The following is a 57,073-nucleotide window of genomic DNA, read 5'->3' as shown; positions in this document are numbered from 1 at the left end:
TTACATAGCCGCAGGCTGAGAAGGCGCGGCGGGACCGGTTGCCAACGGCACAAAAAAAGTTCCCGGCGCGAGCGCCGGGACAGTGGGAGGGATCCAGAAAATTCCGTTGGCAATCAGGCCGCTGCGTCTTCCATCTTCTTCAGCCGCATCAGCAGGTCGTGATTGCGGCAATAGGCAGGCGCTTCGTCCGGGGCATCGCTGCGCTTCAGCCATTCCTCGCATGCATCGCCTTCGCTGCAAGAAAGGCAGCGGTTGGCGGCGCGCCGGTAGACTTCGGTAGCGTGCGGGAGACCGGACATGTGGTCTTCAAGCTCAAGCTTTTGGACCATGCCTTCGAAAAGATCACCGTGACGCAGGATCCTGGTGAATATTCCCTTGAGGCTCATGTGACGGTCTCCCATCGCCGTTGACGTGACCAATCTGCCATAGCCGGACCGGCCCGCCTTGATTTATGTCAACTGTTGCAAAACGCGGTGCGGTTTCCAAAAACCTTGCAACACCGGGCGGTTTGCTCTACCCGGAGAGCAACCTGAAAGCCGGCCTCCGTGCCGGTGAAATCCCGTGAAAAAACAGTCCTGCGAGCCATGACCATCATCGACACGCGCACGCCCGAGCCCAAACGCCTGATCCCCGGAGCAACGGGTGATTGGGAAGTCATCATCGGCATGGAGGTTCATGCCCAGGTGATCAGCCGGTCCAAGCTTTTTTCCGGTGCGTCCACGGCCTTTGGCGGCGCGCCGAACGATCATGTGTCACTGGTCGATGCGGCCATGCCGGGAATGCTGCCCGTCATCAACGAGGAATGCGTTCGCCAGGCCGTTCGCACGGGTCTCGGGCTCAAGGCGCAGATCAATCTGAAATCCGTCTTCGACCGCAAGAACTATTTCTATCCGGACCTGCCGCAGGGCTACCAGATTTCCCAGTTCAAGCAGCCAGTGGTCGGCGAGGGCATCGTGACCGTGTCGGTGGGACCGGACAAGCAGGGCAACTTCGAATCGATCGAGGTCGGCATCGAGCGTCTGCATCTGGAGCAGGATGCGGGCAAGTCGATGCATGACCAGCACCCGACCATGTCCTACGTCGATCTGAACCGCTCGGGCGTGGCGCTGATGGAAATCGTCTCCAAACCGGACATGCGTTCCGCCGACGAGGCCAGGGCCTACCTGACCAAGCTGCGCACGATCCTGCGCTACCTGGGCACCTGTGACGGCAATATGGACGAAGGCTCGATGCGCGCCGACGTGAATGTTTCAGTGCGCCGGCCCGGTGAGCCTTTCGGCACGCGCTGCGAGATCAAGAACGTCAATTCCATCCGCTTTGTCGGCCAGGCGATCGACTACGAGGCACGCCGCCAGATCGCGATTCTCGAGGATGGCGGTTCCATCGACCAGGAAACGCGCCTGTTCGATCCGGCAAAGGGCGAGACACGCTCCATGCGCTCCAAGGAAGAGGCGCACGATTACCGCTATTTCCCCGATCCCGATCTCCTGCCGCTGGAATTAACCCAGGCCTTCGTGGATGAACTGGCCGCCGACCTTCCCGAACTGCCCGACGAGAAGAAGGCCCGCTTCATGGCGCTCGGCCTTTCCGAATATGACGCTGCGATCCTTGTCTCGGAGAAGGCGATTGCCGACTATTTCGAACAGGTGGCCGAAGGGCGTGACGGCAAGGCGGCCGCCAACTGGGTCATCAACGACCTGCTCGGTGCGCTGAACAAGGCCGGCAGGGGCATCGAAGAGACGCCGGTCTCGCCCGCCCAGCTTGGCGCCGTGATTGACCTGATCAAGGATGGCACCATTTCCGGCAAGATTGCCAAGGACCTGTTTGAGATCGTCTGGAACGAGGGCGGCGATCCGAAGACCCTCGTGGAGGAGCGCGGGCTGAAACAGGTCACCGATACCGGCGCCATCGAAAAGGCGGTCGACGAGGTGCTGGCCGCCAATCCCGACAAGGTCGAACAGGTCAAGGCCAAGCCCACCATGGCCGGCTGGTTCGTTGGCCAGGTGATGAAGGCGACCGGCGGCAAGGCCAATCCCCAGGCCGTTCAGGCACTGGTCAAGGCAAAGCTCGGGATCGAGGAATGAGCCGCGCCTTTGCGGTCAGGCCGACCCGGGTGGACGACATCGAACCGCTGATGGTCTTGGTCAAGGCGAGTTGGGCACGCACATACGACCCGATCATCGGCGAGGCCGAACGCCAGCGCATTTCCGGCGCAAAGCATGTGCGCGCCCTGTTCGAATCGGAATATGCCAACTCTTCGGCCTTCGGTTTCGTCGCCTGCGACGAGACGGGGTGGCTGGTGGGGCAGGCCGCCGGCGAATGGCTGGACACCGGCGCGGCTTTCATCGACCGGATCCACGTGGAGCCAGAGTGGAAGGGCTCCGGCGTCGCCATGGCGCTGATCGAGGCGGTGGCGTCGCTTGCCGATGCGCGCGGCGCGCCGGTCGAACTGACCGTGCTGCGCGGCAATGACCGCGCCATTGCTTTCTACTTCAAGGCCGGGTTCCAGCGTATCGAGGAAGCACCGGGCCTCGGCGACACGCCGGCCGACCTGATGCGCCGTCCCGCCGGCATGGCGAAGCCTCAGGCTTGACGATCCGCTTGTAAAAAAGCCATCGTGCCATTGCGCATTGTGCGCATCAGCATGAGGCAGGTAGCTTGAGGCAAAAGCATCCATGTGGATCAGGACCGTCGATCGCGACGATTTGGAGAACATCCGCGACCTTCTCGTCAAAACCTGGCACGCCACCTACGACGATATCTATGGCGAGGATCGCGTGAACGCGATCAATGAGGACTGGCATTCGCTCAAGGCATTGCAGAAGCGGATGACGAAGCCCTATTCCGAATTCGTCATCGCCGACGACGGCACCGAGATCCTCGGCGTCGCCTATGCGTCGATGGGGGACGAGCGGGTGGCCTATCTTCATCAACTCTATGTGAATCCGCAGGCGCAGGGCAGGGGTGCCGGCAAGGCGCTGCTCATCGAGATGGAGAGTGCCTTCCCGATGGCCGCCAAGATGCGCCTGGAAGTGGAAGAGGCCAATGCGAAGGCCATCGCCTTCTACGAGAACCAGGGCTACCGCCAGGTGGACCGCACCGAGAATTGCGGCAGCCGCGATTCCGGCATCCCCGCGCTCATCCTCGAAAAGCAGATAGGCTGACGGGCGGCGGCCGGGCGGGTCCGCTGCGCATCGTCTCATGGGTGTTCAACCAAGGGGGGAAGACGTGGTCATGCGGAAGTTCATCATCATTGCGGTTCCGGTTTTCATTCTCGGATTTGCGGCCGGAAACGCATTCTGGTACCTGTTTTCACCCTTGTGGATCGACCGCGTCGTATCCGAGGAACTGCCTGCCGAACTGATGACGACGCCGGTGGCCGCAGGGCAGTTCCGCGATGCCGATACCGCCCACAAGGGCCGCGGCGAAGCCCGCATCCTGCGTACTGCCGGCGGTGCGAACCTGCTTCGGCTTTCGCAATTCGAGGTCACCAACGGGCCGGACCTTGAAATGTGGCTCGTCCAGAACCCGGATCCGAAATCCTCGGCTGACGTGAAGGCCAGCAAATGGCTTTCGCTCGGGCCTTTGAAGGGAAATGTGGGCGACCAGACCTACGTGATTCCCGGTGATGTCGATGTCGCCGCCTTCGGCTCGGCCGTGGTGTGGTGCCAACAGTTCGGCGTGCTGTTCTCGGCAGCCCCCCTGACCCGGCCATGACGGACGGGACGGCGGTCACGATCCGCCCCGCCACGCGTGCCGACGTTCCCGCCATCGTGGCGCTTTTCGCCGACGATGTGCTGGGCGGCCATGGCGACACGGCCGATCCCGCCGCCTTGCCGGACTATCTGGCCGCATTCGACCGGATTGCGGCAAGCCCCTGCGACACGCTCTTCGTGGCGGAACTGGACGGCCGGATCGTCGGCACGTTCCAGGTCACGCTGACAACGGCCATGACCGGGCGCGGCCGACCGGTCCTCACCATCGAGGCGGTACAGACCGCCGCCGCGATGCGTGGCCAGGGCATCGGTGCCGCCATGGTCCGCCACGCCGTCGGCGAGGGCCGCAAGGCCGGCGCCCGGCTGGTCCAGCTCATGAGCAACAAGACACGCGCCGATGCCCACCGCTTCTATGAACGCCTCGGTTTCGCCCGCAGTCATGAGGGCTTCAAGCTGAAGCTGTGAAAGGCGGGATGCGGCTGCAAATATCCGGGCTGCGCCCCTTGTTTTCCGGCGCTGCCCGCTTCATAAGGCAAGGCAATTGCGGATGCGCGGCATCGCCTGTGCATCCTTGCGCGTAGGACGAGGCCCGGCATGCTGAAGCTACTCACCAACATCTTCACCTGGTGGAATGGCGCAACCCTCAACACCAGGTTCTTTACCTGGCGCCACGGGACGAAAGTCGGCGAGGACCAGTTCGGCAACGTCTATTATGAAGGCACGAAGGATTCGGAAGGCCGCACCCGCCGTTGGGTGATCTATAACGGCTATGCCGAGGCCTCCGCCATTCCGCCCGGCTGGCACGGCTGGATGCATCACCGCGTTGCCACGCCGCCGACGAAGGAAAACTACGTCCGGCACGACTGGGAAAAGGAACATATCGCCAACCAGACCGGTACGCCGGGCGCCTACCGGCCGGATGGCTCGATCCTGACCCCGGCAAGCCGCCCCAAGGTGACCGGCGACTACGACGCCTGGACGCCGGGTTCCTGATCGCGACAGGCCGTTTACGGGCCTTGTCACGCCACAATTCGCGGTTAACGCATTCTTGAGGGCGTTGCGCTGAAAATGACGCTCCCTTGCCGTTCCGCCGCGAAATCCGGGAATCTCAGCCGGCCATGAAGATCAGAACCTGCAATCGTTTCATCGGGTTTTTTGCTGCGTCCGCGATGACGGGCCTTGCCATGGGCGTGGCCCATGCCGAGCGAATCACGAACCCGGTCGCCGAATTCACCGGCATCGACAAGATCACCGGCCGTATCATCAGCTTCGACGTCTATATCGACGAGACCGTGCAGTTCGGCGCGCTGCTTGTCACGCCGCGGGTTTGCTATTCACGCATCAACGAGGACGAGCCGAAGACCGACAGCTTCGTGGAGGTCGATGAAATGACGCTCGACCGCAAGGTCCGGCGCATATTTACCGGCTGGATGTTTGCAGAAAGCCCCGGCCTGAATGCCGTCGAGCATGCCGTCTACGATGTCTGGCTGAAGGGCTGCAAGCAGGAATCCGACGTTCCCCCGCCCAAGGACAGTTGATCCGTTTCAGGTCGACAGGAGGCCGCCCGTCTCCCGCTCGCCGGGCAGATTGAACGCCGCGTCGGCGGCAATGGCCTTGGCCAGTATCTTCTCGTAGGTCCGCCGCGGCACATCGACGGCGCCGAACCGCTTGAGATGGTCGGTGGTGAATTGCGTGTCCAGCAGCAGGAAGCGCTGCTGCCTCAGCCGCTCGACCAGATGCCAAAGGCATACCTTGGATGCATCGGTCTCGCGCGCGAACATACTTTCACCGAAAAAGGCAGCCCCCAGCGAGACACCGTAAAGACCGCCAACCAGCCGCCCGCCGCGCCATGCTTCAACCGTGTGGCAATAGCCGCGCCTGAACAGCGCGCCATAAGCGTCCCGGATCGTGCGGTTGATCCAGGTTGTCGGCCGGTCCTCGGTCGTTTCGGCACAGCCGTCGAGCACGCCCTCGAAATCACGGTCGAATGCGATCTCGAAACGGTTCTGCCGGATTGTCTTTTTCAGGCTGCGGGGGACATGAAAGGCGTCCAGGGGGATGATGCCGCGCACCTCCGGCCTGACCCAGAACACCTCCTTGTCGGCTGCATCCTCGGCCATCGGAAAGACGCCCGTAGCATAGGCGCGCAGCAGAAGGTCGGGCGGGATTGCCTGTCCTGGAGCGAGCGGCCGGCTCACGCGCTCACCCTTGGGCCTTGCGCCGTCTCAAGCCGCATCCGTCTTGGTCGCCAGATATTTCTCCAGCCAGTGAATGTCATAATCGCCGTTTGCGATGTCCCGGTTGGAGACGAGGTCTTGGAAGAGCGGCAGCGTGCTGTTGATCCCGTCCACGACGAACTCGTCCAGCGCCCGGCGAAGGCGCATCATGCATTCCACGCGGTTGCGGCCATGCACGATCAGCTTGCCGATCAGGCTGTCGTAGAAGGGCGGGATCTTGTAACCCGAATAGACGCCGGAATCGACGCGCACGCCGAGGCCGCCCGGCGTGTGGAAATGCGTGATGACACCGGGCGAGGGCGTGAAGGTGAGCGGGTCCTCGGCATTGATCCGGCATTCGATGGCATGGCCGGAGAAACGGATATCCTCCTGGCGCACCGACAACCCGCCGCCCGATGCCACACGGATCTGCTCATGCACGAGATCGATCCCGGTAATGGCTTCGGTCACCGGATGTTCCACCTGCAGCCGGGTGTTCATCTCGATGAAATAGAACTCGCCGTTCTCATAGAGGAACTCGATCGTTCCGGCACCCGAATAACCCATTTCGGCAATCGCATTGGCGCAGATGGAGCCTATCCGTTCGCGCGCTTCCTCGTTCAGCGCCGGCGAATTGGCCTCTTCCCACACCTTCTGGTGCCGGCGTTGCAGCGAACAGTCGCGCTCGCCAAGATGGACGCCCTGGCCCATGCCGTCGCCAACCACCTGAACCTCGATATGGCGGGGCTTCTCCAGGTATTTTTCGATATAGACGGCATCGTCGCCAAAGGCCGCGCCTGCTTCCGAGCGCGCCGTCTGCAGCGCCACGACGAGATCGTCTTCCGAGCGCGCCACCTTCATGCCGCGGCCGCCACCACCCGCGGAAGCCTTGATGATGACCGGATAGCCGATTTCACCGGCAATGCGCCGCGCGTCGGCCTCTTCCGTCACCGCGCCGTCGGAGCCGGGAACGACCGGAATGCCCAGCCGCCGGGCCGTGCGCTTTGCTTCGATCTTGTCGCCCATGATGCGGATGTGATCCGCCTTCGGGCCGATGAAGGTGATGTCGTGGGCCTCGAGGATGTCGGCGAATTTCGCGTTTTCCGAAAGGAAGCCGTAGCCCGGATGAATGGCGTCAGCCCCGGTGATCTCGCAGGCTGCAACGATCTGGTGGATGTTGAGATAGGAATCGCGCGATGGCGGCGGTCCGATGCACACGCTCTCGTCGGCAAGACGTACATGCATGGCGTCCGCGTCCGCTGTCGAGTGAACGGCCACCGTCGATATGCCCAGTTCCTTGGCCGCGCGCAGCACGCGAAGGGCGATTTCGCCGCGATTGGCAATGAGGATCTTGTTGAACATGGGCGCTTACTCGATGATGACGAGCGGCTCGCCGAACTCGACCGGCTGCGAATCTTCCACCAGGATGGCGGTGACGGTACCCGAGCGCGGCGAGGGGATCTGGTTCATCGTCTTCATCGCTTCCACGATGAGCAGGGTCTGCCCCTGTTTCACGGTCTGTCCAACCTCGATGAACGCCTTGGCTCCAGGGGCCGGCGCCATGTAGACGGTTCCGACCATCGGGGAAGGAACGGCGTTCTTGTTGTCTGCCGGCTTGTCCGGCGCTGCCGCCGCCGGGGCAGCCTGTGCCGGCGCCGCGGCAGGTGCCGGCGCGGGCACGTGAATGGCCGGCGCGGCGGCAATCTGGCGCGACACGCGCACGCGCAAATCGTCCTGCTCGACCTCGATCTCCGACAGGTTCGTGTCGTTCAGGATCTCTGCAAGATCGCGGATGAGCTGCTTGTCGATGCCGGAGGATTTGGAAGCCATGCGCTAGTGTCCTTCTTGAAACGTGTCAGCCAGCCGCGCGGCGCGCCAACTGTCTGCGTCCTGCCGCCGGCCGGCCATCGCGAATTCCCGGACGCCGGCGGAGGGCCGAGCGTCTCTATAAAGCGGATAGCCGCGCGCGAAAAGACCGCAAGCGGCAAGTTTTCTTCTCCACAGGCGTTTGGCCGAAGAGAGCCTGTCAGCACTCCGTGCTGTTGCAGGCGCGCAGGTTTTCCACCTTTGCCGACAGCACGTCGTGGCCAAGTGCGCCGAAGACCACCTCGTCGCCCACCACATAGGACGGTGTGCCGGTGATCGACAGCTTGTTGGCCAGATCGTAGGTCTTGCGGAAGGTGGCGATGATCTGCGGGTCCTTCATGGCCTTGCGCAGCGCCGCCTCGTCAACGCCCAGGCCGGTGGCGATCTCGATGGCCTTGTCTTCCGTGGCCCGCCCGCGCGATCCCAGGAGCTGCTGGTGAAATTCCGGGTACTTTTCCGGGGCGATGGTGATCAGCGCCTGCGACACGACATGCGCCTTCTGCGAATCCTCGCCGAGGATCGGGAATTCCTTGAGCACGAAGCGCAGGTCCTTGTCGGCCTCCACCATGGCCTGCATGTCGTCGAGCGCCCGTTTGCAATAGCCGCAATTGTAGTCGAAGAACTCCACGATCGTGACCGAGCCCTGGGGATTTCCCACCAGTCCGTCATGTTCGGAATCGAACAGGTCGCCGGATGCGGCGCCAATCACCGCGCGTTGCTGGTCGCGCTGTTCGGCCGCCTGCTTGTCCTCCAGGGCCTGCTGCGCCTCCAGCAGCACCTCAGGGTTTTCCAGCAGATAGGCGCGAATGATCGTTTCGATCTCCTTGCGGTTGGCATCCGAGATCGTCATCTCCTCGGCCACGGCCCGCACCGGAAGCGCGACGGAAAGGGCAACGCCGGCCACGGCAAGCGCGTGAACCAGGGTGCGGGGTAGGGCGGATGCGATCATGTCTTTCGTTTCCTTGTCCTGAATGGGCCTGGCAGGCCCGGATGTCTGTCAGTTCTTTTTGCCGCGCGGCATGTCAAGAATGTCCTGCGCACGCTGCCAGGCCGGCGAGCCCGGCTTCAACTTCTGCTGTGCGCGGGCGGCGAATATGCGCGCATCGCGGATGTTTCCCGCATGAAAGTTGCCTTCCGCGGACGCCAGTTCCGCCTCGCCGATCTCACCAAGCGCGCCATGCGCCTGGGCAAGGAAGCGGTAGGCGCCGGCATTGGCCGGATCGACAGCCAGTCCCTTTCGGATCATGTTGACCGCCTCGCGCATGGAATCGCGCCGGCCAGTGGCGATCAGCGCCTGTCCGCGCGCGATCAGCAGCAGCGGCGAATCGCCGCCGAGCCTGGCGGCCGTTCCATAGGCCGATGCGGCTTCCGACGGCCGGTTCGCTTTCATCAGGGCATCGCCGAGCAATTCGCGAAAATAGGCGTTGCGCGGCCTTTTCTGAACCAGCGCCTCGGCGCGCTGCACCGCCGTGCGCGGATTGCCGTTGAGATAGGTGTTGAGGGCCAGGCCGTATTCCGCGGCGATCTGCGCGCGCAGCGAGCGGGAAATGCGGGACACGGCACCGGGGCCTTCCGTGTATGCGGCGATCTTCACGCGCGCCATGTCGTGGCGCTCCTGAAGTTCAGCCGGATCCGCGCGATTCCAGTATTTGCTCTTTCTGGCCAGTTCTTCCAGCAGCGCAATACGGTCACGCGGCATGGGGTGGCTGGCAAGATAGGGGTCGATGCGCGAGCCGGTCAGCGAGAGGGCGCCGGCAAAACGCTCGAACGTCCTGATCATGCCCCTGGCCGACTGGCCCGTGGCATTGAGGTAGTCGATTGCCGACCGGTCTGCCGTGGCTTCCTCGCCGCGCTGATAGGCGAGCAGGCCGCGCCGCGCGAACTCGCCGGAGCCCATGGCAATGCCGCTGCCCGCGCCCGCAAGCCCGCGGCTGTTCGTCGCCGCGCCTGCCGCCATCGCGCCGATGCCGAGCAGGGAGCCGACAATGGCCAGCGTCTGTGCCCGTTCGATCTGCTGGCGAAGGCGCTCCTGGTGGCCGCCGGCGATATGCCCGGCCTCATGCGCGATCACGCCGATGATCTCGTTGGGGGTTTCCGCGATCATCAGAGCCCCGGTATTGAGGAAAAGGCGCCGGCCGGCGACAAACGCGTTGAAGGAACCGTCATTGACGAGAACGACTTCCACGCCCGTTCGCGCAAGGCCGGCCGCTTTCAGGATGGGGCGGGCATAGTCGCGCACCAGCGCTTCGATTTCCGCATCCCGCACGATGGGCACCCGGCTGCGCGCTGCGGCCGGCGTGACGACCTGTGTGGCGGCGATGGCCATGGCTGCCAGCAGGGCCGTTGCTTTCAGCGTGATTCGGCGAAACATGGTGCTCGGTGTCGTTGCGGTCATCTCGTCCCTAGTGCTACCCGACTGCCACCGGGCTGAAAACCCGCGTCCAATCCAGTTCATCAACTTGTGATCGCCACATCAATCGGGCATTTGTGCGGCCATGCAAGACGGCGCGATGTCACGCGCCGAATGCCCAAAGGCGTTGATGGCGGGAGTATGGAAGGCATGACGACACGCATTTCAAGGCGCAGCGAGGTGGAACCCTTCCACGCAATGGATGTGCTGGCGGCGGCCAACCGCATGAAGGCGCGCGGTGTGCCGGTGATTTCCATGGCCGTCGGCCAGCCCGGGGATCCGGCTCCGCGCTGCGTCCGCGATGCCGCGGCAAAGGCCCTCTTACAAGGCCGCATCGGCTATACCGATGCGCTTGGCCTGTTGCCGCTGCGCCAGGCGATCGCCGCCCACTACCGGGATCACTACGGCGTTTCCGTTTCACCGGAGCGCATAGCGGTCACCACCGGGTCTTCGGCCGCCTTCAATCTGGCCTTCCTGGCCATGTTCGATACCGGAGATAGGGTGGCGATCACCGCGCCCGGCTATCCGGCCTATCGCAACATCCTGAAGGCGCTGGGTCTGGATGTCGTCGAGATTCCCCTTGATCCGGATGGCTACCTGAAGGCGGCTCAGGTGGAAGCGGCCCACCGCGAGGCGCCGCTGGCCGGCGTGCTGTTTGCCAGCCCCGCCAATCCGACCGGGGCCGTCATTCCGGACCCTGAACTGAAGGCCATCGCTGCCACGGCACGCGATCTGGGGATCGCGCTCATTTCGGACGAGATCTACCACAGGCTCAACTTCTCCGGACCCGACACGACGGCGCTGGCGCTCGACAGCGACATCACGGTCATCAATTCCTTCTCGAAATACTATTGCATGACCGGTTGGCGGATCGGCTGGATGGTGCTGCCCGAAGCCCTGGTGCGGCCCATCGAGCGCATCGCCCAGAGCCTCTACATCTCGGCGCCCGAGCTATCGCAGGTCGCGGCCGTGGAAGCCTTCAATGCGTCCGCGGAACTGGAACTGGTCAAGGACCGCTACGCCCGGAGCCGCGCGCTCCTGATGGAGGCCCTGCCGCGCCTTGGCCTGCCCCTGGCCGCGCCCATGGACGGTGCCTTCTATGCCTATTGCGACGTCACCCGCTACACCAACGATTCCATGGATTTTGCGCGCCGTATGCTGGAGGAGGCCCATGTGGCGGCCACCCCGGGCCTCGATTTCGATCCGGTCCAGGGGCCGCGCACGATGCGTTTTTCCTATGCCGGTACGCCCGGCGACATGTCGGAAGCGGTGAGCCGCCTGGAGCGCTGGCTGGCGCGGTTCTGAAGGCGGTAAAACCGCCGCGGCGGGGACCATTCCCTTGCTTTGGCAAGACATGAAAAAGCCCGGTGAAAACCGGGCTTTTCCTTTGCTAATTGCGCTTGCGCCGAAGGTTCTCAGAAGAAGCCCTTGCGCTGCCACCAGCCGGCCTTGCGCGGCTTGGTTTCACCGCTCTCCTGATTGGCCGACGTGACCACCGGTTCCGAGGCGACGGGAGCCGTGCGGGCAGAGCGGTCTGCTGCCGCGGCATCGTCTCCGGCAGCCTCTGCCGCTTCCCCGGTCGTGGTTTCCGCTTCCGTTTCGCTGACGCCGTCGGCGCTGGTCCCGGATGCGTCATCGGCGTCGGCTTGCGGCGTATCCTTGCCGCCTTCCGCGTCTTCGCCCTTTGCTTCCGGCTGCGCGGCGTCATCGCTCCGGGCGGCCGTGGCCATCTCGGCTGCCGCCTCCACGGATGGAGAAACCTCCGCCGTGGCTTCGTCAGCAGCCTTGGGCTCGGCATCGGCCTTCTTGCGCGACCGCCGCTTCGGCTTCGGCTTTTCCTCGGCTGCGGCTTCGGCGGCCTTGCTGTCCGCGTCGCCGGCTTCCTCGGTCTTTGCCTTCTTGGCGCGGCTGCGGCGTTTCGGCTTGGCCGGCGCCTCTTCCGGCGCGGCTTCCGGCGTGGTCTCGGCGCTTGCCGCTGCGCCTTCGACCGCTGCCGCAGCCTCGGCGTCGACAGCTTCCACGGCCTCGCCGTCCCCGGTTTCGCCTTCGGCCCCGGCTCGGGTTTCCGCTTGCGCAGGCGCGTCCCCGGTCTCAGGCTCGGCTAAAACGCCCTCGCTGTCACTCTCGGTGGTTTCCGCTTCTTGCGAATCGCGGCGGTTGCGGCGTCCGCCACGCTTGCCCCTGCGCCGCTTCTTGCGCTCGCCCTCGTCCTCGTCGCCGGCATCCTCGCCCGAGGCGTCCGCCGCCTCGCCATCGCCGGCTTCCGTGCCGTCGTCGCCATCGGCGTCCGCGTCATCGCCTTCGGCCTGCTGCGTATCGCCATCGCGGTCGCGACCGCCACGCCGGCGCCGCCGCCGGCGGCGCGTCTTGCGGCCGCCATCGTCATCCTTCTCGCCGGTCTCTTCCGCCTCTGGCGCCGTTTCCTCCGCAAGCGCCTCGTCGACGGCGTCTTCCTCCGAAAGGTCGGGCGCCAGCGCAGGCACCGGCGCGCTCGGGGTGCCGGCGGCGGCCGATCCGCGGTCGATCTCCACCAGTTTCATGCCCACCGTATCGTCGCCCTCGACGGTGACGGTAAGCCCGAAACGCGATTCCAGGTCCATGAGGTTGGCGCGCTTCTGGTTGAGGATGTAGAGCGCGGTGGCAATTGGCGTGCGCACGGTGATGTTGTTGCGCGCGTCCTTCGTCAGATATTCCTCGATGGTGCGCAACACATAGAGCGCAACCGAGGAATCGGAGCGCACATGGCCGGTGCCGCCGCAATGCGGGCAGGTCTGCATCGTGCTTTCAAGCACGGAGGCACGGATGCGCTGGCGCGACATCTCCAGCAGTCCGAACGGCGAGATGCGCCCGACCTGGATACGGGCACGGTCGTTGCGCAGGCAATCCTTGAGCCGCTTTTCCACCGAACGGTTGTTGCGCTTCTCCTCCATGTCGATGAAGTCGATGACGATCAGCCCCGCCATGTCGCGCAGGCGCAATTGCCGCGCCACTTCCTCCGCTGCCTCCAGGTTTGTCTGGAGCGCCGTGTCCTCGATCGAATGTTCCTTGGTGGAGCGCCCGGAGTTGACGTCGATGGCGACCAGCGCCTCGGTCTGGTTGATGATCAGGTAGCCCCCGGACTTCAGCGTCACCTGCGGCTGGAGCATGCGGTCGAGCTGCGCCTCCACCCCGTAGCGCACATACATCGGCGTGGGGTCGCGATAGGGCTGCACCACCTTGGCATGGCTCGGCATGAGCATGCGCATGAAATCCTTGGCCTCGCGATAGCCTCCATCGCCGGCGACGAGGATCTCGTCGATATCCTTGTTGTAGAGGTCGCGCACCGACCGCTTGATCAGGCTGCCTTCCTCATAGACGAGGGAAGGGGCGGTGGACTGCAGGGTCAGGTTGCGCACCTGTTCCCACATGCGCATCAGGTATTCGTAATCGCGCTTGATTTCCGGCTTGGTGCGGTTGGCGCCGGCGGTGCGCAGGATCACGCCCATGCCTTCCGGCACTTCGAGATCCTTGACGATGTCCTTGAGCCGCTTGCGGTCGGTCATGTTGGTGATCTTGCGCGAAATGCCGCCGCCGCGTGCCGTGTTCGGCATCAGCACCGAGTAGCGACCGGCCAGCGACAGATAGGTCGTCAGCGCCGCGCCCTTGTTGCCGCGCTCTTCCTTGACCACCTGCACCAGAAGAATCTGGCGCCGCTTGATCACCTCCTGGATCTTGTAATTGCGGCGCGGGGCGCGCCGCCGCGAGGCGGCCTCGTCCATGGCGTCCTCGGCGCCGACCATCTCCACGCCGGCCTCTTCGCCCTCGCCATTGGCATCATCCTCGCCATGGGCGTCGTCGCCGTCATTGTCCTCGTCGTCGTCGGATGCGTCGGCACCGTCTTCGTCGTGGTCCGCCGCATCGCCGTGCGTGTCCGGCTCCTGCAGGTCCACGGCATCGCCGAATTGCGGCGCGGGCTGGTCGGTGTCCTCGGAAACGACATTGGCATCGGCATTGGCTGCAAGCGCGGCAACCTGGGCCGGATCCTCCTCCGTCTCGCCATCATCCTTCTTGACGTCGGACGCCCGTGCCTTGGCGACCTTGTCGGAACCGCGTCCGCGCCGGCGCCGACCGCGCCCCCGGGCGTTGCTGCGGCCGGACTGCTCGTCTTCCTCGTCCTCGTCCTCGCGGCGCGCCGCCTCGGCCTCGTCGCGCAGCAGGGCCTGCCGGTCGGCGACGGGAATCTGGTAATAGTCGGGATGGATTTCGGAGAAGGCAAGGAAGCCGTGGCGGTTGCCGCCATATTCGACGAAGGCAGCCTGGAGCGAGGGCTCCACCCGCGTCACGCGCGCCAGATAGATATTGCCTTTGAGTTGCTTCTTGTCCTGTGATTCGAAATCGAATTCTTCGATACGGTTACCGCGGGTGACAACCACCCGCGTTTCCTCCGGGTGGGAGGCGTCGATGAGCATTTTGTTGGCCATGGAAAGTCCCTGGGACAGACCGAGACCGGGCGGGGGGCCGCTTGGGGGCCGCCGGGCCGGTGGGTGGTCTGCCTGATTTGTTGATTGCCGTCCTGACAGTGGCGGGCGACGCAGGCAGAACCTCGTCCGCGGCATGTGAAGCGCGGATACTCGAGAGGTCTTTAAATCGTGCGTCTGACGCCATCACCGTGTCATTTCGGTCCATTACATTGTGGATGCGGACATGCGCCGCACCCGTCCTTGCTCTTGAAATATCGGCACGGGTTGAGCCGACCCGGCCGTCTTCCTCACACAAAGGCCCCGGTCATCGGGGACCTTGAAGAAATTCTTCCTGGAGCGCGGCCGGCGGCGTTTCATTGCCCTGGCGGTTTCGCCGGCCCTCGTCCCGCGCCTGCAACAGAGGCGGAGGACAGGTGCCTGGACGTCGCCAGATTCCGGGACTGCTCCAGTTCCGCTTTTATGTCGTGGCGCCCTTCGTGGCAACCCTCGACGTGAAACTGCCGTATTCATTGCGCAGCAAGGCTTGGTTAACCATATGGCGTTAGCAAAACTCGATGAATCGGCAACGGGCACGACGGGAGGCCGGCAGGGTGCGGCGATCGCCAGGGATCAGGATGTTGCGCGTCTTGGCGCCCGTGCTGGTGCTGGCGGCCGTGCTTGCCGCAATGGCGGCGCGTGCGGCGCCCGCCGCTGAAAACCCTTTGCTGGCCTATGACCTGTCCATGGTGGGCGATGACAGCCGGCTTCGCCTTATCGTCCGGTTCGACCGGGAGGTGGCGCCGCGTTGGTCGCTGCTGCGCCAGCCGCACCGCCTCGTGATCGACCTTCCCGACACCCGTTTCCGCTTTTCCGACGAAAGCACCGCCCCGGCCGGTCTGGTGGCCGGGCTGCGTTACGGCGACCTGGGCGAGGGCAGGGCGCGCATGATCCTGCGTTTCGATACACCCTTTCGGGTTGAGCGTTTCGAGATGGAGAAGGTGGCCCGCGATGGCACCTGGCGCCTTGTCGCCGATATCGTCAGCGCAACGCCGGCCGAATTCGAGGCTGCGCTCGCCGCCCAGCCCGCCTTGCAGGCGCCTGCGCGCTCCACGCCGAAAGCCGACCGGCTGGCCTCCAACCGGGCCGATGGCGACCGGCGCTTCACCATCGTGCTCGATCCCGGCCATGGCGGCATCGACGGTGGCGCGGAAGGCCTGCATGGGACGCAGGAAAAGACCATCACGCTGGCCTTCGCGCTTGAACTGCGCAAGGAACTCGAAGAGGCGGGGCGGTTCCGCGTGGTGATGACGCGCGACAGTGACGAGTTCCTGCGCCTCGACGAGCGGGTGCGAATCGGCCGCCAGAACGAGGCCGACCTGTTCGTTTCCATCCATGCCGACACCATCCGCTACGGTTATGTGCGCGGCGCCACGGTCTACACGCTTTCCGAGAAGGCATCCGACGAGGTTGCAGCCGCCATTGCCGAGACGGAGAACCTTGCCGATGCCATTGCCGGGATGGAACTGCCGGAACGCGACACCGAGGTGGCCGATATCCTGCTCGATCTTGTCCGCCGCGAAACCCAGTCCTTTTCGGTCCGCTTCGCGCGAACGCTTGTCGGTGAACTGTCGGACGAGGTGGAATTGATCAAGAATCCCCACCGTTCCGCCGGCTTCCGGGTTCTGACGGCCCATGACATGCCTTCGGTCCTGCTGGAACTGGGCTATTTGTCCAACAGCAAGGATGAAAAGCTGATGCGCGATCCGCGCTGGCGCGAGAAGGCGGCCCGGAGCATCGTCTCCGCCGTCACGCTGTTCGCGGCCGCCCATGGCGCGCAAGGCGGTTGAAAACGCAATGGCGCCGCGCCGGGCGGCTGTGAAATGGGGTTGATTTCAGCTATGCTGCGTCGCAAATCACCGGTCGCCGCATTTTGCCCACATCCTCAAGGCAAGGCTTGACGAACAGGTGACAGGTCGGCTGCTTCGGCCATGATGCAAGGATCCCGGAACAAGACATGCTGAGGCTGATTGGATATTTCTTTGGCATAGGCATCGCCCTGGCGCTGCTGGTTGCTGCCGGCGTGGCGATCTATGTGGGCGACCTGACGAAGGATCTGCCCGACTACGAGGTGCTTGCGAAGTATGAACCGCCGGTGACAACGCGCGTTCATGCGTCCGACGGCGTGCTGATGGCCGAATATGCGAGAGAGCGCCGCCTCTTCCTGCCGATCAAGGCCGTGCCGGACCGGGTCAAGGCGGCTTTTCTCTCCGCCGAGGACAAGAATTTCTATTCGCACCCCGGCATTGATGTCTACGGCCTTGCCCGCGCCGTCGTCACCAATATCCGCAATATCGGTTCCGGCGCGCGGCCCGTCGGTGCATCGACCATCACCCAGCAGGTGGCGAAGAACTTCCTGCTGACCTCGCGCCAGACCTATGACCGCAAGATCCGCGAGGCCATTCTGGCCCTGCGCATCGAGCAGGCCTTCACCAAGGACCGCATCCTCGAACTCTATCTCAACGAGATCTTCTTCGGCTTCGGCGCCTACGGTATTGCCGGTGCGGCGCTGACCTATTTCGACAAGTCGGTGAACGAGCTCGAGATCCATGAGGCCGCCTATCTGGCCGCGCTGCCCAAGGGGCCGAACAACTACCATCCGTTCCGTCATACCGAGCGGGCCCTGGAGCGCCGCAACTGGGTCATCGGCCAGATGCGCCAGAACGGTTATATAACCGCCGAGGAAGCGGCCCAGGCCGCGTCCATGCCGCTTGGCGTGAAGCCGCGCCGTTCCGGAACCTACATGTTTGCCGGCGAATACTTCACCGAGGAAGTCCGCCGCGAGATCATCGACCGCTACGGCGTGGATGCGCTCTACGAGGGTGGCCTCTCCGTGCGCACCACGATCGATCCGAAAATGCAGAAAGTGGCCCGCAAGGCCCTTCAGCAAGGTCTGATGAACTACGACATGCTGCGCGGCTATCGCGGTCCGGCCGGAACGATCGACATATCCGGCGACTGGGGCATGGCGCTTTCCGAGGTGAAAGGGCTCTACGACGTGCCCGAATGGCATGTTGCCGTTGTCCTTGCTGCCGGTGAGGAAGGGTTGGACATCGGCCTCCAGCCGGAAAAGGAAGTCTCTGGCGAGATATCGTCGGAGCGGGTCCGCGGCTTCGTGTCGAAAAAGAACATGCAATGGGCCATGCGCTACAAGAAGGACGGCAAGACGGTGAAGGCGAAGTCGCCGGCCGACGTGCTGCAGCCGGGCGCGGTGGTCTTCGTGGAAAAGGCGGGGTCCGGCGAAGAGGAAGGCGAGGGCGGATACAAGCTGCGCCAGCCGCCCGAAATCGAGGGCGGCATGGTGGCCATGGATCCCCATACCGGCCGCGTGCTGGCCATGGTGGGCGGTTTTTCCTTCGCCGAATCGGAGTTCAACCGCGCAACCCAGGCCAAGCGCCAGCCCGGCTCTGCCTTCAAGCCGATCGTCTACGCGGCCGCGCTCGACAATGGCTATACGCCGGCATCGGTGGTCATGGACGGGCCGATCTCGGTCCGGGTCGGAAACGATGTCTGGGAGCCCAAGAACTATGGCGGCGGCTTTGCCGGTCCCTCGACGCTGCGCCTGGGGATCGAGAAGTCGCGCAACCTGATGACCGTGCGCCTTGCCAAGGACATGGGCATGAACCTGGTGGCCGAATATGCCGAGCGCTTCGGCGTTTATGATGACATGTCCCAGGTCTTGGCCATGGCGCTGGGGTCGGGTGAAACCACTGTCATGCGCATGGTGTCCGCCTATGCGATCATGGCCAATGGCGGCAAGCAGATCAAACCCTCGCTGATCGACCGCATCCAGGATCGTTACGGCAAGACGGTGTACAAGCATGACGAGCGCCTGTGCGAGGGCTGCTCGGCCACGAGCTGGGTCAATCAGCCGGAACCGGAGCTGATCGACAACCGCGAACAGGTGCTCGATCCGATGACCGCCTATCAGATCACCTCCATGATGCAGGGCGTTGTCCAGCGCGGCACGGCCGTCACCGTGTCCAAGCTCGGACGCCCGGTGGCGGGCAAGACCGGCACCACCAATGACGAAAAGGATGCCTGGTTCGTCGGCTACACCCCCGATCTCGTGGTCGGCCTTTACATGGGCTTCGATACGCCGCGTCCCATGGGGCACGGTTCGACCGGCGGCGGCCTAGCGGCACCCGTCTTCACCGACTTCATGGCGCAGGTGCTGAAGGACAAGCCGCCGCTGGAATTCCAGGTGCCCGAAGGCATGAAGCTGATCGCCATCGACCGCAAGACCGGCATGCGCGCGGACGGCGAAGGCGGCGGAATCATTATGGAAGCCTTCAAGCCCGGCACCGGTCCGGCCGACAGCTATTCGGTCATCGGCATGGAGAATATCGCCATCCAGGAGCGTGCCAAGACCATTTCGCCGCAGGCAAGCCGGGCGATTTCCGGCGGTGCGGGCGGGCTCTACTGACCCGAACGGCCCGGTTTCCGGAAAGGCGGCGCACCTGCCGCCTTTTCCCTTTACAGCGCGGAGCGTCATTCCTATGGTCCGCGCCGTTTCGAAACCCGAGAATGATGGAACGGAAAAGACATGCGTGCGGAAACGCAGAATCTCGTCGATGAACTCAAGCAGGCCATAAGCCTGCTGAGGAGGCATCTTTGACTGGGATCAGGCTGTAAAACGTCTGGGTTATCTCAATTCCCTGTCGGAAGACCCGAACCTGTGGAACGACCCGCAGGAAGCCCAGAAACTGATGCGCGAGCGCCAGGGCCTTGAGGACAATATCGAGGCCATCAAGCGTCTTCAGCAGTCGCTGGACGACAATGTCGAACTGATCGCCATGGGCGAGGAGGAGGATGACGCGGACATCGTGCGCGACGCCGAGGCCTCGCTGCGCGCCATGGAGGACGAGGTGGCCAAGCGCCGCGTCGAGACGCTTCTGTCCGGCGAGATGGATGCTTCCGACACCTTCCTTGAAATCCATGCCGGCGCCGGTGGCACCGAAAGCCAGGACTGGGCGCAGATGCTCCTGCGCATGTATACCCGCTGGGCCGAGCGCAAGGGGTTCAAGGTCGAGGTGCAGGACATCGCCTATGGTGAGGAGGCCGGCATCAAGGGGGCGACGCTGCTCGTCAAGGGCCACAATGCCCATGGCTGGCTGAAGACCGAATCGGGCGTTCACCGCCTCGTCCGGATATCCCCCTACGACAGCAATGCCCGGCGCCACACCTCCTTTTCCTCGGTCGGCGTCTATCCCGTGATCGACGACAATATCGAGATCGAGATCCAGGACAAGGATATCCGCATCGATACCTACCGTTCGTCGGGCGCCGGCGGCCAGCACGTCAACACCACGGACTCGGCCGTGCGCATCACCCACTTGCCGACGGGTATCGTGGTCACCTCTTCGGAGAAGTCGCAGCACCAGAACCGCGCCAACGCGATGAAGGCGCTGCGGGCGCGCCTGTATGACCTGGAAATGAAGAAGCGCGAGGAAGCTGCGCAGTCAGCTTTCGATTCCAAGACCGATATCGGCTGGGGCCATCAGATCCGATCCTATGTCCTGCAGCCCTACCAGTTGGTCAAGGATCTGCGCACCGGAACCGAAAGCACCAGTCCGGATGACGTTCTGAACGGCAACCTTGATGAATTCATGGAAGCCGCGCTCGCCTCCCGCATCGAAGGCAGCGACAGCCAGCAGGTCGAGGACATCGCCTGATAAAGGCGTCCGGTTCAAGACGCGAAAAAGGGCGGCCGGGTGCCGCCCTTTGCCGTCTCGGGCCGGCACTGTCGGCCGTTCACAGGGCATCGGCAATCGTCTTGCCTGCGCGGATATACTGGAGCGGGTTCACCGGGCGTCCGTCGCGGCGCACCTCATAGTGAAGGTGCGGTCCCGTGGATCGTCCGGAATTGCCCGAGCGCCCGAGGATCGTGCCCTTCGTCACCAGGTCCCCCTTCGAGACCGACAGCTTGCTCATATGGGCATAGCGGGTTGAGTAGCCGTCCGCATGGGCAATCTCCACCATCCGTCCATAGCCGCCGTTCCAGCCGGCGCGCACCACCTTGCCATTGCCGGTGGCGCGGATGGGCATGCCGACCGAGGCCCGAAAATCCATGCCGGCATGCAGGGCCTGCGTGCCGAGGATCGGGTCGCGCCGGTATCCGAAGCGCGACGATACGGGCTGGCCGGGCAGGGGATTGGCAAGCGGGTAGAGCTGCGTCCGTGCCTTCAGCTTGTCGAGACGCTCCAGCGCGCTGTCCAGTTCATCGACATGGGCATCGAAGGCCGTTGCCGCGCTGACAGGAACCAGAGGACCGCCGACGCCGTCGCGCCCGTAGCCTTCCGCGACACCTTTCAGGCCGGCCTTGTCCAGGGCATCCGCGATCCTGTCGCTCACCTGGTGCGCCTTGGCCGTGAGGGTGGAAATGCGGGATATCTGTTCGTTCTCGATCGCCCTGAGCGAGCGGTTGATGTTGACGAACAGCCGGTCGGCCCGGTCGGCGGCGCTCTCGGCTTCTCCCGGCCGGGACGGTTCGAGCACGGACGTCGCGGCAAACCGCGCGCCTGCGATGCTGGCTTCGGCGAGCCGTTCCTTCTTTTCCGGCTCCGGGTCTTGAACGCTTGCCCGCTTGGCGGCGGGGCGGGGCGAGGGAACCGGGACCGCGCCCGTCGACAGCCCGTCGAGGCGCGCGCGCTCGAGCAGGGGTCCAAGCCGTCCGTGCCGCGATGCCAGCACCTCCTGGCGTTCGATCAGCTCGGCCACCTTGTTCTCCATCAATTGCTGGTCGAGCAATTGCCGGCTCGTGATGCGGTCCACCTGGGTGCGCAGGGCGGAAATGCGGTCCTCGTAGCTGTGCTGCAACCGCGCCTGCTGGGCGATCGCGCCATTGAGAAGGTCGTCGCGCAGCACCAGATAGGTGGTCGCCAGCACATAGCCAAGCGAGGCGGCAGCCACCAGCGAGCCGATTGTTGCGGCAATCCATGGCCGTATGGTGAAATGGCGCACCTCATTGCCCCTGGCAATGATCACGGTGTGCGGTTCCTTGCGTTTCCCGAAAGCCGGGGTCTTTCGCTTGCCTTGAGTCACGGCCCTGTCCATCCGTCCTTCACTCGATCTGAAGCGGAGGCATTTAAACGCCGTTAGGGTTAACAAAGCGTTGGACGGTCAGGACGACGTCGAAGCGAGCGCCTGATAGAACAGGGGTGTGAGACCGGCTTCGGCGCGCGCCAGCACATTGAAGGGCGGCTTCACCTCACCGCGGAAATTCGCCCGCACGAGTTGCCGGAAATGGCGCGCCGGCTCATGCCCGTCGCGCGCGCAGAAGAAGCGGAACCACTTGGCGCCGATGCCCACATGGCCCTTTTCGTCCGTGTAGATGATTTCCAGGATATCTGCGGTTTCGTGGTCGCCGGCTTCGCGCAACTTCTCTTGCAGCGACGGCGTGACATCCAGTCCGCGCGCCTCCAGCACCAGCGGCACGATGGCAAGGCGTGCATGCAGGTCGTTGCGCGTCTGATGGGCCGCCTGCCACAATCCGTCATGGGCCGGCAGGTCGCCATAATCGGCGCCGAGCGACTGCAGGCGCGCGCGCAGCAGCGAGAAATGCTTCGCCTCCTCGAAGGCCACGCGCATCCAGCCGTCGAAAAACGAGCGCGGCACCGCTTCACTGGTGAACCTGGCCACGATGTCGAGCGCCAGGTCGATGGCGTTGAGCTCGATATGGGCAAGCGCATGCATCAGCGCGATGCGCCCGCGCGCGGAGTTGAGTGCCCGTTTCTTCACCATTTTCGGCGGCACGAGATCCGGCTTGTCCGGCCGTCCGGGCCTGTCGGGAAGCGGCGGGTCGGATGGATGGCGCAACGACAGCGTGCGTTCCGTCCAGCGCGCATGCACTTCGCGCGTCAGCCGGACCTTTTCATCCAGGCAGGAGGCGTTCAGCGCGGCGATGCAGCCGCCACGCAGGCTTGCGACGCGTTCGGCCATGGACAATGTGCCGTCAGGCAGCCCTCGCCGCTTCAAGCACCTCGTCGGCATGGCCCGGCACTTTCACCTTGCGCCAGATGCGTAGGATCGAACCGTCCTCGCCGATCAGGAACGTGGAGCGCTCCACGCCCATGTACTTGCGCCCATACATGCTCTTCTCCACCCAGACACCATAGGCCTCCAGCGTCGTCTTGTCCTCGTCGGAGACGAGATCCACTGTCAGTTCGTGCTTGGTCTTGAACTTGTCATGCTTCTTGACGCTGTCCGGCGACATGCCGACCACGATGGTTCCGGCCGCTTCGAAATCCGCCTTGAGCCGCGTGAAATCAATCGCTTCCGCGGTGCAGCCGCTGGTATCGTCCTTGGGATAGAAAAACAGCGCGACCTTTTTGCCGCGCAGGTCGGAAAGCTTGAGCGTACCGCCGCCATCTGCCGGGAGATCGAATTCCGGCGCCATCTGCCCCGCGTCGAGTTCAGCCATAACCTTGCCCTTCTTGTAGCTTACGAATCGGCAAACCGGTTATAGTGCCATTCAGGGATTCGTCTACGGGGCAGGAACGCATGGATCAGGACAGGGCGCACGCGCAGCATGCCCATGCGCGCGTTCGCTTCAGACGAAGCGACTTGCCTGTGCTCGATGCCCTGCCATCCGCGATGGGTGCGGCTGGGCCGCGAAAGCGGTTTCATCGCACGCGCCGCCTTGCGCGCCGGGCCGGAGCTTCCATCTTTTTTCTCACGCTGCTCATGGCCGTTTCGCTGACCGGCGGGTGGCTGGCCATCAATGCCGGTGTCGGGGCTGACAGGATCAGCCGCGAGGCGGAAACGGCCATCGCGCGGCTTTACGGCTTTCCTGTGCGCGCCTCGCTGGGACACACGCGGCTGTCGCTTGCCAATGGCTTGAACCTTGCCTTCGAGATCGGTGATGTGAACATTCGCCGCGCAGATACCGGCGAATCCGTCACCTCTGCCGATGCGGTCAAGCTCGGCATCGGCACATGGAGCCTGCTGCAGGGCAAGCTCCGGGTGACCAGCATTGCCATTGACGGCGCACATGCCGCCGCCACGATGGAAAGGCCGGACCCGCAGCCCGATCCGCTTGCCCCGGTCAGGAATGCGCAGGGCCTTGTTGATCCCGACCGCGTGCTTGTGCTTGTCTTCGACGCCGCCCGCGCGGCGCTGGCCCGCCTCGATGCCACCGACACGAGCCGCATTTCCCTGGATCGGTCCGTCCTGTCCTTCGGCGGCATTGAACTGGCCATCGCGCAGGTGGACCTTGAGCGCGACGATGACGGCGCCTTCGAGGCCGGTGGCCATCTCGGCCTTGCGGGAACGGCATTGGCCTTGGACGTCGAAGGCAATCAGGAAAAAGGCGGTGCGATCAGCCGGCTTGCGGCGACCTTCGAAACCGGTCCCGTCCGGCTTGGCGGCGAAACCCAGGCCCCGGCATTGAGCGTTGACAGTCTCGTCGTCGAACTGGAGGGGGGCGAGGATCAGCCCGGCGTCCGGCAGGCGCTGCGCATGCGGCTTCGTGCCGATCGCTATGTCGCTGCCATCGAGCAGCCCGGCGAATTGAACGGCGCGCTGGAACTGACCGCGGACCTTGCTTCCGGCTCGCAGAAGGTGGACATTCCCGATGGCTTTCTCCGGGTCAACCGGACGACGATACCCATTTCGGGCGCTGCCGGCCCGAAGCCGGCCGAAGAGGACGAGGAACCTGCCTGGCGCTATGAACTCGTCTCCAACGATGTGACGCTGGCACCGCTCGACAGCCCCGAGCCCGGCCTGAAACTGGGCGCACGCATTGCCGGTGTCTACCGCCCGGCGAGCAACAGCCTGGAGGCGTCATCGCTTGCGGTGCGCACGGCGGGCGGGGAAGTGCTGGGCTCGGCGACCGTCGTTTTCGAGGACAACGAGTCGCCGGCGGTTTTCCTGGCGATCCGCTCCGACCGCTTGCCGGTTTCCCACGCGAAGCAGTTGTGGCCCTGGCTTTCGGCGCCCAATCCGCGCCGCTGGGTGATGGACAACCTTTTCGATGGAACGCTGACCCATACCGAACTCACGCTTTCCGCCGGGCCGGGCCGTTTGACCGACGGAATTCCGTTCGACAAGGACGAAATCCAGGGACATTTCGAGGTCAAGGGAACCCGCTTTGACGTGACGGGTGAAATCCCTCCCATTCGCGATGCGGCGGGTATCATCGAGTTCGCCGGCAATGATGTAGAGATCCGTCTTACGGAAGGCACCGGCTTCATGCCCGGTGGGCGCAGGGTCAAGGGCACCAACGGCGTGCTGACCTTCCTCGACACACATCTCAATCCGGTGATAGGCCGGCTGAAGATCGATATCGAGGGCGATGCGCCGTCCATCGTCGAACTGGCTTCACGCGAACCGATCAAGGCAGGCCAACGCCTGGGCTTTGCGCCGGACAGGCTGACCGGATCTGTCCGGGGCGTGGTCGAGACCGACATCCCCGTCGACAAGGACACCGATATCGCGTCGCTCGACTGGCATGTCGAACTGGCCTTCGAGGATCTGTCGATCGACCATGAATTCGACGGGCAGCGCCTCACCGGCGCGAGCGGCAATGCGGTGATCGACCCTGCATCTGCACGGATCCGGGCCAGCGGCCGCCTCAATGGCATCCAAAGCGACCTGACCCTGGTGGAGCCTCTGGACAGCGATGCGCCGACCCAAATCGATGTTGCATTGTTGCTCGATGACAAGGCCCGCCAGGAACTGGCGCCCGGTCTGGCGGACATGTTGGCCGGTCCGGTCCCGGTCAAGGTGTCGGGTCCGGCCGAGCGCCGGATCATCGAGGCGGATCTGGACAAGGCGGTGCTGTCCATACCCTGGATGGGCTGGTCGAAGGGCAGGGGTGTGCCGGCCTCCGCCCGCTTCGTGCTGGAAAACGATGGCGCACGTTCGCGTGTGCGAGACCTGGTGGTCGAGGGCGAGGGGTTCGCCTTGGCCGGAAATGTCGAGCTTCAGTCAGGCGATCTCGTGTCGGCAATTTTCTCGCGCGTACGGCTCAATCGCGACGATGATTTTTCCGCGCGCCTGACCCGGCAGGGGAAGGGCCTCAAAATCGCCATCGAAGGCACGGCGATGGATGCGCGCGCGCTGGTGAAGGCGCTTCAGGACGACGATGGCGCCCTTGCGGGCAAGGCCGGCAAGACGCAGATCGCGGTCTCCGCGCGGCTCGACCGGGTGACGGGTTTTTCGGGTGAGGTCTTGCGCAACCTGCGCCTCGATTATTCGGGCACGGGCGACAATCCGGCATCCGCGTCGCTGACGGCGGTCGCCCGCTCCGGTTCGGCCGTCGAGGTTCGCCACATTGGCGGAACGAACCGCGCCCTCGAGATGCGGACCGGCGATGCCGGTGCGATCCTGCGCTTCCTCGACATCTATGAGCGGATGGAAGGCGGAACCCTCGCGGTCGCGCTGAAGGGAACAGGCGACGGCCCGCTTTCCGGGCAGGTCGATGTGCGCGATTTCTGGCTGGTCAACGAACCAAGGCTTGCCTCGCTGGTATCCACGCCTGCACCGCAAAGCGACGGGCGCAGCCTGTCGGATGCCGTGCGGCGGGACATCGACACCTCGCGCGTCAAGTTCGATCGCGGCTTCGCGCTTATCCGCAAGGGCACGAATTCGCTGTCGATGCAGCGTGGCGTCCTGCGTGGCCCGCTCATCGGAACGACCTTCCAGGGGACGCTCTATGATGGCCAGGGCAACATGTCGGTAACCGGCACGTTCATGCCGGCCTACGGGCTGAACAAGATCTTCGGCGAGATTCCGGTCCTGGGCTATGTGCTTGGCAACGGTCGTGATCGCGGGCTCATCGGCATTACCTACAAGCTGTCGGGCAAGGCGAAATCGCCCCGTCTCCAGATCAACCCGATCTCGGCCATCGCGCCCGGCATATTCCGGTCGATCTTCGAGTTCAGATGAACCGGAAAGCCGGGGCAGAGCGGTCCTGTCCCGTCCCGGCCCGTCAGGCCGGCCGGATCAGGGCGTGCTTCTTCTTGCCGAGTGACAGCTTGATCACGCCGTCCGCATTCACGTCGGAAAGGGAAAGCGTGGCCCGGTCGTCGGCGACCGGCTGGTCGTTGACGCGCACAGCGCCGCCCTTCACATGCCGGCGCATCTCGCCATTCGATGCCGCCATGCCAGCCGCCACGAAAGCCGCCAGCACGCCAAGGCCCGCGCTCAACTCCGCCGATGCAATCTCGACGGTCGGCAGGTCGGCGCCCAGCGCGCCTTCCTCGAAGGTCTTGCGGGCCGTTTCCGCCGCATCCTCCGCCGCCTGCCGGCCATGCAGCAGAGCCGTGATCTCGGTGGCGAGGATTTTCTTGGCCTCGTTGATCTCCGATCCGCCAAGTGCGGCCAGCCGGGCAATCTCGTCCATGGGCATCACGGTGTAAAGCCTCAGGAAGCGCTCCACGTCGGCGTCTTCCGTATTGCGCCAGTATTGCCAGAATTCGTAGGGGCTCAGCATGTCGCCATTGAGCCAGACCGCGCCATTGGCCGTCTTGCCCATCTTGGCGCCCGACGAGGTCGTCAGCAGGGGCGAGGTCAGCGCGTAGAGCTGCGGCGTGCCCATGCGGTGGCCGAGGTCTATGCCGTTGACGATATTGCCCCACTGGTCCGAGCCGCCCATCTGCAGACGGCAATCCTCGCGCCGGTTGAGTTCCACGAAATCATAGGCCTGCAGGATCATGTAGTTGAATTCGAGGAAGGACAGCGACTGCTCGCGGTCGAGGCGCAGCTTCACCGAATCGAAGGACAGCATGCGATTGACCGAGAAATGCCGGCCGACATCGCGCAGGAACTCGACATAGTTGATGTCCATCAGCCAGTCGGCATTGTTGAGCATCAGTGCCTTTCCGCTGTCGAAATCAAGGTATTGCGCAAAGGACTGCTTGATCCCTTCCAGGTTGGCCGCGATGTCGTCCGGCGTCAGCAGCTTGCGTGCCTCGTCCTTGAACGAAGGGTCGCCGATCATGGACGTGCCGCCGCCCATCAGGGCGATCGGCCGGTGCCCGGTCTGCTGCAACCAATGCAGCATCATGATCTGGATCAGCGAACCGGCATGCAGGCTTTTCGCCGTGGCATCGAAGCCGATATAAGCCGTCACCTGCTCCTTGCAGAACAGGTCGTCGAGACCCTGGTCGTCGGAAGTCTGGTGAATGAACCCGCGCTCGCTCATGGTGCGCAGGAAATCGGACTTGAAGGCGGACATCGGCTCGTTTCCGGATTTTGCTGTGATGACAGGCCGCGCCGGCTGGCGCGACGGCCCGCGCGGCTTTAACACTATCCCGGCAGGTTTCACAAGAACGGGCAGGAAACATGGCGCTCTTGCGCGCAATCGGGCTGATGAGCGGCACGTCGATGGATGGCATCGACATGGCCTGCATCGAAACCGACGGCGAGACGGCGGTCCGTCGCGGCCCGTCCGGCTTCATGCCCTACGAGGCCGCGTTCCGCCGCCGCATTGAATCCGCGCTGGAAACGGCGAAGGTGATCCGCCAGCGCGACGAGCGGCCGGACGGGCTGGCGGAGCTGGAAGCCGCGATCACCCTGCGTCACGCGCGGGCGGTGGAAACCTTTCTGGATGACAACGGATGGGCCGCGCAGGATATCGACCTGATCGGCTTTCATGGCCAGACGGTGCTGCACCGGCCGGACGAGGCGCTGACGGTGCAATTGGGCGATGGCGCGCTGCTTGCCCGTGAATCCGGCATCCCGGTCGTCTTTGACATGCGCGCCAATGACATGGCCCATGGCGGGCAGGGCGCGCCGCTGGTACCCGCCTGGCATGCCGCGCTTTCCCAAGCGCTTGAGCCGGGGCGCGTGGCGTTTCCCGTGATGGCCGTCAATATCGGCGGCATATCGAATGTGACCTGGGTGCCGTTGGAAGGCGCGCCGGTCGCCTTCGACGCCGGCCCCGGCAACGCGCTGATCGACCAGTGGGTCCAGGCCGCCGCCGGCATACCCTATGATGACGCGGGCCGCATCGCCAGCGAAGGGGCGGTCAACATCGCTGCGCTTGCCCGCTACATGGAAAACCCGTTCTTTGGCCGTACCGGTGCCAAGTCACTCGATCGAAACGATTTCACGCTCGAACCGCTTGGCTCGGCCGAACTGTCCGACGGTGCGCGGACCCTTGCCGCCGTTACGGCGCATGCCATCGCCCGCGCGGCGGACAATGTGCCCGTGCCTCCCGGCACCTGGGTCCTGTGCGGAGGAGGGCGCAGGAACAATACGATCCGCGCGGAACTGGAAACGCTGCTTTCAGGTCAGGGCGCCCGGCTGCTCATCGCCGAGGACCTCGGTTGGAACGGCGATTCCATGGAGGCTGAAGCCTGGGCCTATCTTGCCGTTCGATCCGTCAGGCGCTTGCCGCTCACCTGGCCGTCGACAACCGGCTGCTCAAGCCCGGTTTCCGGAGGCGTCCTGGCGCGCCCCTGACATTCTTCATCGGCGGTCTTTCAGTCATGCGTGCCCGACCCGCTGGCGTGAATGTGCTTGCAAAGGTATTAGAAAATAATACTGTTATATATTAGGGGTTAATTGGCAGGGCCGGTGCGCATTTTTTGCGCGACCACCTCGTCGTGGATGGCAAGGTTTCCTCATGGAAGGGAATTTACTGGTGTTCGTTGCTGGCGGTTCCATCGGGTTTCTTCTGGGCGTTGCCGTGACGTTTGCCGTGTTCTGGCTTCTGACCGGCCTTGTCGGGACGGATGGACGCCCGGGCGCCTGAATGGCGCGCAACACCGGGCTGCCAAGCTGGACAGGCGGGCCAGTTTGATCAGCACGCCGCTTGCCGTTTCACCATGAAAGGCAGGAGACCGACGGGGCCGGATACGGTCCGGCCCATCCCATGCCGGTTTCAGCGAAGGCGCTTGGGCTTGGGAGCGGCCAGTTCGCCGCGCAGCCGCGCTTCCAGATAGTCGGCGCAATTGTCGATCAGCTCATCCTCGCGCCCGCTGAAGAAGTGATTGGCGCCTTCCATCGTGTTCTGGGTGATCGTGATGCCCTTCTGCTGGTGCAATTTGTCCACCAGCCCCTGCACGTCCTTGGGCGGTGCCACCTTGTCGCTGTCGCCATGGATGATGAGGCCGGAGGACGGGCAGGGCGCCAGGAACGAGAAGTCATAGATGTTCGGTTGTGGCGCGATCGAGATGAAGCCCTCGATTTCCGGCCGGCGCATCAGCAATTGCATGCCGATCCAGGCGCCGAAGGAATAGCCCGCGACCCAGCAGGATTTGGAATCGGGATGCAGCGACTGCACCCAGTCCAGCGCGGCGGCGGCATCGGACAATTCGCCCGAACCGTGATCGAATTCTCCCTGGCTGCGGCCGATACCGCGGAAATTGAAGCGCAGCGTCGTGAAGCCGCGTTTCTGGAACATGTAGAAGAGGTCGTAGACGATCTTGTTGTTCATCGTCCCGCCGAACTGCGGATGGGGATGCAGCACCATGGCGATGGGCGCGTTTTTCTCCTTGGAAGGCTGGTAGCGGCCCTCGAGACGGCCGGCCGGTCCGGCGAAAATGACCTCTGGCATGTTCGGTCCTTCTTGTCTGGAGGCGGTCCCGTTTTGCACGAAAGGTTGCTTTCGCGCGGCTTGACGGGGACTGGCGCTCTCCCTAGAAACACGTTTAGAATAGTTCTAAGAGGTGGAAACACCGCCTCTGGCGGACGGCTTGATAGGACAGTCGGGCCTTTCGTTTCAAGAAAATAACGACTTTGCGCCCAATCAGGGCGGCGAGGGACCGAATCGGATCATGGCGAAGACGCCGGCCTATCTCGACTACAATGCCAGCGCGCCGCTGCTCGAAACCGCGCGCGGAGCCATTGTGTCGTCGCTTGCCGCCGACGCCAACCCCTCGTCCGTTCATCGCGACGGCAAGGCTGCCCGCAGGATCATCGAGGACTCCCGCCGCCACGTCGCCAGCCTGGTCAACGCCTCCGCCGAGCATGTCGTCTTCACCTCTGGCGCCACGGAAGCCGCGGCCACGCTGCTGACGCCGCATTGGCGCATGGGCCGCGCCGCGCTCACCTGTTCGCATCTCTATGTCCTGGCAAGCGATCATCCCTGCCTTCTGGCGGGCGGGCAATTCCCGCGCGAGAAGGTCACGCTTCTGCCGGTCGCCCCGGACGGCCTTGCCGACATGGAAGCCATGCGCCGCGCGCTGGAAGCCCATGACGCCGAGACCGGGCTGCCGCTGGTCGCCTTGCATGCCGCCAACAATGAGACCGGCGTGCTTCAGCCGCTCGGCGCTATCCGTGCCGTGGTTGGCGATGCAGGTGGAGTGCTGGTGGTCGATGCCGTGCAGGCCGCCGGCCGCGTTTCTATCGACATGGCAGCCGGTTATGCCGATTTCCTGATTCTCTCTGCGCACAAGCTGGGTGGACCGCGCGGCGCCGGCGCCTTCATCGCCCGCGATGGGCTGCTGATGCCCGCGCCGCTCATCCGGGGTGGCGGCCAGGAGCGGGGCCATCGCGCCGGCACGGAGAACGTGGCGGGGTTTGCGGGTTTCGGTGCCGCCGCGCAGGAGGCAGCGCAGGCCTTGTCCGTCATGTCGGACGTGGCAGGTTTGCGCGATGCCTTCGAGGCACGGCTGGAAGAAATCGTACCGGGCCTTGTGATCCATGGACGCACTGCGCCGCGTATCGCCAACACGTCGTTCTTCTCGATCCCGGGGCTCAAGGCGGAGACGGCGCAGATCGCGCTGGATCTCGAAGGGTTGCGGGTGTCCGCCGGTTCGGCCTGTTCCTCCGGCAAGGTCGGCCCCAGCCATGTGCTGGAGGCGATGGGCGCCGATGCCGCTCTGGGCGCGCTGCGCGTCTCCATCGGACCGGCCACCACAGGGGAAGAACTGGACCGCCTTGTCGAGGCGATCGGAACTTTGCTTGCGCGCCGCAAGGCCGCGTGAGCGGGAATGGCTGGCCCGCAGGCCATGAAAATGCGGGGGCGGGCGAGGAAATGCAGGTGAAAACCGTTACATTTCCCCGTCGGGTCACTAGATAAAGGGCACGGTCCCGCGATTGCGGGACATGCCATATGACGTCGACAACTGCCGGACCTTGAATCCGGCAAGGATGGAGAACGCCAATGCCTGCCGTGCAGGAGACGATCGAGCAGGTCCGCAAGATCGATGTGGACCAGTACAAGTATGGTTTCGAGACGCTGATCGAGATGGACAAGGCCCCGCCTGGCCTGTCCGAGGACATCATCCGGCTCATTTCCCACAAGAAGAACGAACCGGACTGGATGCTGCAATGGCGTCTGGACGCGTTCCGCCGCTGGCAGACCATGGCCGAGCCCTCCTGGGCGCGGGTGGACTATCCGGACATCGACTTCCAGGCGCTGAGCTACTATGCCGCGCCCAAGGACCAGGCCGGGCCGAAATCGCTCGACGAGGTCGATCCCGAACTGCTGGCGACCTACGAGAAGCTCGGTATTCCGCTCAAGGAGCAGGAAATCCTCGCCGGTGTGCGCAAGCCGGGCGAAAAGAGTGAACTCGACGAGATCGGCGACAACGTCTACGCCTCGGGCCGCGTGGCGGTCGATGCCGTGTTCGACAGCGTCTCCGTCGTCACCACCTTCAAGGAGGAACTGGCCAAGGCCGGCGTGATTTTCTGCTCGATCTCCGAGGCCATTCGCGAGCATCCGGAACTGGTGCAGAAATATCTGGGCTCGGTCGTGCCCAAGACGGACAATTTCTATGCAACGCTGAATTCCGCCGTCTTCACCGACGGCTCCTTCGTCTTCGTGCCGAAGGGTGTGCGCTGCCCGATGGAACTGTCCACCTATTTCCGCATCAACGAGAAGAATACCGGCCAGTTCGAGCGCACCCTCATCATCGCCGAGGAAGGCGCCTACGTTTCCTATCTGGAAGGCTGCACGGCGCCGCAGCGCGACGAGAACCAGCTTCACGCCGCCGTGGTCGAACTTGTGGCGCTCGACGATGCCGAGATCAAGTACTCCACCGTGCAGAACTGGTATCCCGGCGACAAGGACGGCAAGGGCGGCATCTACAACTTCGTCACCAAGCGTGGCGATTGCCGCGGTGCCAATTCAAAGATCTCCTGGACCCAGGTCGAGACCGGTTCGGCGATCACGTGGAAATACCCGTCCTGCATCCTGCGCGGCGACAATTCGCGCGGCGAGTTCTATTCGATTGCCGTGTCGAACGGCCATCAGCAGATCGATAGCGGCACCAAGATGCTTCATCTGGGCAAGAACACCACCAGCCGCATCATCTCCAAGGGCATTTCCGCCGGCAATTCCAACAACACCTATCGCGGCCAGGTTTCCGTCCACCGCAAGGCGGAAAATGCACGCAACTTCACCCAGTGCGACAGCCTGCTGATCGGCAATGACTGCGGCGCGCATACCGTGCCCTATATCGAGGCGAAGAATGCCTCGGCCAAGCTGGAGCACGAGGCGACCACGTCGAAGATTTCCGAGGACCAGCTTTTCTATGTCATGCAGCGCGGCATTCCCGAAGAGGAGGCAATCGCGCTGATCGTCAACGGCTTCGTCAAGGAAGTCATCCAGGAACTGCCGATGGAATTCGCCGTCGAGGCCCAGAAGCTGATCGGCATTTCGCTGGAAGGCAGCGTCGGGTGACCTTCGGGGACCTGCAGACGGAGGAAGCGTCATGGCCAAGGCCAAACCGGGACCGGGTGCCGAACGGATCGCTGGCGCCATCTCCATCCTGATCGCCTGCGGCCTCGGCTTCTGGCTGGCGCCCTTTGGCTCGCCGCTCACAAGCGCTGCCATTCTGGGGGCCATTGCCGGCATCAGCTTTGCCGCGCGCGGCCTGTTCCGGGCCCGCAACTAGTACAGACAGGCGCGGCGGGACCGCGCGGACGAAACAGACGGCCGCCATGGCTGGCCGGGAAAAACGAAAGAACCTGCAATGCTCGAGATCAAGAACCTGCATGCGCGCATCGCCGAGGATGGCACCGAGATCATCAAGGGTCTCGACCTGACCGTGAAGAAGGGCGAGGTTGCCGCCATCATGGGGCCGAACGGCTCCGGCAAGTCCACGCTGTCCTATGTCATCGCCGGCCGTGAGGATTATGAGGTCACCGAGGGTGACATCCTGTGGAATGGCGAAAGCGTGCTCGAAATGGACCCGGCCGAACGTGCCGCGTCGGGCGTGTTCCTGGCCTTCCAGTATCCCATGGAGATACCGGGCGTTGCCACGATGGAATTCCTCAAGACCGCGCTGAACGCCCAGCACAAGGCGCGTGGCGAGGAGCCGCTGAAGATCCCCGATCTGATGCGCAAGGTGAAGGAAGCCGCCTCCAGCCTTGAAATGGACATGGGCATGCTCAAGCGTCCGCTCAATGTCGGCTTCTCCGGCGGCGAGAAGAAGCGCGCGGAAATCCTGCAGATGAAACTTCTGGAGCCCACCCTCTGCGTGCTGGACGAGACCGATTCCGGCCTCGACATCGATGCCTTGAAGATTGTTGCCGATGGCGTCAACGCGCTGCGTTCGCCCGATCGCGCCTTCCTTGTGATCACCCACTACCAGCGGCTGCTCGACCATATCGTGCCGGATACGGTGCATGTGCTCTACAAGGGCCGCATCATCAAGTCGGGCGGCGCGGAACTGGCGCTGCATCTGGAGCAGAACGGCTATGCCGACGTGATCGACGAAGCCGCGTGAGGTGCCCGCGATGAACATACAGACAGCACCCAAGCCGACGCCCGCCGAACAGGCGCTGATCGACGGCTATGGCGAGCGCTTCTCCCGCCTGTCCGGAAATCCGGATGTGGCGCGCGCGCGCGATCTGGCCTTTGACGGCTTCCGCAAGGCCGGCCTGCCGACGCGCCGCGTCGAGGCCTGGCATTACACCGATTTGCGCCGCCTTCTCTCCGACGTGCCGGCCTATGTCCAGGAAGCCCAGGCCGAACCGGTCGCCGAGCTGCTGGAACATTCCGCCATCGCCATCACGGCCAACGGCCAGGCACTGCAGGCCGATGACAATATCGACGGTGTCACCTTCCGTCCGCTGACGGAACTGCTTGCCGACGGTTCGCTGGCGCCGTCGCTTGCCGCGCGCGACGCCGACGATACCGTCGGTGCGCTCAATGCCGCCTTCGTCTCCGGTGGCTGGGCCTTGGACATCGAGGCCGGCGCCGAGGTGGACGTGCCCGTGGAAATGCAGAATGTCCACGGGGGCGGCCAGGTCCATGCCCGCTTTCCGGTTTCCGTGGGGGCTGGCGCCAGGGCCACCATCGTCGAGCGCCAATCCGGCCAGGGCGCGGCCCTGGTCACCTCGGTGACCGACCTGACGCTGGATGAGGGCGCCGAGGTGAACTGGATTGTCGTTCAGGAACAGCCCGATAGCACCTCGCTTCTGTCCAGCTTTTCGGCCACGCTTGGCAAGGACGCGAAGCTGCGCCTTTTCATCATGAATGCTGGCGGAAAGCTGGTGCGCGAGGAAGTGGTCGTGGCAGTCAGGGGCGAGGGCGCGGATTTCCAGCTGCGCACGGTCAACCTCCTGGCCGGCGAAGGGCATACCGACCTGACCATGGTTCTGGACCACACCGTGCCGGATACCACGTCGACCGAAGTCGTGCGCAATGTCGTGATGGGCAAGGCCAGGGGCGTCTTCCAGGGCCGGATCAACGTGCATCGCATCGCACAGAAAACCGATGCCCGCATGGCCTGCAATTCGCTGCTCATGTCGGACGACGCCGATTTCTCCGCCAAGCCGGAACTGGAGATCTTCGCCGACGACGTGGCCTGCGGCCACGGGGCGACCGTGGCCGAGATCGACCACGATCACCTCTTCTACCTCATGGCGCGCGGCATTCCGGAGAAGGAAGCCCGCCGTCTGCTGGTCAAGGCGTTTGTCGCCGAGGTGATCGAGGAACTGGACGACGAGGCACTGGTCGGCGCGCTTGAGGAAAAGCTCGACGCCTGGTTCGCGGCGCACGGATAGGAACAGCCATGACCGGAAACCGGCGAATTTGCGAAACGGCAACGTTGCCGGCCCTCCGGCGGCGTAAGAGCGGCTCGGGCAAGGCACTGCGCCCGGCCGCACATGCAATGCAAAGCGGAGAATGCCATGGCTGAGACGCTGACACGCAATGCCTATGACGTCGAAACGGTCCGGCGCGACTTTCCGATCCTGGCGCGCCAGGTACACGGGAAACCGCTGGTCTATCTCGACAATGGCGCTTCGGCCCAGAAGCCGCAGGCCGTCATTGACGCCGTGACCCATGCCTATTCGCACGAATATGCCAATGTCCATCGTGGCCTGCATTTCCTGTCGAATGCCGCAACGGACGCCTATGAAGGGGCGCGGGAAAAGGTTCGTGCCTTTCTCAATGCGGGCTCGGTCGACGAAATCGTCTTCACCAAGTCGGCAACCGAGGCGATCAACACGGTGGCCTACGGGCATGCACTTGCCCATCTCGGCGAGGGCGACGAGATCGTTCTCTCCATCATGGAGCACCATTCCAACATCGTGCCGTGGCATTTCGTGCGCGAACGCAAGGGCGCGAAGCTGGTCTGGGCACCCGTGGATGCGGATGGCGGCTTCGACTTGGAAGCCTTCAAGGCCTGCCTCACGGAGCGCACGAAACTCATCGCCATCACCCACATGTCCAATGTGCTCGGCACGGTGACGCCGATCCGCGAGATCTGCCGCATTGCCCGTGAACGGGGTATTCCCGTGCTGGTCGATGGCAGCCAGGCAGCGGTTCACATGCCCGTCGACGTGCAGGACCTGGACTGCGACTGGTATGTCTTCACCGGTCACAAGGTCTATGGGCCTTCCGGCATCGGTGTGCTGTATGGCCGCAAGGAACGGCTGGAATCCATGCGCCCGTTCATGGGCGGCGGCGAAATGATCGAGGAGGTGACCGAGGACAAGGTCACTTACAACCATCCACCGCATCGCTTCGAGGCCGGCACACCGCCCATCGTCCAGGCCATCGGCCTGGGCGCGGCGCTGGACTACATGCAGGCGTTGGGCCGCGAAAACATCGCCGCCCACGAGGCCTCGCTGCGTGACTATGCCCATGAGCGGCTTTCACGCATCAATTCGCTGCGCATTTTCGGCAACGCGCCGGGCAAGGGTGCCATTGTTTCGTTCGAACTGGAGGGCATCCACGCCCACGACGTATCAATGGTGATCGACAGGGCAGGGGTCGCGGTCCGCGCCGGCACCCATTGTGCCCAGCCCCTGCTCAAGCGCTATGGCGTGACATCGACCTGCCGCGCCTCTTTCGGCCTCTACAACACCCATGCCGAGGTTGACGCCCTGGCTGAAGCGTTGGAAAAGGCCCGCAACTTTTTTGGATGAACGCCATGACTGATGAACAGGCCCAGAATATCGACACCGCAGCCGATGACGGGCTGCACGCGTCCTCGGCCATTCCCGCCGAGGAACTTGCCCGCCTGACCGATGATATTGTCGGTGCGCTGAAGACCGTATACGATCCCGAGATTCCGGCCGACATTTATGAACTGGGTCTGATCTACCGGATCGACATCGAGGATGACCGGTCCGTGTCGATCCTGATGACCCTGACGGCGCCCGGCTGTCCCGTGGCCGGCGAGATGCCGGGCTGGGTGCAAAACGCGGTCAGTTCCGTGGAAGGCGTCGGCCAGGTCGACGTGGCGATGACATTCGATCCGCCATGGACGCCTGACCGCATGTCGGAAGAAGCCCAGGTCGCCGTCGGCTGGTATTGATCGCCCGCCGGGGCTGGCCTTGCGCTATGCGCTTGCATGCCCCATCTTTGAAGGTGTGAACCACAGCCCGAAACCCGTTGCGCAGGCCTTGAACCCGCGTTGAATGGAGGAAGAATGGCCCGTTTTGAAATCATGACCATGACCGATGCCGCTGCCGCGCGTGTGCGCGAGGTGGTCGAGGCCCACGAAGGCGTGGCCGGCATCCGCGTCGGCATCAAGAAAGGCGGCTGCGCCGGCATGGAATACACCATCGATGCCGTGAAAGAGCCGAACGCCAGGGACGACGTGATCGAGCACGACGGCGCCAGGGTCTGGGTCGACCCCGCCGCAACGCTGTACCTGCTTGGAACCCAGATGGATTTCGAGGTGACGACGCTGCGCAGCGGCTTTGTCTTCAACAATCCGAACCAGTCATCGGCCTGCGGCTGCGGCGAGTCTGTCGAACTCAAGCCTGCCGACCTGAAGGCGCTTGCCGAGGCGCGTGGCGCGGCCTGAACCGCCCAACGGTTCAATAGACAACGAAGAAATGCAAAAAGGACCCGCAAAGGGTCCTTTTCCATGTCCGGTTCCGGATATCCGGAGCGGTCAGCGCACCGCGATCTTCATGAAGGCCGGCACGTCGTCGCCGAAACCGACAGGGGCCGGATCGTTGTCACGCTCTTCGTTGCGCCGGCGGCGCGGACGCTCGTCGGCTGGCTTGCCCCGCTGCTGTTCCGGCGCCGGTGCCCTGCGGCTTTCCTGGCGCACGGGCGCTTCCGTCGTGGCCACGGTCCCGGCCTCCTCGCTGGCTTCAGCCGGCTGCCTGCCGCGCCGTTCGCCGCGCTCGCGCTTCGGCCTGTCGCCGCCCCGTTCGGTCTTGCGCCCGCCGCGGCGGCTGCGTGACGTGTCGGGTGCGCTGTCCTCTTCGCTCAAGGTCGAAAGATCGCCGTCCAGCCATTCCAGTTCCCGGCCGATCATCTTTTCGATGGCGTCGAGATATTTCCTGTCCGCCTTGGCGACAAGCGAGAAGGCCTTTCCGGAGCGCCCGGCACGGCCCGTGCGGCCGATGCGGTGGACATAGTCTTCCGAATGGATCGGCAGGTTGAAGTTGAAGACGTGGCTGACATCGGGGATGTCGAGGCCGCGCGCCGCGACATCGGAGGCGACGAGCAGCTTCAGCTTGTTGTCGCGAAAGCCCTGCAGCATGGCCATGCGCGCGCGCTGGTCCATGTCCCCGTGCAGTGCGCCCGCATCGAAATCATGCTTGACCAGCGAGCGGAACAGTTCCGACACGTCGCGTTTGCGGTTGCAGAAGATGATGGCGTTCTTCAATTCGCCTGTCTCTTCTTCCGCGCGGATGATGTCGCGCAGCTTGGCGCGCCGGTCCCAGTCCTTCGGGCCGCACTTGACGAGGCGCTGTGTCACCGTTTCGGCGGTTGAAGAGGCCTTGGCCACTTCCACGCGCACCGGTGCATGCAGGAACTGCTCGGTCAGGCGCGTGATCTCCGGCGGCATGGTGGCCGAGAAGAACAGCGTCTGGCGGGTGAAGGGGATCAGCTTGCAGATGCGCTCGATATCGGGAATGAAACCCATGTCGAGCATGCGGTCGGCCTCGTCGATGACCAGGATCTCGACACCGTTCAGCAGCAGCTTGCCGCGCTCGAAATGGTCGAGCATGCGCCCGGGCGTGGCGATCAGCACGTCCGCGCCGCGTTCCAGCTTGCGGTCCTGCTCGTCGAAGGAGACGCCGCCGATCAGCAGGGCGACATTGAGGCGGTGGTTCTTGCCGTATTTGACAAAGTTCTCCTCCACCTGCGCCGCCAGTTCGCGCGTCGGTTCCAGGATCAGCGTGCGCGGCATGCGTGCCCGCGCGCGGCCCTTTTCCAGCCGTGTCAGCATTGGCAGCACGAAGGATGCGGTCTTGCCGGTGCCGGTCTGGGCTATGCCCAGCACGTCCTTGTTGGCAAGCGCATGGGGGATGGCGCCGGCCTGAATGGGCGTCGGCTTGGTATAGCCGGCATCGGTAACGGCCGAGAGGACCTTCTGCGACAGTCCCAGATCAGCGAAAGTCACGTCAGGAGCTTGATTGTTTTCGTCAGATGACACGTGGTTTGGGTCTCTTATTCAGAGTATGGTGCACGACAAGGCACGGTTTCGCACAAGTTTTGTCCGGCGATTTCGCTTCGCCCTACGGGTCATGGGCGCGAAAGTCAACAGTTTCCGTACAAATCACGGCTTTCATGCGCCAATAAGGTCAATAGCGGAATTGCTCGGCCAGGATTCGTTCGTCCCAGCCGTGTTCTGCGTCGAAGAGCAGGGTGGCGCTGACCGAGCGCGACTCCCGGATCGTGACCTTGACCACGGACTTCACTTCCGAATGATCCGCCACCGCGTTGACCGGCCGCTTGCCCGGTTCCAGGATGTCGAAAACCACCGTGACATGATTTGGCAGCAATGCGCCGCGCCAGCGCCGCGGCCGGAACGGGCTGACCGGCGTGAGCGCCAGCAAGGGCGCATCCAGCGGAATGATCGGGCCGTGGGCCGACAGGTTGTAGGCAGTCGATCCGGCGGGTGTGGCCACCATCACGCCGTCGCAGATGAGTTCGTCCAGCCGCACCTTGCCGTCGACAGTGATGCGGATCTTGGCCGCCTGGAAGGATTGGCGCAGCAGCGAGACCTCGTTGAGCGCATTGGCATGATGCAGCGCGCCGGTATCGTCCACCGCCACCATGCGAAGCGGGCGAATGGTTTCGCCCAGCGCCGCGGAAATGCGTTCACGCAGGTCCGTTTCGCGGTATTCGTTCATCAGGAAGCCGATCGTGCCCCGGTTCATGCCATAGATGCGCCGGCCGCTGTCCATCGTCTCGTGCAGCGTTTGCAGCATGAACCCGTCGCCGCCCAGCGCCACGATCACGTCCGCGCGCTCCGGGTCTTCCTGCCCGTAAAGCGCGGCCAGCCGCTTGGCAGCGTCGCGCGCCTCCGGCGTGTCCGCGGCCAGAAAGGCCAGGCTGATCTGGTCGGCCGGCTTGTCGAGCAAGGGCATGGTCCTTCTGCCAGGATGTCGGGCGAATGGCCTAGCATGCCGCTCCGCCAAGGCCAAGGCGCCGATGCCGCCTGTCAGGCCGGTTTTGCGCCGGGCGCCCGGTCCGGGAAACGGGCAAGCAGCAGCCAGGCGCAGAAGGCGCTTTCCACCACGAGCGGCACGACATAGGCCGGCTGGACGGCTGGCAGGAGGGCCGGGGCGAAAAAGCGGCTCAGGCTTCCGGCCAGATAGACGATGCCGCTGGCTGCAAGGCCAATGCCCAGCAGGCGGGGAAAAAGGGCCGACCGGATGACCAGAAGGCCGGTCAGGAAACAATTGACGGCGAAGAAGGCGAGTCCGAGATCATAGCCGTGGCGATGCGTGTCCAGGAGCAGCAGGATATTGGCCGGTTCGCTGGTGGAAGCGTCGCCAGCGGCCAGCAGCCACGCGGCTTGCAGCGCCAGCAGATTGACCGCGATGACCACCGTCTGGATCAGCCGGAACACCAGCGCTGCCAGCGCCAGGGAGAAGGAAATACCGCGGAAGACCAGGAAGAGCAGGATGGCGAGAAGCGCATCGCAAAGCGCCATCGCCAGGTCAGCCGCGATGGAAAGCCGGAATTGCGCGCTGTTCTCGCGCAGGGAAATGGCCGTTGCCGCTGCATCGGAATAGTCGATCAGCGGCCCGCGCAGCAGCGCCTCTGCGCTGACACCCGCCAGGATGATCACGAGATAGGCCAGGCCCGCCAGCCGGAACAGGGACACGGAAACAGGGGCGCCATTGCTGCTCATCCGGCCATGCTTGCACGAAAGGCCGCGCCCTGTCTTCCCGCAAATGCGGGCAGGGGCATCGCGCAGCTGTCACGGCTTGCGCAGCGGCAGCGTCACGGTGGCGCAAAGGCCGCGTGGCGCGCGGTTCTCCAGCCGCAGGCTCCCGCCATGGGCCAGAACGAGACTGCGGGCGATGGAAAGGCCAAGACCCGCGCCGCCGGTCTGCGCGCTCCGGCTTTCCTCGCCGCGCACGAAAGGCTCGAACATGCTTTCCAGCCGTTCCGCCGGAATGCCGGGCCCGTCATCCGACACGGAGACGACCGCTTCGCCATCGCGCTGGCAGAGGAAGACGGTGGCCGAGCCGCCATAGCGGATCGCATTGTCGATGAGATTGGAAAAGACGCGGCCGAGCGCCACCGGCTTGCCATCCACGGCCAAACGGCCTTCGCCGGAAAAGGCGGCGCCGCGCTCGCGGCACAGCCGGTCCAGCAGGTCCGTCAGGTCGACCGGCTGCACGGTCTCGGCATCCTGTATGCCCTTGGCATAGGCGATCAGCCCTTCGGCCATCACCGTCATTTCATCCAGCGTGCGGATGATCGGAGCGGCCTCCGCCTCGTCCAGCATTTCCGCGCGGATGCGAAGGCTGGTGATGGGCGTGCGCAAGTCATGGCCGACAGCGGCCAGCGTGCGCATGCGTTCCGCATCGAACCCGGCGATGCGCGCCTGCATGTCGTTGAAGGCACTGGCCGCCGCGCGCATTTCGCGAACCCCGTCCTCCGGCACCCGCACCGACCGGTCGCCGCGGCCTGCCGCCCGCGCGGCCTCGGCGAGCGCCGCCAGCGGGCGCGTCAGGTGGCGCACGAGAAGCAGGCCCGCGCCAAGAACGGCAACCAGAGACAGGACGAGGATGGTCAGCATGGCGCCGGGCCGCGCCTCGCCGCGCATGTGGCGGGGAGCGAATGACATGAGGTTCAGCCAGGCTTCCGCCCGTTCCGCCCCCGCACCGGGGTCGAGGGCGACCGAGACGGCGATGGTGTCCGGTTCGTCGGCGCCGGTCTCATGCCTGTCGCCGGCCCGCCTGCGGAAACTGTACCATTTCGAACGGTCCACCACCGCCACGGCAACGCTGCGCCCCGGCAGCGCCTCCATGATGCGTTGCGCCAGTTCCCGCGAGCGGGCATCGCTCGCCGTCGCCTCGACGACCGGGCTTTCCGTGATGCGGATGCGTGAGAACCGGGTCGAGGCATCGCGCTCGATGGCACGCCACGCGGACCGGCTGACGGCTTCGAGCGCCGGGACGAGCGACGTGATACGCTCGATCTCGCGCGCCTCGCGCGCTGCATCGTCCAGGCGCTGGCGCTGGGTGGAAAGCAGCACGCCGGCCACCACATTGGCCGCGATCAGCGCCGCCGCCAGCAGCAGGGCAAAGCGCCAGGTCAGGCTGTCGGGAAGCAGGCGGCCCATGGCGTCAGGCCTCCGTCACATCGGCTGCCAGCACATAGCCGCCACCCCACTCGGTGACCAGCAGGCGCGGCGACCTGGCGTCCGCCTCGATCTTGCGCCGCAACCGGCTGATCGTGTTGTCGATGGCGCGGTCATAGGCCTTGGCTTCGCGCCCGGCGGTCAGGTCGAGCAGGCGGGCGCGGCTGAGCACCGTGTGCGGATGATCGAGAAACACCGACAGCAGCCGGCTTTCCCCCGAAGTCAGCTCCACGATGCGCCCGTCGTCGTGATGGAGCCTGTGTTCGCCCGCATCGTGCGCCCATCCGGCAAAGCGGCGCCGCCCGGAGGGCAGGGAGGGCTCGGGCGGCGGAACGCGGCGCAGCACGGCACGGATCCGGGCCAGCAATTCGCGCGGATTGAACGGCTTGACGATATAATCGTCGGCGCCGATTTCCAGCCCCACGATGCGGTCGGCCTCGTCCGCCATGGCGGTGAGCAGGATGACGGGCGGACCGCCACGCGCCGAAAGCCAGCGGCACAGGCTCAGCCCGTCCTCGCCCGGCATCATGATGTCGAGCACCACGAGGCTGATCACCGCCTCCTCGATGGCCGCGCGCGCTTCGGCCGCATTGGCCGCAAGGCGGGTGCGCATGCCCTGCTTGCGCAGATATTGGCCGAGCGGCTCGCGAATGTCGCGCGCATCGTCAACGATCAGGATGTGCGGGTCTGCATTGGCGGTCACGTCTCAACTCTCCGTCTGGTCTTCCTGCCGCCACGCCGGCTGGTTCCTTCTGCCATGTAGAACCTTTCGCGGCGCTGCCGGCAGGCAAAGTTTGTCGCAAAATGTATCAGGAGCGGCAGGCGCGACATATGGCGACAAACTATGCCAGCGGTTGACACACGTTTCGCGCCTTTTTCACCTAGCTTGGCCTCAAGGGACACATCACCGGCCGCAAGGCCCGAACCCTTGAACCAGGGAAAGGATTTGACCATGAACCGTTCCACACTTCTCTCCGCAGCACTCATTGCTGTCACGATTACCGGCGTTGGAGCCGTTGCCGCCATTGCGCAGGATGGTGGGCCGAAAGCCCGGGCGGAAACCCAGATGCCGGGCATGATGGGTGCCGACTGGCGTGACGGCGAACGCGGCTGGGGCCGCCACGGCGGCGAAGGCCGCCACTGGGGCCGTGACGGCGAAGGCCGCCACTGGGGCAAGCATCACGGTGGCCGCCACGGCATGGGCGGACATGGCATGGGCGGGCGCGGCGGCATGTTCCGCGCCGTGTTCATGCAGATCGACGCCGACAAGGACGGCAAGATCACCCAGGCCGAGATCGACGCATTCCGCGATGCCAAGGTTTCCGGCGCTGACACGTCTGGCGACGGTGCGCTCAGCATCGAGGAATTCGACACCATCTACCGCGAAATGACCCGCTCGCGCATGGTCGATGCCTTCCAGCGCCTCGATGACGATGGCGACGGCCAGATTTCCAAGGCCGAGATGGATACCCGCTTCGGCAATGTGGTGAAATTCATGGACCGCAATGGCGATGGCGCCCTGAGCATGGAAGACCGCGGCCGCGGCCGCCGCTGACGGCCAACCGGACAGGAGAGCGGGCCGGCGCCGGGGTCTGTCCGCTCTCCGCCTCGTCAATCACGCACGCAATTTCAATCACGCAAGCAATCGACCGCCGTGTCTCGACGGCGGGAGCAGGAGCAAGATCATGCTGTCGCGTCTGTCGCCCTGGTGGCTCTGGGCAGTCCTGTCGGTTCTGCCCGCCATCTGGATCGGGCAAGCCTTCGTCTCGGCCAATCCCCGCATCATCCACATCCTCGTTCACCCGACCGGTGAGTTTGCAGCGCGCCTGCTGATCGTCACGCTGATGATCACGCCGCTGACCATGCTGTTCAAGGGCACCGGCTTCGCCCGCTGGCTGAGAAAGAACCGGCGCTATTTCGGCGTCGCCGCGTTCGGCTATGCCGCGCTGCATACGGTCTTCTATCTGGCCGACAAGGCCGCGCTGGAGACTGTCCTGGCCGAACTGCCGCGCCTCTATATCTGGACCGGCTGGATCGCCTTCGCCATCTTCATCCCGTTGGCGGTCACCTCTTCGGACTACTTCCTGCGCAAGATGGGACCGCGCTGGAAATCGCTTCAGCGCTGGACCTACGCCGCCGCGGTGCTGACGCTCATCCATTGGGCCAGCCTGCACGATTGGGGGCATCCGACGGGCGCGGTCGTCCATTTCGCGCCGCTGGCCGCGCTGGAAGCCTGGCGCATCTGGTACTGGTTCCGCCGCCGGTCGCAGCGTCAGGCGCTGGCCTGACCGGTCATGACGCGAATGTATCCGCGAACCGCTCGCGCAGCACGGATTTCTGCACCTTGCCCATCGTGTTGCGCGGCAATTCGTCGATCAGGAAAATGCGCTTGGGTTGCTTGAAGCGGGCAAGCCCGGGCGCGATTGCCGCCATCAGCCCGGCCTCGTCAATCGCGGCGCCGGGCTTCGGCACGACCACCGCCACCACGCCTTCGCCGAAATCGGCATGCGGCACGCCGATGACCGCGCTTTCACTCACGCCTGCCGCTTCGTCCAGCGCCAGTTCGATCTCCTTGGGATAGATGTTGTAGCCGCCGGAAATGATGAGGTCCTTGGCGCGGCCGACAATGGTCACGTATCCGTCCGCATCCACCATGCCGAGATCGCCGGTGATGAAATGGCCGTCGGCGCGGAATTCCTCCGCCGTCTTTTCCGGCATGTTCCAGTAGCCCTTGAAGACGTTGCGGCCCTTGACCTCCAGCACGCCGATCTCGCCGGGCCCGAGAATCCGCCCGGTCTCCGGGTCCGCCACGCGCAGCGAAACGCCCGGCAGCGGAAAGCCCACCGTTCCGGCCCGCCGTTCCCCGTCATGGGGATTGGACGTGTTCATGTTGGTTTCGGTCATGCCGTAGCGTTCGAGGATACGGTGGCCCGTGCGCGCCTCGAATTCGGCATGGGTCTCGGCCAGCAGCGGCGCGGAGCCGGAGATGAAAAGCCGCATATGGGCCACCGCATCGCGTGTCAGCCGATCGTCGGCCAGCAGCCGGGTGTAGAAGGTCGGCACGCCCATCATCGTCGTGGCGCGCGGCATGGCCGCAAACATCAGGTCCATGTCCGGGCCGGGCAGGAAGATCATCTTCGCGCCCGCCAGCAGGATGACATTGGTGGCCACGAAAAGCCCGTGCGTATGGAAAATGGGCAGCGCGTGCAGCAGAACGTCGTCTGCGGCAAATCGCCAGGTGTCGACGAGCGATTCGGCATTGGAAAGCAGGTTGTCGTGGGTCAGCATTGCGCCCTTGGAGCGCCCGGTGGTCCCCGATGTGTAGAGGAAGGCGGCCAGGTCGTCCGCGCCGCGCTCCGCCGGTTCGAAATGCTCCGGCGCGCTTCGGGCCGCATCCGTCAACGTGCCCGTGCCGTCGCCGTCGAGCGTCATCAGCCCGGCATCCGCGCTCCCGGCGACGGGCGCCAGGGCCCCGGTCGCGCTGCTGTCGCAGACGAGCAGTTTCGCCTGCGCGTCGGTGACGAAATAGGCCACTTCGCTGGCCGTATAGGCGGTGTTGAGCGGCAGGAATATGGCGCCAGCCTTCACGCAGGCCGCATAGAGCGCCAGCGCTTCAGGTGTCTTCTTCACCTGCACCGCCACGCGGTCGCCCACCCCGACGCCCGCGCCGCGCAGCGCATGGGCCATGCGTGACGCGAGCGCAAGAAACGCGCGATAGGAGATCTCGCGCCCGTCGGGCAGGATCAGGAACGTCGTGTCGCTTGCCGCGTGGCGGGCGAAGAGGCTGTCGTGGAGCGCGTTATGCATGGCGATGGCGTTTCGTGTCCTGTCTGTCTTCAGCGATGGCGCACGATAGGATCAATCGGCGTGCGGGGAAAGCCGACAGCCTCCTCGACGGCCCGCGCGGCCTGCAGCAGCCGCGCCTCGCCGCGTGGCGGGCCGATGAGCTGGATGCCGACCGGCATCGCCGTGTCGGTGAAGCCCACGGGCAGCACGATGGCCGGCAGGCCGGTCGTCGTGGCGAGAAAGGAGAAGCGCAGCCAGTCGACATAATCCGTCACCGGCTCGCCATCCACAAAGGGCGGAAATTCCTCCTCCACCATGCCGGGTTCGAGGCCGGTGACGGGCAGGGCGAGCACGTCATGGCCATGCAGGAACGTGCGCATGGCATGGAAGAGCACGGTGCGCTGGCGCATGGCATCATAGATGCGCTCCACCGTCAGCGCGCGGCCGAACCCGGTATTCTCGCGTAATGTCTGCTTGAAATGCGCCTGGACGGCATCAGGCAGGTAGGCATTGACCGACCCGTAATGGATGCCGCGCAGCGTGACATAGGTCTCGTACAGGCCCGGCAGGTCCGGGCAGGCCTCATCGACGCTTGTGCCGGCCCGCGCGACCTTGTCCATCGCCGCACGCAGCACCTGCCGGATATTCGCCTCCACCGGTGCGAAACCGCCCTGGTCCTCGGCAAAGGCGATGCGCACGGCGCCATCGGCCCGCCGCACGGCCTCCTGGAACGGCTCGCGCGGCGCGTCCAGGGTGGTCGGCATCTCGGGAATGAAGCCGGCCATGGCGTCGAGAAACAGCGCCAGATCGCGCACATCGCGCGCCATGGGCCCGGAAATGCCCTCGATGGAGAAGGCGGTCGCCGCAGGGCCGCCGCCGCACCGCCCCGGTGAGGGCCGCAGGCCGACGACACCGCAATAGCCCGCCGGTGTGCGCAGCGACCCGGCAAGGTCTGACCCCTGCGCCAGCCAGCATTCGCCCGTCGCCAGCGAAACCGCCGCGCCGCCGGACGATCCGCCCGCATTCCTGCGCGTGTCCCACGGATTGCGCGTGTAACCGAAAACGTCGTTGAACGTGTTGCCGCCGGCGCCGAATTCCGGCGTGTTGGTCTTGCCGATGACGATGCCGCCGCGCCGCTCCATCAGTTCGACCAGCGGATCGTTCTCCGTGGGCACGAAATCCTTCAGGGCCATGTTGCCATAGGTCGTGCGAACGCCCGACACCATGGTCAGGTCCTTGATCGTGATCGGCAGGCCGGCAAGCCAGCCCGGCTCATGGCCGCGTGCCTTTCGATCCGCATCCAGCCGCGCCACGGCCGCGCGCGCGCGGTCCTCGCAAACGGTCACGGTGGCGTTGACGGCCGGTTCCACCTCCACGATGCGCATCGTGGCCGCATCCAGCAGGTCGTCCGGTGAAAGTTCGCCCTTCTTGAGCATTTCGACCGCTTCGCGGGCCGGAAGTGCGCACAGGTCGGGGCCCGTGTATTCGGTTTCGGGTATCGTCATTTTTGCCTAATCCAGGTGCAGGAGCACAGTCTGCGACCTTCGTAGTACGGCGACGCCCCGTTTACAATGTATGGTAGTCCCTTGGCTTACTGATATATGAACCGAGCTTGCAGCATTTCAGCCCGCCGGCCCGCCGGCCGGCAGTGCATCCTGGCCCTTCAGTCCTCCGGAGACGCGGCGCGAATGGCCTCCAGCATGACATGCGCCGACGCCGCGCCAGGGTCGACATGGCCGATGGAGCGTGCGCCGAGTTTGGCGGAGCGGCCGCGCCGGCTTTCCAGCGTGGCGGTATGGTCGCGTCCGCGCCGGGCGCCGTTGACGGCCGCTTCGAGGCAGGCGGCAAGACCCTGGCCGGAAGCCAGTGCGGTGGCTGCGGCTTCGGCCGCCGGTGCCCAGGCGTCGATCATCGTCTTGTCGCCGGGCTTCGCGCCGCCGCGCCCGGCAATCCCGGTATGCATGCCTTTGATCCACGCCACCATGGCCGCCGCATCCAGGTTGAGCCGGTCGGACACCGCCGCGCCCGCACTGCGCAAGGCGCTGGCATAGAGCGGGCCGGAGGAAGCGCCGACCGCATCGAGAAAGGCCTTCGCCATCCGGTCGCAGGTCTCGGATATCGTTTCGTCGTCAGGCGACGTTTCCAGCGCCTTTCGCACGGCCGTCCAGCCGATATCCATCGTCACTCCATGGTCGCCGTCGCCGATCACCCCATCGAGTTCGGACAGCCAGTCACGGTTGCGGGCAATCGCCTGGCCGGCAGCCTGCATCATGGCCCGAAACTGGACCGGCGTTACGGGGCCGCCGGTCTTCAGGTCGGCACGTTCCAAGGTTGCTGTCTCCCGAACGGCATTCGTGTGGCGGCGCGTTCGGGTTGCGGCGGCTGCGGGCAGGGTGGTACCCACCGTCAGCGCCGGCGTGCGGCATGGCGTATCGAGCAGCAATGCCAGATCATCGTCCAGTTTGATCAGCGTGACAGAAGCGCCCGCCATTTCCAGCGAGGTGGCATATTCGCCAACCCAGGAATGATGGATGGCCACACCGCGCGCCGCCAGGATCTGCGCCACCCGCCGGTGGATGATATAGAGTTCCAACTGTCCGGTGGCGCCGAGACCGTTGACCAGCACCGCCACCCGGTCGCCGGCCTTCAGGTCCATGTCGGCCAGGATCGGCGCCATCAGTTCGCCGGTAACGGCATCGGCGGGTTCCAGCTTGCCCCGGCGGATACCCGGCTCGCCATGCAGGCCCATGCCGATTTCCATCTCGTCAGGCCCGATCTCGAAATTCGGCTTCAGCGTCTGCGGCATCGAGCAGGCCGTCAGCGCAACGCCCATGGAACGCGTATTTGCATTGGCATGGCGCGCTGCCGCTTCGCAGGCGTCGAGGTCTCGGCCAAGCTCGGCCGCCGCGCCGGCGATCTTGAAGACGAAGAAGTCGCCGGCAATGCCGCGCCGTTCTCCTGCCCGGTCCGCGGGCGCGGAAGCCACGTCGTCCGTCACCTGGACGGATCGCACCGCAATGCCGGCGGCCTCGCATTCCTCCGCCGCCATGTCGAAATTCATCACGTCGCCGGTATAGTTGCCATAGAGGAACAGGATCCCGGCGCCGCCATCGACCGCGCGTGCCGCATCCATGATCTGCTCCGGGCTTGGTGAGGCAAAGACATTGCCCACGGCCGCGGCATCGGCAAGTCCGCGCCCGACATAGCCGGCAAATGCCGGCTCGTGCCCCGATCCGCCGCCGATGACGATGCCCACCTTGCCGTCGCGGGGGGCGTCCACCGCCACCACGGCCCGGCCGGTCGGTCCTTCCACGGTCAGCATGCCGGGATGCGCCAGCACCATGCCCTCGATCGCCTCGGCGATCAGATCCTCGGGTGCATTGATGAGTTTCTTGGTGCGGATCTCGCTCATGGTTTTCTCCTCAGCGGCCGGCCAGGAACGTCCTTGCTGCCGCGACCGTCTGGTCGAGCCATGGCGTCTCCTGTGCCCGCGCGGCAGCCGCATCGCCGTTCATCGGCAGCCAGTGTTCGAGAATGACGGACATGTCCGCCGGGCAATGGGCAAGCTGGTCGAGAATCCACCCGATGGGCGCGCGCCCCTGTCCCAGCGGCACGCCGTGAATCTGGAAGCCGACGCCATAAGTGTCCGGCGTGATGACATAGTCCTTCAGGTGCAGGTTGATCGCGTGAGGCGCCAGCAGCCGCACGGTTTCTTCCGGCCATTCGCCGGCACAGATGGAGTTGGCGACATCGAGGCAGACGCCGAGCGTGTCGTCGCCGGCGGTTTCCAGCAGGTCCACCAGGCGCGGCGACGGATAGTTGAAATGGTTCTCGATGGCGATGCGGATGCCTGCCGCGCGCGCCTTCGCAAGAAGTGGTTTCAGGCGCTCCGCAAGCTCTGGCACCGGAATGCGCGCATCGCCCGCGTCCAGCGCCACGCGCAGAATTTTCGCACCCAGCCTTTCGCCGATCTCCAGATAGAGCGAAACCTCCTCGTCCTTGAAGCTCTGCGTCCCCAGTTCCAGTGCGATGCCGTTCGCCGCCGCCGTTTCGCGCAGGCGATGCTGGTCGCCCTCGCCGAGCCGGTCGAGCGGCATGTTGTCGGCGTATTGCACCACGTCGAGGCCATAGCCCGCCGCAGCCTCCAATAGCTCGAAGGGCGTCATCGGCCGGTCGGGAACCTGATCCTTGATGCCGATCGACCAGCGATAGGCGTAGCTGCCCAGTCCAAGCCTCATCATGTCCTCCCGGTCGGCGTCCTGGCTACTGTGCTGGCATCGGACGCGGTGATCGCTGGCGCAAGGGATAGGCAAACGCAGCCATGGTCGATATTAAGATTTTCTACAAACCTTTGCACATTTGCCCATTGGAGCGGCGGCTTAACCCCTGCTACCTCTTGGCACGGGAGGAGACGGCATGGACAAGACGGCAATCATCGGCCTTGGCGCCATGGGGCTCGGCATGGCCGGCAATATCCTGCAGGCCGGCATTGCGTTGACAGGCTATGACATCGCCCCGGCGGCCCGCGAGCGCTTCGCCGCCCTTGGCGGCGATCCGTCCGAAACGGCGGCAGGGGCGGCAAGCGGCGCCGGCCTGCTCCTCGTCATGGTGGTCAATGCGGATCAGGCCCGCACGGTTCTTTTCGACAGCGGCGCGGCGCATGCGCTGGCGCCATCGGCAACCGTCGTGCTTTCCTCCACGATCGCCCCCTCCGACGCCCGTGACATCGCCGCCAGACTGAACGCCCTTGGCCATCACATGCTCGATGCCCCGGTTTCGGGCGGGCAGGTGGGGGCGCGGGCCGGAACCCTGACCGTCATGGCCTCGGGGCCTGATGAAGCCTTCGCGCGCGCCGGATCCTTGCTGGCGGCTGTCGCGAACACGGTTCACCGGCTTGGCGGAGAAGCCGGTATCGGCTCCACCTACAAGGTCGTGCATCAGCTTGCCGCCGGAGTTCATCTCGTGGCCGCGGCCGAATACATGGCGCTCGGCGCCAGGGCCGGCTGCGATCCGCGCAAGCTGCACGAGATCGTCTCGTCCTCCGCGGGGCAAAGCTGGATGGCTGACGACCGCGTGCCGCGCATGATGGAGGATGAGCCGTCCGTCACGTCCACCGTCGACATCTTCGTCAAGGATCTGGGACTGGTGATGCAGGCGGGCCGTGACGTTTCCGCGCCCCTGCCGTTGGCCGCCGCCGCGCACCAGATGCTGCTGGCCGCATCCGGTCTTGGCCACGGAAAGCAGGACGACAGCGCCGTGGTGAAGGCCTATGAGGCATTGACCGGAAAGCCGGTCAGCAAGGCCTGAGGCACGTCCGCCGTTTCCTTGCGGAACTGGCAGCCGAATTCCCCCAGCATGCGCCGCGCCTCCGTCTCGTGCGCCGCGCTTTGGAGGCTGAGCCAGTCGGCGAAGCGGTTGACGATGCGCCGGGTGAAGTGGCGCGGCGGGCAAACCATCCAGTAGGCCGGAAAATCGATGACCGGAATATCCGGGCAGAACGGCACCAGTTCGCCGCGGCTGAGTTCCGGCAGGCACAGCGTCACGCTGTCGAGCGCCAGTCCGCCCCCTTGCTTGGCCAGTTCGATGGACATGGAGGAGCGGTCGAAGCGCAGCGGATAGTTGAGATCGGGAACCGCGATGTCGTTCTGCGCCAGCCACAGGTCCCAGCGCAGAAGCGACTTGACGCTGTCGATCAGCCGGGCGGCCCGGATCTGTTCGGCCGGATCGGGCGAGACCGCCTTCAGTTCGGCCAGATAGCCGGGGCTGCACAGCGGCAGCACGAGATCGTTCAGCACGCTGCGTTCGGCAAGGCCCGCCCAGCCGCCCATGCCATAGCGCAAGTCGAAATCGACGGCCTCCGTCTCGAAGGCCGAGAAATCCGGCGTTGCGTCGATACGGATGTTCCAGTCCGGATTGGCCGTCAGGAACCCGTTGATGCGCGGGCCCAGCCACCGCACGCCGAAACTGGGGCTGACGCGGATGATGAGGTTGCGCACCTCGCGCTGGCGGGCAATCGAGCTGCGCGCATTGCGGATCGCGGCGAAGGCCTGTGTCGTGGTCTGGAACAGCCGGTCCCCGTCCAGCGTCAGGATGAGCTTGCGCTTTTCCCGCCGGAACAGGCGCACGCCGAACTGGCTTTCGAGGTTGCGGATCTGTTGCGACACCGCCGATGGCGAGACGCCCAGTTCCTGGGCGGCCTTGGTCACCGACCCCAGCCGGGCGACCGCCTCGAAATATTCAGTCGCCTTGATGTTGATGTCGCGCATGGCCGGGCTGCCGGGTTTTCACCGAGAAAGATCTGCATGGTGATACCCGTTGCGGCCGCGTTCGGGAAGGGCGGCTGGCCGGTCCTACAGCGAAACGCTCTGCCCGCGTCCCTGTGCGATGGCCCGGTTGACGACGAATTGTGCGGCGGCCAGATCCTGCGCCGCGATGCCGAGCGAGCGGTAGGCCGTGATCTCGTCGGACGACGCGCGCCCTGGCGCCTTGCCGGCCAGCACATTGCCGATTTCCGCCCGGATCGCATCGGCGGAAAACCGGCCTGCGGCGATCATGTCCACGATCTCGCCGGCCTGAGCCAGTGTCGAGGGCAGGTAGTCGACCCAGATCGAGGCCCGTTCGACGAAGCGGTCGTCCACCTCGCGCATGCTGGGAATGGAAGATCCCACGACGTTGACATGGCAGCCCGGAGCCAGCCAGTCGCCCTTGAGAACCGGCACCGGCGAGGCGGTGACCGTGCAGACGAGATCGGCATCGCGCACGGCAGCCTCGATGTCGGTTGTCGAGGAAAAGGTCAGGCCCGCATGGCGTGAGGCCGCCCGCTCGCAGAAGGCCGCTGCCTTGTCCGCCGAACGGCCTGCAACGGTGACGCGGCGGATGGGCCGCACCTCGGCCATGGCAGCGAGATGGTGTTCGGCCTGCTCGCCATAACCGACAATGGCCAGCGTCTCGCAATTCGGGCGGGCCAGTGCCCGCGTCGCCACGCCGCTTGCTGCCGCCGTGCGCACCGCGGTCAGAAGGCTGGCATCCATCATGGCGGTCGCCTCTCCCGTTTCCGCCTCGAACAGCACCATGGCGCCGCGATGGGAAGACAGGCCCCTGGCCGGATTGCCGGGAAACAGGCTGACGAGCTTGATGCCATAGCAGCCCGCTTCGGCAAGTGCTCCCGGCATGATGCCCATCCGGTTCGCCCCGCCCACGGGAATGACGCTGCGCAGCGGCAATTCCGCCTTGCCGGCCGAAACCTGCGGCATCACGCCCGCGATCACCGCGATGGCGTCCTTCATGGAAAGCAGGGCTTCCACATCCGAATGGCTCAACACGATCATGCCGTTCGCTCCTTGCCTTCGCCCCAGGCGGGGCCGGTCTGTTCCAGGTTCATCATCGTCGCCAGCATGGAGGTGTAGTGGTCCGGCCGCACGACATAGGGGAAATGGCCGCCATGCAGGAAGCGATAGGCGGTGCCGGGTTGCAGCCGTTCGCGCACCGCCACGCGCATGTCCGGCGGGATCAGCGGGTCGTCATCGGCCTCGACAGTGAAGATGCGGTTCGGCGCCAGCGGCACCGGCGGCAGCTCCGGCGCGGTCTTCAGCGCGTTCAGCCGTGCGCGCAACTCGCCTTCCAGGATGCGCCCGCCGGCCTCCTGCAACAGCAGCGCGACCAGGTCGCCCTGGTCCGGATGGGTGTCGCGCCAGACATTCAGCCCGTTGCCGAACCCGGCGCGCAGATCGTCGATGGGCGCGGCCATCAGGTCGAGCGCATAGGGCATGCGCCCGGCAAGGCCTGCCACGGAATGCAGCGTGTTGGCCGCGATGAGCCGCTCCACGCGCTCGGGCCATGTCCCCGCCATGAACTGCGCCAGATAGCCACCCAGCGAACTGCCGAGCACGCTGGCTTGCGCGATGCCAAGCCGGTCGAGGAGCGCGAACAGGTCGTCCGCCCAGTCCGCGATGCCGCCACGGTCGGGATAGGAGACGGCAACGATGCGCAGCCGGTCCGAAAGCGCCTCGATCTGTTGCCAGAAAATGTCACCGCGCCCCAGCGTGCCAGGGATGAGCAGCAGGCAGGGGCCGCTGCCGATGTCGCGAAAACCCCAGTCGCGGCCGTCGAACACGGCGCGCTGTTCGGGATGGGCAAGCGCGAAGGCGTCGCGCGCGGCAATCAGGGCATTGGTCATGACAGCGGATCCGGCACTGCGGGCCAGTAGTCGCGTGCCCGCTTGCGATAGGGAATGTTGGCATAGTCCGGCGTGATCGCGCCGGGCGTGGCGACAGGAATGACGCGCGCGGCGATCGGGTTGAAGCCTGCCTGGTAATGGTTGGAGGACTTCACGCAGACATAGCGGCGCTTCGACAGGTCGATGCCCAGTTGCTCGAAGGCTTCCGGGTGGAAGGTCTGGCCGCGCACGTCATTGATGACGATGTCGATGCCGTTCGCCTCGATCCAGACCGCTTCGCCCATCGGCGCGGGCAAGGTGCCGAAGCGCTGTGTCAGGCCGGAGGCGCATTTGCGCACCGTGACGGTCAGGTCGAGCGGATCGCCCGACATCGGCCCGCACTTGCCGCCGAGCCTGAGCGGCAGGGTCGCGCCTTCGCCGGCTTCCCGGCAGATGCGCACCGCCACCGGGTCCCAGTAGAGCCCGGTTGCAACCGAGGTCATGCCGCGTTCGATCATGGCGCGCAGCAGAAACGTGGCGTCCGACGGCGCGCCACCGCCGGCATTGTCGGACACGTCGGCCAGCACCACCGGGCCGCTTGGCTCGGCTTCAGCCATGTCCAGCGCCCGGTCGATATCGGCCATGTCGGGCAGCAACTGGTGGCGGATCGCGTAAAGCGAGCGGCCAAGCTCTTCAGCGACCTGCGCCGCGCCGGCCTCGTCTCCGTCCATGATGGCGAAGGTCCGTGTGCCGGTGCGCGGATGATCCCCCCAGGGAAAGCCATGCGCGATGGAAAGCGACAGGATGCCGTCCTTGCCCTCGCGCGCGGCCATGGCGTCGACGAAGTCGCGCATCGGCCCGGAGGGCGTCGGCATGGCAAGGATCATGCGGCAATCGAAATCGCGCATGACCGGCCGGATTTTGCCGGCGGCGGTGTCGGCGGCCAGACGGAACAGGTCTTCGGCCCGTTCGGGAATGTCGATATGCGGATATTCCTTGAAGGCGACCAGAAGCGTTGCCTGTGTCAGCATGGTTTCGGTCAGATGGCAATGCGGATCGAGCAGGCCGCCGATCACCGCGTCCGGCGCGGCCGCGCGGCAATGGGCGATCAGGTCACCCTCGCAATCGTCGTACCCGTCGGCGATCATCGCGCCATGCAGTGCCAGCAGCACGATGTCCGCCCCGCCGCAGCGCTTCAGGTCGGCCACGATCTCGTCGCGGAAGTCCTCGTAGACCTTGCGTACGGTCGGACCGGCAGGCTGGGCATGGGCCGACAGGGATTCCACCACGTCCCAGCCGCGCGCTTCTGCCGCCGCGCGCCAGATGTGCAGCGGCGCGGTGAAATATTCCTTCGGATGGGCTGTCGCGTCGCCATGGCGGATGCCCGCTTCGTCAAAGCTCAGAGTGCCGGTGGGCAGCGGTGAAAACGAATTCGTCTCGGTGCTCAGGCCGGCGATGAAGACCTTCATTTTGCTTGTTCCCTCCCGGTCGGAACGCCGCCCGCCGCCTGCTGGCCGGCAAGGCCGGCAGCCGACAGGGCCAATAGGTGAATGATGATGATGGCAAAGGCGACCGGCACGGCTGCCGTGAACCAGATCATGGAAATGTCGAGCATTTCGCCCTGCCGTCCGAGGCTTCGGCCCAGAAAGCCGCGCGCCATGTTCATGCCCGGCGCGAAGACGGAAAACCATAGAACCGGTGCGGCGAACAGCACCACGCCGGCAGCGCGCAACAGGGCAAGTGCGGCGCCTGTGCGCCCGCCAATGGCGAGCATGGCGGGAAACAGCACCGGGTTGGCGCCGGCGCGAAAGGCGCAGGAGGCGCCCAGCATGCCGGCCCACACCATGGCGCGGCGCGCCAGTTCCTCCGTCCAGATGGGCGGCGAGGCGAAGATGTAGCGCGCCACGGTCTGCCACAGCGCTGCGCCCAGCATCACGAAGAGCGCGGCCACGGCCAGCACCATGGCCACGCGGTCGATCCCGGCCGAAAGGCGGCCGAGACCGGTTGCAAGGCGGTTCATCGCCGTCATTCGCCCTTGGCCTTGCGCCATTCGGCGAGTTGCTCGGGCGTGATGAGGCCGCTGTCATAGGTGGCTTCGGAGGCCTTGCGGAATTCCGCGCGCGCCGCGTCCGAGAGGTTGACCACCGACACACCGGCCGCCTTCAGCTTGTCGATGACGCCGGACTGCGTGCCGAGCCAGTCGCGATTGGCCTTGTCGGCGGCGGCGATGGCATCGTCCACCGTCTTGCGGTCGGCGTCCGAAAGCCCCTCGTACCACTGTTCGGAAATGATCGCGATGCGCAGCGACGGCGCCACGGCAGCGTCGGTGAAATGCTTGATGAAGTCGGTATGGCCGAACAGCAGCGGCACGAAGGCCGGGTTCATGTAACCGTCGGCGACGCCCGTCTGCAGCGCATTTGGCACTTCCGCCCAGCTCACGATCGTGCCCGATGCACCCCAGCTCTTGTAGAGCTCGATCTGGCTCTCATCCAGCGCGCGCATCCGTAG

51 protein-coding genes and 1 pseudogene (2 of these 52 running past the window's edge) are annotated in these 57,073 nt (G+C 64.9%); 25 read left to right on the top strand and 27 right to left on the bottom strand.

Annotation, left to right across the window (positions count from 1 at the left end; translation table 11 throughout):
• Positions 1–19: the final stretch of a CBS domain-containing protein gene (locus tag R3D65_RS01485; protein WP_371273458.1), read on the top strand. 413 nt of this gene lie to the left of the window's left edge; 19 of the gene's 432 nt are visible here — the last part of the coding sequence; its start codon lies beyond the left edge, outside the window; the stop codon is at positions 17–19.
• A gap of 94 nt (positions 20–113) precedes the next feature.
• Here the strand turns inward: R3D65_RS01485 and R3D65_RS01480 are convergent, their stop codons facing one another.
• Complete coding sequence (locus R3D65_RS01480; RefSeq protein WP_371273457.1) at positions 114–386, bottom strand: DUF6455 family protein; 273 nt, start codon at positions 384–386, stop codon at positions 114–116.
• Between the two features lie 198 nt (positions 387–584).
• On the opposite strand from R3D65_RS01480, the gene gatB reads away from it, so the two are divergent.
• The 7 genes from gatB to R3D65_RS01445 all read left to right on the top strand — a co-directional run bounded on the left by gatB (position 585) and on the right by R3D65_RS01445 (position 5,254).
• Complete coding sequence (gene gatB, locus R3D65_RS01475) at positions 585–2,084, top strand: Asp-tRNA(Asn)/Glu-tRNA(Gln) amidotransferase subunit GatB (protein ID WP_371273456.1); 1,500 nt, start codon at positions 585–587, stop codon at positions 2,082–2,084.
• The gene (locus tag R3D65_RS01470) at positions 2,081–2,593 is read left to right on the top strand and encodes a GNAT family N-acetyltransferase (protein WP_371273455.1); all 513 of its coding nucleotides are present in this window, start codon (positions 2,081–2,083) and stop codon (positions 2,591–2,593) included. The genes gatB and R3D65_RS01470 overlap by 4 nt, the downstream gene beginning before the upstream one ends.
• Before the next feature lie 82 nt (positions 2,594–2,675).
• Positions 2,676–3,164: a GNAT family N-acetyltransferase gene (locus tag R3D65_RS01465; protein WP_371273454.1), complete on the top strand. Its 489-nt coding sequence runs from the start codon at positions 2,676–2,678 to the stop codon at positions 3,162–3,164.
• A gap of 70 nt (positions 3,165–3,234) precedes the next feature.
• Positions 3,235–3,717: a DM13 domain-containing protein gene (locus R3D65_RS01460; protein WP_371273453.1), complete on the top strand. Its 483-nt coding sequence runs from the start codon at positions 3,235–3,237 to the stop codon at positions 3,715–3,717.
• Complete coding sequence (locus tag R3D65_RS01455; RefSeq protein WP_371273452.1) at positions 3,714–4,181, top strand: N-acetyltransferase family protein; 468 nt, start codon at positions 3,714–3,716, stop codon at positions 4,179–4,181. The genes R3D65_RS01460 and R3D65_RS01455 overlap by 4 nt, the downstream gene beginning before the upstream one ends.
• Before the next feature lie 129 nt (positions 4,182–4,310).
• Complete coding sequence (locus R3D65_RS01450) at positions 4,311–4,709, top strand: NADH:ubiquinone oxidoreductase subunit NDUFA12 (protein ID WP_371273451.1); 399 nt, start codon at positions 4,311–4,313, stop codon at positions 4,707–4,709.
• Between the two features lie 125 nt (positions 4,710–4,834).
• On the top strand, positions 4,835–5,254 hold the full coding sequence (locus R3D65_RS01445; protein WP_371273450.1) for a DUF2155 domain-containing protein: 420 nt from the start codon (positions 4,835–4,837) through the stop codon (positions 5,252–5,254).
• 6 nt (positions 5,255–5,260) lie between these two features.
• On the opposite strand, the gene aat is transcribed toward R3D65_RS01445, so the two are convergent.
• From aat to R3D65_RS01420, 5 genes are all read right to left on the bottom strand, one after another.
• Positions 5,261–5,914, bottom strand: coding sequence for a leucyl/phenylalanyl-tRNA--protein transferase (gene aat, locus R3D65_RS01440; RefSeq protein ID WP_371273449.1), 654 nt, complete (start codon positions 5,912–5,914; stop codon positions 5,261–5,263).
• Between the two features lie 27 nt (positions 5,915–5,941).
• Positions 5,942–7,294 (bottom strand): acetyl-CoA carboxylase biotin carboxylase subunit, encoded by a 1,353-nt coding sequence (gene accC / locus R3D65_RS01435; protein ID WP_371273448.1) that lies wholly within the window; start codon positions 7,292–7,294, stop codon positions 5,942–5,944.
• A 6-nt stretch (positions 7,295–7,300) separates the two neighbouring features.
• The gene (gene accB / locus R3D65_RS01430; RefSeq protein WP_371273447.1) at positions 7,301–7,762 is read right to left on the bottom strand and encodes an acetyl-CoA carboxylase biotin carboxyl carrier protein; all 462 of its coding nucleotides are present in this window, start codon (positions 7,760–7,762) and stop codon (positions 7,301–7,303) included.
• Positions 7,763–7,958: 196 nt separating this feature from the next.
• On the bottom strand, positions 7,959–8,747 hold the full coding sequence (locus R3D65_RS01425; RefSeq protein WP_371273446.1) for a DsbA family protein: 789 nt from the start codon (positions 8,745–8,747) through the stop codon (positions 7,959–7,961).
• 48 nt (positions 8,748–8,795) lie between these two features.
• Positions 8,796–10,169 (bottom strand): M48 family metalloprotease, encoded by a 1,374-nt coding sequence (locus R3D65_RS01420; RefSeq protein ID WP_371273445.1) that lies wholly within the window; start codon positions 10,167–10,169, stop codon positions 8,796–8,798.
• 189 nt (positions 10,170–10,358) lie between these two features.
• On the opposite strand from R3D65_RS01420, the gene R3D65_RS01415 reads away from it, so the two are divergent.
• Complete coding sequence (locus R3D65_RS01415; protein WP_371273444.1) at positions 10,359–11,513, top strand: pyridoxal phosphate-dependent aminotransferase; 1,155 nt, start codon at positions 10,359–10,361, stop codon at positions 11,511–11,513.
• Positions 11,514–11,623: 110 nt separating this feature from the next.
• Here R3D65_RS01415 and R3D65_RS01410 read toward each other — a convergent pair whose 3' ends face one another.
• The gene (locus R3D65_RS01410) at positions 11,624–14,668 is read right to left on the bottom strand and encodes a ribonuclease E/G (protein ID WP_371273443.1); all 3,045 of its coding nucleotides are present in this window, start codon (positions 14,666–14,668) and stop codon (positions 11,624–11,626) included.
• A 635-nt stretch (positions 14,669–15,303) separates the two neighbouring features.
• Between R3D65_RS01410 and R3D65_RS01405 the strand changes: the two genes are divergently transcribed.
• From R3D65_RS01405 to prfB, 3 genes are all read left to right on the top strand, one after another.
• Complete coding sequence (locus R3D65_RS01405) at positions 15,304–16,494, top strand: N-acetylmuramoyl-L-alanine amidase (protein WP_371274333.1); 1,191 nt, start codon at positions 15,304–15,306, stop codon at positions 16,492–16,494.
• A gap of 167 nt (positions 16,495–16,661) precedes the next feature.
• On the top strand, positions 16,662–19,130 hold the full coding sequence (locus R3D65_RS01400) for a penicillin-binding protein 1A (RefSeq protein ID WP_371273442.1): 2,469 nt from the start codon (positions 16,662–16,664) through the stop codon (positions 19,128–19,130).
• Positions 19,131–19,250: 120 nt separating this feature from the next.
• Positions 19,251–20,379, top strand: a protein-coding gene (gene prfB, locus R3D65_RS01395) for a peptide chain release factor 2 (protein WP_371273441.1) whose coding sequence is annotated in 2 segments (ribosomal slippage) — positions 19,251–19,319 and positions 19,321–20,379 — 1,128 coding nt in all. Because the reading frame shifts where the segments join, the coding sequence is not laid out codon by codon here.
• Positions 20,380–20,458: 79 nt separating this feature from the next.
• Here prfB and R3D65_RS01390 read toward each other — a convergent pair.
• The 3 genes from R3D65_RS01390 to R3D65_RS01380 form a co-directional block, all read right to left on the bottom strand.
• Complete coding sequence (locus tag R3D65_RS01390; RefSeq protein WP_371273440.1) at positions 20,459–21,760, bottom strand: M23 family metallopeptidase; 1,302 nt, start codon at positions 21,758–21,760, stop codon at positions 20,459–20,461.
• Positions 21,761–21,826: 66 nt separating this feature from the next.
• Complete coding sequence (locus R3D65_RS01385) at positions 21,827–22,645, bottom strand: ferritin-like domain-containing protein (protein ID WP_371273439.1); 819 nt, start codon at positions 22,643–22,645, stop codon at positions 21,827–21,829.
• A 13-nt stretch (positions 22,646–22,658) separates the two neighbouring features.
• Positions 22,659–23,126, bottom strand: coding sequence for a peroxiredoxin (locus R3D65_RS01380; protein WP_371273438.1), 468 nt, complete (start codon positions 23,124–23,126; stop codon positions 22,659–22,661).
• Positions 23,127–23,206: 80 nt separating this feature from the next.
• Here R3D65_RS01380 and R3D65_RS01375 point away from each other — a divergent pair, with 80 nt between their 5' ends.
• On the top strand, positions 23,207–26,593 hold the full coding sequence (locus R3D65_RS01375) for a DUF3971 domain-containing protein (RefSeq protein WP_371273437.1): 3,387 nt from the start codon (positions 23,207–23,209) through the stop codon (positions 26,591–26,593).
• A gap of 43 nt (positions 26,594–26,636) precedes the next feature.
• Here R3D65_RS01375 and tyrS read toward each other — a convergent pair whose 3' ends face one another.
• Positions 26,637–27,884, bottom strand: a complete 1,248-nt coding sequence (gene tyrS / locus R3D65_RS01370; protein ID WP_371273436.1) for a tyrosine--tRNA ligase — start codon at positions 27,882–27,884, stop codon at positions 26,637–26,639.
• A gap of 107 nt (positions 27,885–27,991) precedes the next feature.
• Here tyrS and R3D65_RS01365 point away from each other — a divergent pair, with 107 nt between their 5' ends.
• The gene (locus R3D65_RS01365) at positions 27,992–29,113 is read left to right on the top strand and encodes an anhydro-N-acetylmuramic acid kinase (protein ID WP_371273435.1); all 1,122 of its coding nucleotides are present in this window, start codon (positions 27,992–27,994) and stop codon (positions 29,111–29,113) included.
• Between the two features lie 421 nt (positions 29,114–29,534).
• On the opposite strand, the gene R3D65_RS01360 is transcribed toward R3D65_RS01365, so the two are convergent.
• Positions 29,535–30,209 carry an alpha/beta hydrolase gene (locus R3D65_RS01360; protein WP_371273434.1) on the bottom strand — a complete coding sequence of 225 codons (675 nt, stop codon included), beginning with the start codon at positions 30,207–30,209 and terminating at the stop codon, positions 29,535–29,537.
• Positions 30,210–30,429: 220 nt separating this feature from the next.
• On the opposite strand from R3D65_RS01360, the gene R3D65_RS01355 reads away from it, so the two are divergent.
• The 8 genes from R3D65_RS01355 (at position 30,430) to sufA (ending at position 37,866) form a co-directional block, all read left to right on the top strand.
• Positions 30,430–31,581, top strand: coding sequence for a cysteine desulfurase family protein (locus R3D65_RS01355; protein ID WP_371273433.1), 1,152 nt, complete (start codon positions 30,430–30,432; stop codon positions 31,579–31,581).
• Positions 31,582–31,760: 179 nt separating this feature from the next.
• Positions 31,761–33,281 (top strand): Fe-S cluster assembly protein SufB, encoded by a 1,521-nt coding sequence (sufB, locus tag R3D65_RS01350; RefSeq protein WP_371273432.1) that lies wholly within the window; start codon positions 31,761–31,763, stop codon positions 33,279–33,281.
• A gap of 31 nt (positions 33,282–33,312) precedes the next feature.
• Positions 33,313–33,495, top strand: a complete 183-nt coding sequence (locus R3D65_RS01345; RefSeq protein ID WP_371273431.1) for a hypothetical protein — start codon at positions 33,313–33,315, stop codon at positions 33,493–33,495.
• A 78-nt stretch (positions 33,496–33,573) separates the two neighbouring features.
• Positions 33,574–34,329 (top strand): Fe-S cluster assembly ATPase SufC, encoded by a 756-nt coding sequence (sufC, locus tag R3D65_RS01340; RefSeq protein WP_371273430.1) that lies wholly within the window; start codon positions 33,574–33,576, stop codon positions 34,327–34,329.
• A gap of 10 nt (positions 34,330–34,339) precedes the next feature.
• The gene (gene sufD / locus R3D65_RS01335) at positions 34,340–35,611 is read left to right on the top strand and encodes a Fe-S cluster assembly protein SufD (RefSeq protein WP_371273429.1); all 1,272 of its coding nucleotides are present in this window, start codon (positions 34,340–34,342) and stop codon (positions 35,609–35,611) included.
• 126 nt (positions 35,612–35,737) lie between these two features.
• Complete coding sequence (locus R3D65_RS01330) at positions 35,738–36,979, top strand: cysteine desulfurase (protein ID WP_371273428.1); 1,242 nt, start codon at positions 35,738–35,740, stop codon at positions 36,977–36,979.
• A gap of 5 nt (positions 36,980–36,984) precedes the next feature.
• On the top strand, positions 36,985–37,371 hold the full coding sequence (locus tag R3D65_RS01325) for an SUF system Fe-S cluster assembly protein (protein WP_371273427.1): 387 nt from the start codon (positions 36,985–36,987) through the stop codon (positions 37,369–37,371).
• A 114-nt stretch (positions 37,372–37,485) separates the two neighbouring features.
• Positions 37,486–37,866: a Fe-S cluster assembly scaffold SufA gene (gene sufA / locus R3D65_RS01320; protein ID WP_371273426.1), complete on the top strand. Its 381-nt coding sequence runs from the start codon at positions 37,486–37,488 to the stop codon at positions 37,864–37,866.
• Positions 37,867–38,276: 410 nt separating this feature from the next.
• Here the strand turns inward: sufA and R3D65_RS01315 are convergent.
• The 5 genes and pseudogenes from R3D65_RS01315 to R3D65_RS01295 all read right to left on the bottom strand — a co-directional run.
• A pseudogene (locus tag R3D65_RS01315) lies at positions 38,277–39,423 on the bottom strand (DEAD/DEAH box helicase); the annotation flags it as partial.
• A 181-nt stretch (positions 39,424–39,604) separates the two neighbouring features.
• Complete coding sequence (locus R3D65_RS01310) at positions 39,605–40,393, bottom strand: NAD kinase (protein ID WP_371273425.1); 789 nt, start codon at positions 40,391–40,393, stop codon at positions 39,605–39,607.
• Positions 40,394–40,467: 74 nt separating this feature from the next.
• Positions 40,468–41,163: a DUF4386 domain-containing protein gene (locus R3D65_RS01305; RefSeq protein WP_371273424.1), complete on the bottom strand. Its 696-nt coding sequence runs from the start codon at positions 41,161–41,163 to the stop codon at positions 40,468–40,470.
• A 69-nt stretch (positions 41,164–41,232) separates the two neighbouring features.
• A complete protein-coding gene (locus R3D65_RS01300; RefSeq protein WP_371273423.1) occupies positions 41,233–42,606 on the bottom strand; it encodes an ATP-binding protein in 1,374 nt (457 codons plus the stop codon).
• Between the two features lie 4 nt (positions 42,607–42,610).
• On the bottom strand, positions 42,611–43,327 hold the full coding sequence (locus tag R3D65_RS01295; protein ID WP_371273422.1) for a response regulator: 717 nt from the start codon (positions 43,325–43,327) through the stop codon (positions 42,611–42,613).
• Between the two features lie 249 nt (positions 43,328–43,576).
• Between R3D65_RS01295 and R3D65_RS01290 the strand changes: the two genes are divergently transcribed.
• Positions 43,577–44,179 (top strand): EF-hand domain-containing protein, encoded by a 603-nt coding sequence (locus tag R3D65_RS01290; protein ID WP_371273421.1) that lies wholly within the window; start codon positions 43,577–43,579, stop codon positions 44,177–44,179.
• Between the two features lie 130 nt (positions 44,180–44,309).
• Positions 44,310–44,912 (top strand): sulfite oxidase heme-binding subunit YedZ, encoded by a 603-nt coding sequence (locus R3D65_RS01285; RefSeq protein WP_371273420.1) that lies wholly within the window; start codon positions 44,310–44,312, stop codon positions 44,910–44,912.
• A gap of 4 nt (positions 44,913–44,916) precedes the next feature.
• Here R3D65_RS01285 and R3D65_RS01280 read toward each other — a convergent pair whose 3' ends face one another.
• From R3D65_RS01280 to R3D65_RS01265, 4 genes are all read right to left on the bottom strand, one after another.
• Positions 44,917–46,431, bottom strand: coding sequence for a malonyl-CoA synthase (locus R3D65_RS01280; protein WP_371273419.1), 1,515 nt, complete (start codon positions 46,429–46,431; stop codon positions 44,917–44,919).
• Positions 46,432–46,460: 29 nt separating this feature from the next.
• Positions 46,461–47,915: an amidase gene (locus R3D65_RS01275; protein WP_371273418.1), complete on the bottom strand. Its 1,455-nt coding sequence runs from the start codon at positions 47,913–47,915 to the stop codon at positions 46,461–46,463.
• 158 nt (positions 47,916–48,073) lie between these two features.
• Positions 48,074–49,822: a dihydroxyacetone kinase subunit DhaL gene (dhaL, locus tag R3D65_RS01270; protein ID WP_371273417.1), complete on the bottom strand. Its 1,749-nt coding sequence runs from the start codon at positions 49,820–49,822 to the stop codon at positions 48,074–48,076.
• Positions 49,823–49,832: 10 nt separating this feature from the next.
• On the bottom strand, positions 49,833–50,651 hold the full coding sequence (locus R3D65_RS01265; RefSeq protein ID WP_371273416.1) for a sugar phosphate isomerase/epimerase family protein: 819 nt from the start codon (positions 50,649–50,651) through the stop codon (positions 49,833–49,835).
• Between the two features lie 175 nt (positions 50,652–50,826).
• On the opposite strand from R3D65_RS01265, the gene R3D65_RS01260 reads away from it, so the two are divergent.
• The gene (locus tag R3D65_RS01260; protein ID WP_371273415.1) at positions 50,827–51,717 is read left to right on the top strand and encodes an NAD(P)-dependent oxidoreductase; all 891 of its coding nucleotides are present in this window, start codon (positions 50,827–50,829) and stop codon (positions 51,715–51,717) included.
• Here R3D65_RS01260 and R3D65_RS01255 read toward each other — a convergent pair.
• The 6 genes from R3D65_RS01255 to R3D65_RS01230 form a co-directional block, all read right to left on the bottom strand.
• Positions 51,678–52,676: a LysR family transcriptional regulator gene (locus tag R3D65_RS01255; protein WP_371273414.1), complete on the bottom strand. Its 999-nt coding sequence runs from the start codon at positions 52,674–52,676 to the stop codon at positions 51,678–51,680. The two genes, R3D65_RS01260 and R3D65_RS01255, sit on opposite strands and share 40 nt — an antisense overlap.
• Before the next feature lie 84 nt (positions 52,677–52,760).
• The gene (locus tag R3D65_RS01250) at positions 52,761–53,738 is read right to left on the bottom strand and encodes an ornithine cyclodeaminase family protein (protein WP_371273413.1); all 978 of its coding nucleotides are present in this window, start codon (positions 53,736–53,738) and stop codon (positions 52,761–52,763) included.
• Complete coding sequence (locus R3D65_RS01245; RefSeq protein ID WP_371273412.1) at positions 53,735–54,586, bottom strand: alpha/beta fold hydrolase; 852 nt, start codon at positions 54,584–54,586, stop codon at positions 53,735–53,737. The genes R3D65_RS01250 and R3D65_RS01245 overlap by 4 nt, the downstream gene beginning before the upstream one ends.
• Entirely contained in the window at positions 54,583–56,034 is a 1,452-nt protein-coding gene (locus tag R3D65_RS01240) for a M81 family metallopeptidase (RefSeq protein ID WP_371273411.1), read from the bottom strand. Before R3D65_RS01240 ends, R3D65_RS01245 begins: the two co-directional genes overlap by 4 nt.
• A complete protein-coding gene (locus tag R3D65_RS01235; protein ID WP_371273410.1) occupies positions 56,031–56,594 on the bottom strand; it encodes a TRAP transporter small permease in 564 nt (187 codons plus the stop codon). Before R3D65_RS01235 ends, R3D65_RS01240 begins: the two co-directional genes overlap by 4 nt.
• A protein-coding gene (locus R3D65_RS01230; protein ID WP_371273409.1) for a TRAP transporter substrate-binding protein crosses the window boundary here: on the bottom strand, positions 56,591–57,073 show its 3' end. 489 nt of this gene lie beyond the right edge of the window; only the last 483 of its 972 coding nucleotides appear in the window; its start codon lies beyond the right edge, outside the window; it ends in the stop codon at positions 56,591–56,593. The genes R3D65_RS01235 and R3D65_RS01230 overlap by 4 nt, the downstream gene beginning before the upstream one ends.

Source organism: Zhengella sp., assembly GCF_041397485.1.
In the GTDB taxonomy this organism is placed as follows: domain Bacteria; phylum Pseudomonadota; class Alphaproteobacteria; order Rhizobiales; family Rhizobiaceae; genus Zhengella.
Note: the sequence above shows the minus strand (reverse complement) of the source record. Positions and strands in the feature narration are given on the sequence as shown.

Coding starts and splice junctions, on each gene's coding strand:
- R3D65_RS01480 (WP_371273457.1), bottom strand. CDS start 386: ATGAGCCTCAAGGGAATATTCACCAGGATCCTGCGTCACGGTGATCTT.
- gatB (WP_371273456.1), top strand. CDS start 585: ATGACCATCATCGACACGCGCACGCCCGAGCCCAAACGCCTGATCCCC.
- R3D65_RS01470 (WP_371273455.1), top strand. CDS start 2,081: ATGAGCCGCGCCTTTGCGGTCAGGCCGACCCGGGTGGACGACATCGAA.
- R3D65_RS01465 (WP_371273454.1), top strand. CDS start 2,676: ATGTGGATCAGGACCGTCGATCGCGACGATTTGGAGAACATCCGCGAC.
- R3D65_RS01460 (WP_371273453.1), top strand. CDS start 3,235: ATGCGGAAGTTCATCATCATTGCGGTTCCGGTTTTCATTCTCGGATTT.
- R3D65_RS01455 (WP_371273452.1), top strand. CDS start 3,714: ATGACGGACGGGACGGCGGTCACGATCCGCCCCGCCACGCGTGCCGAC.
- R3D65_RS01450 (WP_371273451.1), top strand. CDS start 4,311: ATGCTGAAGCTACTCACCAACATCTTCACCTGGTGGAATGGCGCAACC.
- R3D65_RS01445 (WP_371273450.1), top strand. CDS start 4,835: ATGAAGATCAGAACCTGCAATCGTTTCATCGGGTTTTTTGCTGCGTCC.
- accC (WP_371273448.1), bottom strand. CDS start 7,294: ATGTTCAACAAGATCCTCATTGCCAATCGCGGCGAAATCGCCCTTCGC.
- accB (WP_371273447.1), bottom strand. CDS start 7,762: ATGGCTTCCAAATCCTCCGGCATCGACAAGCAGCTCATCCGCGATCTT.
- R3D65_RS01425 (WP_371273446.1), bottom strand. CDS start 8,747: ATGATCGCATCCGCCCTACCCCGCACCCTGGTTCACGCGCTTGCCGTG.
- R3D65_RS01420 (WP_371273445.1), bottom strand. CDS start 10,169: ATGTTTCGCCGAATCACGCTGAAAGCAACGGCCCTGCTGGCAGCCATG.
- R3D65_RS01415 (WP_371273444.1), top strand. CDS start 10,359: ATGACGACACGCATTTCAAGGCGCAGCGAGGTGGAACCCTTCCACGCA.
- R3D65_RS01410 (WP_371273443.1), bottom strand. CDS start 14,668: ATGGCCAACAAAATGCTCATCGACGCCTCCCACCCGGAGGAAACGCGG.
- R3D65_RS01400 (WP_371273442.1), top strand. CDS start 16,662: ATGCTGAGGCTGATTGGATATTTCTTTGGCATAGGCATCGCCCTGGCG.
- R3D65_RS01390 (WP_371273440.1), bottom strand. CDS start 21,760: ATGGACAGGGCCGTGACTCAAGGCAAGCGAAAGACCCCGGCTTTCGGG.
- R3D65_RS01385 (WP_371273439.1), bottom strand. CDS start 22,645: ATGGCCGAACGCGTCGCAAGCCTGCGTGGCGGCTGCATCGCCGCGCTG.
- R3D65_RS01380 (WP_371273438.1), bottom strand. CDS start 23,126: ATGGCTGAACTCGACGCGGGGCAGATGGCGCCGGAATTCGATCTCCCG.
- R3D65_RS01375 (WP_371273437.1), top strand. CDS start 23,207: ATGGATCAGGACAGGGCGCACGCGCAGCATGCCCATGCGCGCGTTCGC.
- tyrS (WP_371273436.1), bottom strand. CDS start 27,884: ATGTCCGCCTTCAAGTCCGATTTCCTGCGCACCATGAGCGAGCGCGGG.
- R3D65_RS01365 (WP_371273435.1), top strand. CDS start 27,992: ATGGCGCTCTTGCGCGCAATCGGGCTGATGAGCGGCACGTCGATGGAT.
- R3D65_RS01360 (WP_371273434.1), bottom strand. CDS start 30,209: ATGCCAGAGGTCATTTTCGCCGGACCGGCCGGCCGTCTCGAGGGCCGC.
- R3D65_RS01355 (WP_371273433.1), top strand. CDS start 30,430: ATGGCGAAGACGCCGGCCTATCTCGACTACAATGCCAGCGCGCCGCTG.
- sufB (WP_371273432.1), top strand. CDS start 31,761: ATGCCTGCCGTGCAGGAGACGATCGAGCAGGTCCGCAAGATCGATGTG.
- R3D65_RS01345 (WP_371273431.1), top strand. CDS start 33,313: ATGGCCAAGGCCAAACCGGGACCGGGTGCCGAACGGATCGCTGGCGCC.
- sufC (WP_371273430.1), top strand. CDS start 33,574: ATGCTCGAGATCAAGAACCTGCATGCGCGCATCGCCGAGGATGGCACC.
- sufD (WP_371273429.1), top strand. CDS start 34,340: ATGAACATACAGACAGCACCCAAGCCGACGCCCGCCGAACAGGCGCTG.
- R3D65_RS01330 (WP_371273428.1), top strand. CDS start 35,738: ATGGCTGAGACGCTGACACGCAATGCCTATGACGTCGAAACGGTCCGG.
- R3D65_RS01325 (WP_371273427.1), top strand. CDS start 36,985: ATGACTGATGAACAGGCCCAGAATATCGACACCGCAGCCGATGACGGG.
- sufA (WP_371273426.1), top strand. CDS start 37,486: ATGGCCCGTTTTGAAATCATGACCATGACCGATGCCGCTGCCGCGCGT.
- R3D65_RS01310 (WP_371273425.1), bottom strand. CDS start 40,393: ATGCCCTTGCTCGACAAGCCGGCCGACCAGATCAGCCTGGCCTTTCTG.
- R3D65_RS01305 (WP_371273424.1), bottom strand. CDS start 41,163: ATGAGCAGCAATGGCGCCCCTGTTTCCGTGTCCCTGTTCCGGCTGGCG.
- R3D65_RS01300 (WP_371273423.1), bottom strand. CDS start 42,606: ATGGGCCGCCTGCTTCCCGACAGCCTGACCTGGCGCTTTGCCCTGCTG.
- R3D65_RS01290 (WP_371273421.1), top strand. CDS start 43,577: ATGAACCGTTCCACACTTCTCTCCGCAGCACTCATTGCTGTCACGATT.
- R3D65_RS01285 (WP_371273420.1), top strand. CDS start 44,310: ATGCTGTCGCGTCTGTCGCCCTGGTGGCTCTGGGCAGTCCTGTCGGTT.
- R3D65_RS01280 (WP_371273419.1), bottom strand. CDS start 46,431: ATGCATAACGCGCTCCACGACAGCCTCTTCGCCCGCCACGCGGCAAGC.
- R3D65_RS01275 (WP_371273418.1), bottom strand. CDS start 47,915: ATGACGATACCCGAAACCGAATACACGGGCCCCGACCTGTGCGCACTT.
- dhaL (WP_371273417.1), bottom strand. CDS start 49,822: ATGAGCGAGATCCGCACCAAGAAACTCATCAATGCACCCGAGGATCTG.
- R3D65_RS01265 (WP_371273416.1), bottom strand. CDS start 50,651: ATGATGAGGCTTGGACTGGGCAGCTACGCCTATCGCTGGTCGATCGGC.
- R3D65_RS01260 (WP_371273415.1), top strand. CDS start 50,827: ATGGACAAGACGGCAATCATCGGCCTTGGCGCCATGGGGCTCGGCATG.
- R3D65_RS01255 (WP_371273414.1), bottom strand. CDS start 52,676: ATGCGCGACATCAACATCAAGGCGACTGAATATTTCGAGGCGGTCGCC.
- R3D65_RS01250 (WP_371273413.1), bottom strand. CDS start 53,738: ATGATCGTGTTGAGCCATTCGGATGTGGAAGCCCTGCTTTCCATGAAG.
- R3D65_RS01245 (WP_371273412.1), bottom strand. CDS start 54,586: ATGACCAATGCCCTGATTGCCGCGCGCGACGCCTTCGCGCTTGCCCAT.
- R3D65_RS01240 (WP_371273411.1), bottom strand. CDS start 56,034: ATGAAGGTCTTCATCGCCGGCCTGAGCACCGAGACGAATTCGTTTTCA.
- R3D65_RS01235 (WP_371273410.1), bottom strand. CDS start 56,594: ATGACGGCGATGAACCGCCTTGCAACCGGTCTCGGCCGCCTTTCGGCC.